The organism is Paenibacillus doosanensis (genome assembly GCF_025060755.1).
GTDB lineage: Bacteria > Bacillota > Bacilli > Paenibacillales > NBRC-103111 > Paenibacillus_S > Paenibacillus_S doosanensis.
Map to the genome: position 1 here is coordinate 1 of NZ_JANYUY010000047.1, position 56,585 is coordinate 56,585.

A 56,585-nucleotide genomic window follows, 5' to 3' on the forward strand; every position below is an offset into this window, starting at 1 on the left:
CCTTGAAGACGACGAGGTAGATAGGTTCGGGGTGGAAGCACGGCAACGTGTGGAGCTGACGAATACTAATCGGTCGAGGGCTTAACCAAATTCCCAAGAAAGTGAAGTGAAGAGAAGCTTCGAAGCTGATTCCGAATACTTTCTCGGGGCCCGGAAACAAACCGGGAAGAACAAATAACCATTGCTCAACAACGCGCACGAGTTTCGTATCTAGTTTTCAAGGCGCAAGCCTTGAAAAAGCTATACCGTTTGGTGATGATGGCGGAGGGGAACCACGCGTTCCCATCTCGAACACGACCGTTAAGCCCTCCAGCGTCGATGGTACTTGAACCGAAGGGTTCTGGGAGAGTAGAACGTCGCCAAGCAGCTAAAGCACTCACTTTTGTGAGTGCTTTTTGTTCTACTCGGGGAGGAGAAAATTCATGACTTTACAGCAATTAAAATATGTCATTGAAGTCGCAAACCGTGGCTCTATTAATGAAGCGGCCAAGAGGCTGTTTATTTCCCAACCCAGCCTTTCCAATGCGATCAGGGATCTGGAAGAAGAGATCCAAATTTCCATCTTCGATAGGTCCAATAAAGGGATATCGCTTTCCAAGGAAGGCGTTGAATTCCTAAGCTATGCGCGGCAGGTCGTTGAGCAGGCAGAGTTATTGGAGAGTCGATATCTCAATGCGAAGCCTTCTCCGCAGCATTTTTCCGTTTCGACTCAGCATTATGCTTTTGCGGTGAATGCGTTTGTCAGCCTAGTTTCCGAGTATGGTCAGGATGAATATGAATTAGCATTGCGTGAGACCAAAACTTATGAAATTATTGAAGACGTCAAAAACCTGCGCAGCGAGATCGGAATCTTATACTTGAACGAGTTTAACGGCAAGGTGATCAATAAGCTGCTTAAAAGCGCGAATCTGCAGTTCAACAGCTTATTTGTTGCCAAACCGCATATTTTTATAAGCATTAAAAACCCGTTAGCCAAGCAATCGGTCGTAACCATTGACCAGCTCCAAAACTACCCTTATTTGTCCTTTGACCAAGGGGAGTATAATTCCTTTCATTTTGCCGAAGAAATTCTTAGCACCATGTCGCATAAGAAAAGCATACGTGTTAACGACCGGGCGACACTCTTCAATTTATTGATCGGTTTGAACGGATATACGATATCCACCGGTGTTTTGAGCTCAGATTTGAATGGCAATGAAATCATCCCCGTTCCTCTGGATTGTGAGGAATCCATCAATGTCGGATGGATTTCCCATAGAAATGTTTCGCTATCCAAGCTCGGGGCGGCTTACGTAGCGGCGCTTGAGCAGCAGCTATCCCAATAACGCTTCGATATATATTTTAACTATACCTAGATATAGTTAAATCGAGTTACATTATACCCTCTTATCTATGATATCTTTCTCTTAACAAATTGTGGAGTGAGGGGTTTCTGATGGTAAGAAGCAGCGTATTGGGGTATCCGCGTATTGGAGCCGACAGGGAATGGAAGAAGGCGCTCGAAGCGTTCTGGGCAGGCAAGCTTGAAGAATCGGAGTTTCGGCTTCAGCTTCAAGAGATCCGTTTAAACCATTTGCGCAAGCAGCAGGAGAAGGGGATCGATCTAATACCTGTCAATGATTTCAGCTATTATGATCATATTCTGGATACCGCCGCCATGTTCGGCATTATTCCGAAACGGTTTGCTTTTGAAGGAGGCGTCGTACCTTTATCTGTCTATTATGGCGTCGCTCGGGGAACGAAGGAAGCCGCAGCAAGCGAAATGACCAAGTGGTTTAATACCAACTACCATTATATCGTTCCTGAACTGTCCGGTGCCTCTCCTGTCATTACGGAGAACAAGCCGCTGGCAGCCTACCGGGAGGCGAAGGAGAAGCTCGGGATTGAAGGTAAGCCGGTGATCGTTGGGCCTTTGACCTTCCTGAAACTGTCGAAGGGGTACAGCGCATCGGAAACGGACGCTTGGCTGCATCGGCTGCTCCCGCTGTATGTACAGATTCTTCAGGAGCTTGCGGAAGAAGGAGTTCAGTGGGTACAGATAGATGAACCGATTCTCGTGACGAAGCTAAGCGAAGAGGACGTTCAAAGGCTAAAAACCGTCTATGAAACATTCGCTGCATCCGTTCCTAATCTGAACATTATGCTGCAAACTTATTTCGAAGCGGTGGATCGTTATGCTGATATTGTTTCGCTTCCAGTCAAGGGAATAGGCTTGGATTTCGTTCATGGACTTTCCGGTAATATACAGTCCATTAAAACCTGCGGATTTCCTGCAGACAAAGTTTTGGGTGCAGGGGTCATTGATGGTCGCGGCATCTGGAAGGCGTCACTCCGCGGGAAACTGGAGCTGCTGGAACAGTTGGCCCAGTTCGTGCCTGCAGAACGTCTGCTCGTGCAAACCTCAAGCAGTTTGCTCCATGTTCCGGTAACTACAGAACGGGAGACGAAGCTTACACCCGAACTGAAAAATGCGCTCGCTTATGCGGACGAAAAGTTGGATGAGCTTGTTGTTATAACGAAAGCAGCGACATCGGGCAGTTCCGGGATCGCGGAAGAATTGGAACAATGCGATCGAGCACTTCAAGCGCTTCAGCAGTCGGAAGAACGCAACCGCAGCAGCATACAGCAGGCTGTCGCTGCGATTAACGTTCAGCAAGCGGAGCGTTCCCGCCCTTTTGCCGAACGCCATGCGGCGCAGCAAGCGAAATGGCAATTGCCGCTTTTCCCTACGACGACGATCGGCAGCTTCCCGCAATCTGCGGAAGTCCGGAAGGCGCGTCAATTATGGCGCAAGGGCGAGTGGAGCAATGAGCAATATGCTGCGTTCATTCGGGAGCAAATCGATACCTGGATCAAGATCCAGGAGGAAATCGGACTGGATGTTCTCGTCCACGGGGAATTTGAGCGGACCGATATGGTCGAGTTTTTCGGCGAGAAGCTCGCAGGCTTTGCATTTACGCAAAACGGCTGGGTGCAGTCGTACGGTTCGCGTTGCGTGAAACCGCCGGTTATATTCGGGGATGTAGCGTTCACGGGCGAAATGACGGTAGAAGAAACCAGATATGCTCAGTCTCGTACCAGCCGTCCGGTTAAAGGTATGCTGACTGGACCGATTACCATCATGAACTGGTCATTTGTCCGCGATGACATCCCTCGGGAGCAGATCGCATACCAGTTGGCCTATGCGCTCAGACAAGAAGTGGAGGCGCTGGAGAAAGCGGGCATCGGTATGATTCAGGTTGATGAGCCTGCGGTTCGCGAAGGACTTCCGCTGAAGGAAGAAGAGCAGGAAGCTTATCTGGCATGGGCGGTCAAAGCTTTCCGCATCGCCACCTGCACGGTACAGGAGACGACGCAAATTCATACGCATATGTGCTATTGCGAATTTCACGACATGATCGACTCCATTGAGGCGATGGATGCCGATGTCATATCCATCGAAACCTCCCGCAGCCACGGCGAATTAATTCATAGCTTCGAGTTGAACACCTACAAGCTGGGCATCGGTCTAGGCGTATATGATATTCACAGTCCGCGGGTTCCTAGTGTAGAGGAAATGACGGGCATGATCGAACGAGCTTTGCGTGTGTTGGACCCTAAGCTTTTCTGGATTAATCCGGACTGCGGCCTGAAAACCCGCGGACTCGAAGAGACGGTTGCGTCTCTGCGCAACATGGTGGATGCAACGAAAATTGCCCGCGAAAAGTATGCTGCCTTAGTCTAGGCCGTATACGGAGCAATAGAGCTATAGATTATCAAGCCCGGTCAAAGGAGTAAGTTATAGCGGAGCCATAGCGCTCCAGCCTGAATTCAAAACGTATGCTCAGCATGTCGTCAATAATGCCAAAACGTGATCGGAGGAGCTTCTGGCAGAAGGTATCGATCTTGTATCTGGAGGAACGGATCATCAGCTTGCGTTACTAAATCCGCTGTCTGTAAACGCAGCGAACGGTCGTTTATTCGGGCAAAGTATTTGATCTTCGGGTCAAATACTTTTTCTCATTTCAGGCGGGTTATTTTTGCCGAAAAAGTTGGTGGTCATGGTGAATTACGAATTCTCAGGCGCTTTGCCGAACCAAAAAATAATTTTATCGAAGGAATGTCTCATTGAAGAAGCTAACTGTGTCTTAATTTTCGCCTTTTATCAGGGCAAGCTGGTTCTTGTCCGGCATCGCAGCCGCGGCTGGGAATTACCCGGAGGGAGCAGGGAGGAAGGCGAGTCTGTGATCCAAACGGTTAGAAGAGAGTTGTACGAAGAGGCGGGAGGAGAGCCGGATTCGATTGAGCGGATTGGACAGTATTTAATTTTTGAACAAGATAGCCTTGTGTATGTGAAAAATATATATGTCGCAACGGTCAAAATGATTGGAGAACTGCCGGACGGATTTGAAACGCATGGCGTCATGCTGGCAGATCCCGTTCCGAAACAGGCAGACATTATGTATAATCCGTCGTTTAGCCCCTTAATGAAAGATAATGTGTATTCGATTGCTTCCGAATGGATCAAGGATCATCGGTTTACCGTTTCTTTAGAGAAAAGGACGGGGATTTCGCCTATGGATTCGTAAAGGTATACAAGGCAGATATCGGTTCTTTTATGGTCTTGTACAGTTTGGGAAGCAGCGGAGTCTTTCGGTGTTCATATCCTTCGAGGAAAACAATATTTGGAAAGTGCTCTTACGGTAAATAGGCGCATTTTATGTTAATACTTAAATTAAGAAGACGGTTCGGCACGATGTCCGTTATTAATAAAAAATTAGGCTTCTGCCGCTCGATATCAGTGTTTATCCATAGTTGCAAATTTTCTGAAAACTGCTATAATGTTATTAAAGTCAAAGAAAGTCAAAGTCAATTTACTTCTGGGAAGGAGGTTGAATTGATGCGTAATGTCTCCGAGGTCATCGAACAATACTTGAAGCATATCATTCAGCAGAGCACTGACGGCATTGTAGAAATTCAGCGCAATGAGCTGGCGGATCAATTCGAATGCGTCCCCTCCCAAATCAATTATGTCATCAGCACCCGGTTTACTTTGGAGAAAGGCTACATCGTCGAAAGTAAGCGCGGAGGCGGAGGCTATATCCGAATCCAAAAGATTGAGCTGAATACGCACGGATCTGTTCACGATCATATATTCAAAACGATCAGCTCGCAGATCGACCAGAGTGCTTCTGAAGGTCTCCTGTATCAGCTGGAGGAGAACGGTTATATTACTCCGAGAGAAGCCGCGATTATGAGGGCGGCTATATCAAGGGAAGTGCTCTTGCTGAAGCTTCCGCTGCGCGATGAAATCCGAGCCAAAATTATGAAGGCTATGCTGATATCCTTGTTGAGCAAATAAGGAGGGATTCTGAAATGCTTTGTCAGGAATGCGGGAAAAAACAGGCAACGCTTCATTTTACGAAAATTTTAAACGGCGAAAAGACCGAGTTTCATATTTGCGAATCATGCGCCCGGGAAAAAGGAGAGCTGATTCCGGGGACTCCGAACGGCTTTTCCATTCACAACCTTTTGTCGGGGCTGCTTGATTTCGAGCCAACCACTCATAACTCGGCGACTTCGAAGGCTCCGCCAAGCCGCTGCGAGCAATGCGGATTAACGTACTCGCAGTTCAGTAAGGTGGGCCGGTTCGGCTGCAGTTCCTGCTACAAATATTTCGGCGACAAGCTGGACCCTCTATTTAAACGGGTCCATGGAAGTACGCTTCATACCGGAAAGGTTCCTAAACGATCCGGGGGGATCATCAAGCATAAGAGGGAAATTGAGAACTTGAAGAAAGAACTGCTGCTGCGGATCGAGAAGGAAGAATTTGAAGAAGCCGCTCAACTTCGAGACGTTATACGCGACTTGGAGAAGAAGGTGGCCGAAAGCTAAACTTCTTTTGGCGAGTTAGGAGGAATTGCAGATGACAGTGAATCGATTTACCGAGCAGGCTCTAAGCGATTGGATGAAAGGCGACGGTCCCGACTCCGATATCGTGATCAGCAGCAGAATCCGTATCGCGCGAAACCTGCAATCCTACCCGTTTCCGATGCTTGCAACGAATCAGCAGTCTTTGGAAGTGCTGGAGAAAGTATCGGATGTTTTGCAAAATGAAGAACTGCATACGATCAGCCGGTTTTCACTGATTTCCCTTGCCGATCTGAACGACCTCGAAAAGCGGGTGCTGGTCGAAAAGCATCTGATCAGCCCGGCGCTGGCCAGCGAATCGCGCAACGGAGCCGTTATTCTCAGCGATAACGAGTCGGTCAGCATTATGGTGAATGAAGAAGACCATTTGCGAATACAATGCTTGTGCCCCGGTTTTCAAATTAAGGAAGCTTGGGATTTGGCCAGCCAAATCGATGATATATTCGAAGTGCAGTTGGACTATGCTTTCGATGAAAAACGCGGTTATTTGACAAGCTGTCCGACCAATGTAGGTACGGGAATTCGCGCTTCGGTGATGATTCATTTGCCGGCGTTGGTACTGACCCAGCAAATTAACCGTATTTTATCGGCCATCACGCAAGTAGGGCTGGCGGTTCGCGGGCTGTATGGGGAAGGAAGCGAGGCGCTAGGCAACCTGTTTCAAATATCCAACCAGATTACGCTGGGTCAGTCCGAACAGGAAATTATCGACAATCTGTACGGCGTCGTTCGGCAAATTATCGAGCACGAGCGCGCCGCGCGGGAGAAGCTTCAATACGAAACAAAAGCCAAGCTGCTGGACCGGATCAGCCGATCCTACGGGATCTTGTCGTACGCGGCGATTATGGATTCGAAGGAAGCAGCACAAAGGCTCTCGGACGTTCGCCTGGGGGTTGATCTGGGGATCATCAAAAATGTTCCTACACAAGTCATGAATGAACTATTGGTCATGACGCAGCCGGGTTTTTTACAGCAATATGCAGGAGAAAAGCTAACGGCTGAAGAAAGAGACATAAGAAGGGCGCAATTGATCCGCGAAAAGTTTTCGCAAACGTAGGCATGAATGCCGACGGAAATTCCCCTTTATATGGTTTGCAGAAATAATTATTCCTTTATGGAGGTGTTACACATGATGTTTGGCAGATTTACAGAACGTGCGCAAAAGGTGTTGTCTTTGGCACAAGAAGAAGCCGTTCGTTTAGGTCATAATAATATTGGCACCGAGCATATTTTGCTGGGATTGATTCGCGAAGGAGACGGTATTGCAGCGAAGGCGCTTATCGCTCTGGGGCTTGGTCTGGAGAAAATTCAAGACGAGGTAGAGGCGCTGATCGGCAGAGGTCAGGAGCAGCCGACGAATATCGCTTACACGCCGCGTGCGAAGAAAGTGATTGAGCTGTCGATGGACGAAGCCCGCAAGCTGGGCCATACGTATGTCGGAACAGAGCATATTCTGCTCGGTCTGATCCGTGAAGGCGAAGGCGTTGCGGCAAGAGTGCTCAATAATCTTGGCGTCAGCTTGAACAAAGCGCGTCAGCAGGTGCTTCAACTGCTCGGCAGCAGCGAGGTGGTATCTACCAACCATGGTAACACCACGAATGCGAATACGCCTACGCTGGACGGCTTGGCACGCGACTTGACGGCATACGCCAAAGACGGCAATCTCGATCCGGTTATCGGCCGCAGCAAGGAAATCGAGCGCGTCATTCAAGTATTGAGCCGGAGAACGAAGAACAATCCGGTGCTGATCGGGGAGCCGGGGGTAGGTAAAACGGCTATCGCCGAAGGCTTGGCGCAAAAAATCATCAATAATGAAATTCCCGAAACGTTAAGAGATAAACGCGTTATGACGCTGGATATGGGCTCGGTCGTAGCCGGTACGAAGTACCGCGGCGAATTTGAGGACCGTTTGAAAAAAATTATGGACGAAATCCGGCAAGCCGGCAACATTATCTTATTCATCGATGAGCTGCATACGCTGATCGGGGCGGGCGGAGCGGAAGGTGCGATCGACGCGTCCAACATTCTGAAGCCGGCTCTGGCCAGAGGCGAACTGCAGTGCATCGGGGCTACGACGCTGGATGAGTACCGCAAATATATCGAGAAAGACGCCGCGCTGGAAAGACGTTTTCAACCGATTACAGTGGATCAGCCTTCTCCGGAAGAAGCGGTCCAAATTCTGCACGGGCTGCGCGATCGTTATGAAGCGCATCACCGCGTAAAAATTACGGACGAAGCCATTGAGCAAGCGGTCAAGTTGTCCGACCGTTATATTACGGACCGGTTCCTGCCGGATAAAGCGATCGACCTGATTGACGAGGCCAGCTCCAAAGTAAGGCTTCGTTCGTATACGGTACCGCCCGATCTGAAAAAACTGGAAAGTAAACTGGATGATATCCGCAAGGAAAAAGACGCGGCAGTTCAAAGCCAGGAGTTCGAAAAGGCGGCCGCTCTTCGGGATACGGAGCAGAAGCTGCGCGAAGAGCTCGATTCCACGAAGAACGAATGGAAAGAGAAACAAGGCCGCACCGACTCCGAGGTAACTCCGGAAGATATCGCCCAGGTTGTCGCCAGCTGGACCGGCATTCCGGTGGTGAAGCTGGCGGAAGAAGAAACCGAGCGCCTGCTGAAGATGGAATCGATCCTGCACGATCGCGTGATCGGTCAGGAAGAAGCCGTCAAAGCCGTCAGCCGTGCTATCCGCCGCGCCAGAGCGGGACTCAAAGATCCTAAGCGTCCGATGGGCTCCTTCATTTTCCTTGGACCTACCGGCGTCGGTAAAACCGAGCTGGCCCGTGCATTAGCGGAGTCGCTGTTCGGCGACGAGAACGCGGTCATCCGGATCGATATGTCCGAATATATGGAGAAACATTCGACTTCTCGTCTGGTCGGCGCGCCTCCGGGATATGTCGGATACGAAGAGGGCGGCCAGTTGACGGAGAAGGTTCGCCGCAAACCGTATTCGGTCGTTCTGCTGGATGAAATTGAAAAAGCGCATCCGGAAGTGTTCAACATCCTGCTGCAGGTGCTTGAAGACGGCCGCTTGACGGACTCCAAAGGCCGCACGGTCGATTTCCGCAATACGCTGATCATTATGACATCCAACGTCGGTGCGGATACGATTAAGAAAAACTCTTCTCTCGGCTTCACTGCCGTGCATGATGCGGGCAAAGATTATAACAATATGAAAGACAAAGTGATGAGCGAGCTGAAAAAGAGCTTCCGTCCGGAGTTCCTGAACCGGATCGATGAAATCATCGTGTTCCACTCTTTGGAGGAGCAGCACATCGCTCAAATCGTCACTTTGATGGCGGAAGAGCTGCGCAAACGTCTGAAAGAGCAAGAGGTCGACTTTATTCTTACCGACAAAGCCAAGGCGTTCCTGGCCAAGGAAGGATTCGATCCGACCTACGGGGCAAGACCGCTCCGCAGAGCAATTCAAAAGCATATCGAGGACCGGTTGTCCGAGGAGCTGCTTCGCGGTCATATCTCCAAAGGCGATACGCTCACCATTGATGAGAAAGACGGAGAATTAACGGTAGAACGCAATCAAAAGGTTGCAACATCTTAAGCCGTCGCAGCGTCTACATCCTGTACCCTTCTTAGGGGTGCAGGATTTTTTTTGTTGTTTAGGAAATGATGCGCAGCCATATCCTGTGGATATCCGGGGGCTCCCCCGAAAGTAATCGGAATAAGCTTCAGAGCATCACGTCACTTTTTGGGAATTTGTTCTTCATTTGCCGCAGAATGATTTTTATTAGTAGGGAAGAAGGGTTTTCATAACCTCCACAAAATGGTAAACTTTGATAAGACAACGGGATGCGGACGATAAACAACTAGGAGAAAAACGATGGCCAAACAAAAAACGAAATTTTGCTGCCAAGAGTGCGGCTATGAATCGCCTAAATGGCTGGGCAAATGTCCGGGCTGCCAAGCATGGAATACCTTCGTCGAAGAAGTGGAGACGGTAACGAAGACGCAAGGCATCACTTCTTCTTTATTACGCACGAAAGAAAAACCGGTATCCATCATAAATATAAAAAGCAGTGAAGAACAGCGAATCGTTACGCGCAATAAGGAATTAAACCGCGTACTCGGCGGCGGGCTGGTACCCGGATCGCTGCTCCTTGTAGGCGGAGACCCTGGGATCGGCAAATCGACGCTGCTGCTGCAAACCTCCCATGATCTGACGCTAAGCAACCAGAAGGTGCTGTATGTATCGGGAGAGGAATCTGTGCGGCAGACGAAGCTGCGCGCCGATAGGCTGAATGCTGCATCCGAACAATTGTTCGTTCTGTGCGAAACGAACCTGGAATTGATCGAAGCGGCGATCGAAGACGTTCAGCCCGATTTTATCGTGATCGATTCGATTCAAACCGTATATCATCCCGGCGTCGCTTCGGCGCCAGGGAGCGTGTCCCAAGTTCGGGAATGCACGGGGCATTTCATGAGAATTGCCAAAATAAAAGGTATCGCCACGGTTCTCGTGGGTCATGTTACTAAAGAGGGAGCGATTGCCGGTCCGAGGCTGCTGGAGCATATGGTCGACTGCGTCCTTTATTTTGAGGGCGAACGCCATCATTCGTACCGGCTGCTCCGCGCGGTGAAAAACCGTTTCGGCTCGACGAACGAAATCGGCATTTTCGAGATGCGGGAAGACGGCTTGGCCGAAGTGAACAACCCTTCGGAGCTGTTTCTATCCGAGCGGCCGCTCGGCGTATCCGGATCGACGGTCGTTGCGAGCATGGAAGGGACGCGTCCTGTACTGGTGGAGCTGCAGGCTCTCGTATCGTCTACGAACTTCCCTTCGCCGCGGCGGATGGCAACCGGTATCGATCATAACCGGCTCGCGCTAATTATTGCGGTGCTTGAGAAACGCATGGGCATGTTTTTGCAAAATCAGGATGCTTATGTGAACGTTGCCGGCGGAGTGAAGCTCGATGAGCCTGCCGTCGACTTGGCTATAGCGGTGAGCATCGCTTCGAGTCTGCGCGAGCAGCCGACGCAGCCGTTCGATGTGGTATTCGGCGAAGTGGGCTTGACCGGCGAAGTCCGGGGCGTCTCCCGGGTCGATCAACGGGTGAAGGAAGCGGAGAAGCTCGGGTTCCGCAGAGTTATCGTGCCGGAGCGAAGTCTGAAGGGATGGACGCCGCCGTCCGGAATTGAAATTATCGGAGTGAATACGGTCGCCGAAGCGCTGAAAGCTGCGCTGGGCTAGCGGTTAGTGTATATGCTTACGAAGTAGGTTTTCCTTCGGAAAACCCAAAGCCAACGCTTACGAAGTAGGTTTTCCTTCGGAAAACCCTTAGGAGGGACAACATGAGCAAGGAAGAAACCAAAAGAGATGTGATGAGCCAGCTTCTGCAGCTGGTCGCACCGGGGACGGCGTTTCGGGAAGGGCTGGAAAATGTGCTGCGCGCAAAAACCGGCGCCCTGATCGTCGTAGGCTACAGCCCTGAAGTGATGGAAATCGTGGACGGAGGCTTTTCCATTAATTGCGACTTCTCGCCGAACTATTTGTACGAGCTCGCCAAAATGGACGGAGCAATCATATTGAGCGAAGATCTGAAACGAATATTGTATGCGAACACCCAGCTGATTCCTAACTCTTCGATTACATCGACGGAAACGGGAATCCGCCACCGGACAGCCGAGCGGGTAGCCAAACAAACTTCCAAGCTCGTGGTGTCCATCTCCCAGAGGCGCAACGTCATTACATTGTATCAGGGCAACCTTCGCTATTCGCTTAAGGATATGGGGGTTATTTTGACCAAAGCGAATCAGGCGATCCAGACATTGGAGAAATATAAATCCGTGCTCGACCAGGCGGTGACCAACTTGGGCGCTTCCGAATTCGAGGAATCCGTAACGCTTCACGATGTGACGAACGTCGTTCAGCGCATTGAAATGGTGCTGCGGATTAAGGCTGAAATCAAGCGCTATATCAACGAGCTCGGCACGGAAGGACGCCTTATCAGCATGCAATTGGAGGAATTGGTAGGAGCGACGGAGCATGAAGCGCAACTTTTAATCAAAGACTACGTAAGAGAACTTGTAGACGACAAAGTGAAGGACATCATGAAAAATTTAAGGCGAGTGGCTACCGATGAAATATTGGATCATTCGCATATCGCGCGGATTCTCGGTTATCCTCATGCGAGCAACGCCGAAGAAACCGTATCGCCGCGCGGATATCGGGTGCTGAATAAAATCCCCCGTCTGCCTTCGGTTATTATCCATAATTTGGTGGAACGTTTCCAGCAGTTACCTCATCTTATGATGGCTACGATCGATGAATTGGATGAAGTGGATGGAATTGGAGAAGTGAGGGCGCGCGCAATTAAAGAAGGATTAAAACGAATTCAAGATCAAGTACTCATTGACAGACATATTTAACTTGCATACAATCAGAGGGTAACCTATATAATAGGGTACAGTAAACTAGAGGTGGACAAATAAATGTTGACTAAATCTATTCCCAATCTTTTTACAGTAGGGAACTTGTTTTTGGGATTTATATCGATCATATTGGCCTTTAACCAAAAGGCGGAGCTGGCTGCAATCATGGTCATTATCGCTATGCTGTGCGACGGCTTGGACGGCCGGGTAGCCCGCGCGCTAAATGCCCAAAGCGAATTCGGCAAAGAGCTGGACTCCTTATCGGACGTCATCTCGTTCGGCGTAGCTCCGGCTTTCATCATGTACGTGGCCGCTTTTACGGAAATGAACGCTGCCGCGGCTTGGATCATCACCGCGATCTTCCCGATTTGCGGAGCGCTCCGCCTGGCCCGCTTTAATGTCGTAGCCGGTGTGCCGGGTTACTTCATCGGCTTGCCGATTCCAGCGGCCGGAGGCGTATTATGTACGCTGGCGCTGTTCCATACGGAGCTTCATACCGCCGTATTGGTGCTCAGCACGCTGTTGCTCTCCTATTTGATGGTCAGTACGGTGAAATACCCGAACTTCAAGAAAGTCGGCATTCCGAAGAAGGCGATTTGGATTACGCCTATCGTCATCGTCATTGCCGTCGTTATCGCTTACCAATATCCGGGCATGTTGTCCAAAATGATTTTTGTACCGCTGCTTCTCTATGCGCTGTACGGCCTAAAAAAAAACGTTGAACGCCTCTTGCCAAGACGAAGAAGAAAGAACCAATCCGTCGACGAAGTGAACTCCGAGACAAGGCCGATGTAGCCGTTAATAACACGCTTTGCGTTAATAAATGAGGCGAAAATGAAAAGCATTTATTTTCCTTGAGGGGAAAGTAAATGCTTTTTTGCTTTTTCTTTGGCTTGGGACGGTTAGCCAGGAAACTTTTGGTTCATAATTGTAACGAGGTTATTTCAAAGTAAAAGTTATGGAGGTGATTCTATGATGAAAAGATGGTTCCAATGTTTATTTGCAGTTATTGGGGGCGTGTTGGGATATGAGTGGAGTGATACCGTCGGACAGCCATTTTTCAAAATCATAGAAACGGTGTTCGGTGTGGAAACGTTGCGCGGCGAGGCTTATTGGATGATGATTGCCGGAGTCGTTCTCTTTTATTTCATCAGTTCATGGGCCGTTAATTATGTATTGCGCATGATGCAGCAAGGAGAGGAAAAGATTGCCGACGTACCGGTCTCCGATCTGATTGCGGGCACTTGCGGCATGATCGTCGGGCTGGTGCTTGCCGTCGTTTTTCTAACGCCGTTCGAGCAGGCCGTATTGTTTACTCCGCTGCTGCATGTCATTATTACGGCGATGCTAGGATTGGTCGGATTCCGCTTTGGTTATGCCAAGAAAGAAGAGGTTCTCGCCCTCTTGTCCAAGAGCCGTTCGGGCAGGGATCGCAATGCTCATGGCGAAGGCAAAGGATTCGAAGAGCATAAAATTCTCGATACAAGCGTCATTATCGACGGACGGATTGCCGATATATGCAAAACCGGATTTATCGAAGGCACGCTGGTTATTCCCGAATTCGTGCTGGAAGAGCTGCAGCATATTGCGGATTCCTCCGACCTGCTCAAACGAAACCGCGGCCGCCGCGGGCTCGACATTCTCAACAAAATCCAAAAAGAGCTGGAAGTCAAAGTATTGATCTATGAAGGCGACTTTGAGGAAATTTCCGAGGTGGACAGCAAGCTGGTGAAGCTGGCCAAGGTGCTGCAGGGCAAAGTGATTACGAATGATTTTAATTTGAATAAAGTATGCGAGCTGCAGGGCGTTTCGGTGCTGAACATTAATGATTTGGCCAATGCCGTCAAGCCGGTGGTGCTGCCGGGAGAAGAAATTCTCGTTCAAGTGATCAAGGACGGCAAAGAGCACGGGCAAGGCGTAGCCTATCTCGACGACGGCACGATGATCGTTGTGGAGGGCGGACGCGATTTTATCGGGATGACGCTGGACGTGCTGGTGACAAGCGTACTGCAGACTTCGGCGGGCCGGATGATTTTCGCCAAACCGAAACTATTGGAAAAAGCGCTCTAAAACGTATATGATAGGGGGAGCGCGATAAATAGTAGGTGAAAAGAGTGAACCAGCTGGGGGTAGTGGTTGTAGCTGCGGGCAAAGGCTCGCGGATGAAAACCGCGGAGAGCAAGCAATATCTGCAATTGAACGGCAAACCGATTATTGTACATACATTAGCTTTATTCGATCGGATGCCGGAGGTCGATACCATTGTGCTCGTAACGGGAGAGCAGGATGTCCGACGGTGCGAAGGGTATGTGAAGCAGTATGGACTCGGCAAAGTCAAACAAGTCGTCGTCGGCGGCCAGGAACGCCAGAACTCCGTGCACAGAGGCTTGAAGGCGCTGAGCGGAGCCGTGGAATGGGTTATGGTGCATGATGGAGTGCGCCCCTTCCCCGCGAAGGAGCATATTGTGGCCTGCTGGCGCAAGGCGATGGAGACGGAGGCGGCCGTGCTCGCGGTGCCGGTCAAAGATACGATCAAGGTTGTCGATCTTCAGGGGACGATCCAGTCCACCCCGGACCGGCGCAGCTTGTGGGCGATTCAAACCCCACAAGCTTTTCGTCTTTCTTTGCTGCTGCAGGCGTACGAGCAGGCGGAGAAGGACGGGTTCGTCGGCACCGACGATGCGATGCTGGTGGAACGAAGCGGCATGTCCGTGCAGGTCGTAGAAGCGGACTATTATAATATTAAAATTACGACGCCGGAAGATTTGCCGTGGGCGGAATGGATAATACGGAATGTCAGGGGAGAGGACAAGCAATGATTCGAGTAGGACAAGGATTTGACGTGCACCAACTGGCGGAAGGGCGTAAATGTATTATCGGGGGCGTAGACATCCCCTATGAGAAAGGACTGCTCGGCCATTCGGACGCGGACGTGCTGCTGCATGCGATCAGCGATGCGATACTCGGTGCGCTGGGATTAGGCGATATCGGCAAGCATTTCCCCGATACGTCGGCGGAGTTTAAGGATGCGGACAGCTACAAGCTGCTGCTGGACGTGTGGAAGCTGGCGAAGGAAGCGGGCTATAAGCTCGGCAACATCGATTCGACGATTATCGCTCAGAAGCCGAAGATGGCGCCATATATTCCCGCGATGGTACAGCGGATTGCCGAGGCTTTGGAGGCGGAGCCGTCCCAAGTAAATGTGAAAGCGACGACGACGGAGCAGCTCGGATTTACCGGACGCGGCGAAGGAATTGCGGCGCAATCGGTTGTTAGTTTGATCAAAGTTGTGCTATCATAGTGCATATTTTTGATTTCGGTTTTGCATAGGAGAGAGGAGCGGCAGCAATGTCAGGTCAATTTCGCGTAAGATATGCGCCAAGCCCTACCGGTCATTTGCATATCGGGGGTGCCCGCACGGCATTATTCAATTATTTGATCGCTCGCAAACAAAACGGGCAATTCATTATCCGGTTCGAAGACACCGATCAGACCCGCCACATGGAGTCGGGCATCGGCAGCCAATTGGAAGGGCTGAAATGGCTCGGACTGGATTGGGACGAGAGCGTCGATATCGGCGGTCCTTACGGCCCGTACCGGCAGACCGAGCGTCTGGACTTGTACCGCCCTTATGTCGAGCAAATGCTGCAGTCAGGCCACGCTTACCGCTGCTACTGTTCGGAGGCGGATCTGGAGCAGGAGCGGGCGGAGCAAGAGGCCAAGGGAGAGATGCCGCGCTATTCCGGCAAATGCCGTCACTTGACGGCTCAGCAGATCGAGCAGTACGAGGCGGAGGGACGCAAGCCTTCCATTCGCTTCCGCGTGCCGGAGGATCGGATCATCGCTTTCGAGGACCGCATTCGCGAGCATGTGGAATTCGAATCGAACGGGATCGGCGACTTCATCATCGTTCGTCCGGACGGGATTCCGACGTATAACTTCGCCGTTATACTCGACGATCATCTGATGAACATTACGCTCGTCATCCGCGGCGAGGAGCACTTGTCCAATACGCCAAGACAGATTATGATGTACGAAGCGCTGGGACTTCCCGTGCCCGAATTCGCGCATCTGGCGCTGATCCTGAATCAGGATCGCAAGAAGATGAGCAAGCGCGACGAATCGATCATCCAATTTATCGAGCAATACCGCGAGCTCGGCTACTTGCCTGAGGCCGTACTGAACTTCATCACCCTGCTCGGCTGGTCTCCGAAAGGGGAGGAGGAGATGTTCACCAAGGAAGAGCTGATCGCCCAGTTCGATCTCGACCGGCTGTCGAAGAGTCCGGCAGTGTTCGATATGGACAAGCTCAATTGGATGAACAATCAATATTTGAAGAAGGCGGAACTGTCTCGGGTTGTCGATCTGGCGCTGCCGCATTTGCAAAAAGCGGGACGCGTTCCCGAGCAGCTGTCTGCCGAACAGCAAGAATGGGTGAATCGCCTTGTGGCGCTGAATCAGGATCGAATGCAGTATGCGAGCGAAATCGTGCCGCTGTCCGATCTGTTTTTCCAAGACGACGTAGCCTGTGAGAATGACGAAGCCGAGGCGGTGCTTGCCGAAGATTACGTACCGGTCGTTCTGGGAAGCTTCCTGAGCCAAGTGGAGCAGTCGGAGAGCTTCGCCCCGGAACACATCCAGCCGATGCTTAAAGCCGTGCAGAAGGAAACCGGTTATAAAGGCAAGCAGCTGTTTATGACGATTCGCGTAGCTTTGACCGGGCAAGTTCATGGGCCTGACTTGAACATCACTATGTACTTGCTGGGCAAAGAGAAGGTTATCGACCGGCTGAAGAAGTTATTGTAAAGCTTACGCTTTTTCGTTATACTAAGTAACATTAATATTTCGTGGCGTTGATCAGGAGAGTACGATGAATCAGGGATTTACAGAGAGGGCGGCCGGGCTGAAGCTGCATAAGCGGGCCTGCGCTGGAAGCTGCTCATTCCCGTTGATCGGAAATGCACCTGGGAGCCGTATCGGCGAGCTGCTTTCCGGTTAGGGAAGCCAGGGTAGCCGTGCCGTATACGTTCACGTTACGAACGCCGAGATGGACGAGATTGCAAGTCCGAAGCAGAGTGGAACCGCGCGCTTTTCACGCCTCTGCAGCCGCAATGGCTGCAGAGGCTTTTTGGCGTAGAGAAGAGGGCAGGGAAGGCCGTTTCGGATATCGGGGAGACTATATATCTAGCTTGATGGGGAGAAAGCAGGTGATCGTCTTGTTCAAGTACATGAAGGAAGACATCGAAACGATATTTGAAAATGATCCCGCGGCCCGCAGCTGGTTCGAAGTAGCCTTTACCTACTCCGGACTGCACGCGCTTTGGGCGCATCGGGTCGCCCATTGGTTCTACAAGCGGCGATGGTTTACTACAGCTAGAATCATCTCCCAGTTCAGCCGCTTTATGACCGGCATCGAGATTCATCCGGGCGCCGTCATCGGACGCCGGTTTTTCATCGACCACGGCATGGGCGTCGTCATCGGGGAAACCTGCGAAATCGGCAACGATGTCGTGCTGTACCAAGGAGTCACTTTGGGAGGAACCGGCAAGGAGAAGGGAAAGCGGCATCCTACTATCGGCAATAATGTCGTGATCGGATCGGGAGCCAAGGTCCTCGGTTCCTTCACCGTCGGAGACAACTCCAGCGTCGGCTCCAACGCCGTCGTATTGCGGGAAGTGCCGCCGAACTGTACGGTGGTCGGAAATCCCGGCAGAATCGTGAAGCGGGACGGCGTGCGGGTCGGTCGGCTCGATCATAACAACCTGCCTGACCCGGTTATCGATATGTTCCGGCAAATGCAGCAGCAGATCGACGAAATGAAGGTAGCGGTCACTGCACCACAATCCAAGAATGGGGGCAGCCAAGATCATGGCGCTTAAAATTTATAATACGATGACCCGGGCCAAAGAGGAATTCAAGCCTCTGGAGCCGGGCAAGGTGAAAATGTATGTATGCGGTCCGACGGTGTACGATTACATCCATATCGGCAACGCGCGGCCGATCATTTTCTTCGACGTGGTAAGACGTTATTTGGAATCTGCCGGTTACGACGTCAATTATGTCGTTAACTTTACCGATGTCGACGACAAGCTGATCAAACGGGCGGCGCAAATGGGAACGACTGTTCCGGAAGTGGCCGAGACGTTCATCGGCAAGTTTTACGAGGATACGGAGGGATTAGGCGTTCGCAAGGCGACGCTCAATCCGCGCGTAACCGAAAATATCGACGAGATCGTCGCCTTTATCGAAGGCTTGGTAAGCAAAGGCTATGCGTACGAGAACGGCGGGGATGTCTATTTCCGCACGACCAAGTTCGCCGAATACGGCAAGCTCTCGCATCAAAATCTCGAGGAGCTGCAGTTCGGCATTCGCGTAGAGGTGGACGACCGGAAGGAAAATCCGCAGGATTTCGTGCTGTGGAAAGGCGCCAAGCCGGGGGAGATCTCCTGGGCTAGCCCATGGGGAGAAGGCAGACCGGGCTGGCATATCGAATGCTCGGCGATGGCCCGCAAATATTTGGGCGAGACGATCGACATTCACGGCGGCGGCCAAGATTTGCAGTTCCCGCATCACGAATGCGAAATCGCGCAATCCGAATGCTTGACCGGACATCCGATGGCCAATTACTGGATGCACAACGGGTATATCAACATCAATAACGAGAAAATGTCCAAATCGCTCGGCAACGGCGTTAACGTAAACCAGCTGCTGAAAACGATCAGCCCGCAGGTGATCCGTTATTTCATGCTGTCCGCGCATTACCGCAACCCGCTCAACTTCAGCGAGGAAGCGGTGGAGCAGGCCAAGAACGGGCTGGCCCGGATCGAGAACTGTATCGCCAATCTCAAGCACCGGCTGGCGAACGCGACTGAAGGCGAAGCGTCGGAGGAGATCGTTCATGCCGCGGCCGAGGTGCAGAAGCAGTTCGAACAGAAGATGAACGACGACTTCAATACGCCGGATGCGATCACGGCCGTGTTCGAGCTGGTTAATGCCGCGAATCCGTATGCGCAGCAGGAGAAGGTAACCAAGCGCTCGCTGGAGCTGTTGCTGGAACAATTTGAAGCGATGGACCGGGTTTTGGGCATACTAGCACAACAAGAAGAGGAACTGCTGGACGAAGAAATCGAGCGGTTGATTGTAGAGCGGACGGAAGCGCGCAAAGCCAAGCAATGGGCCCGCGCCGACGAAATCCGCGACTTGCTCACGGAGCAGGGCATTTTATTAGAGGATACGGCACAAGGTATCCGCTGGCGGCGGAAATGATGAAAGAGCCGTTCTCTTTCGATTCCGATCTGTTCTGTTTCCCGCCGGCGAAGGACCCGCAGCAGCTGAATCCGCTCGTGCTCGCTTATGTCGGGGATGCGGTATACGAGGTGTTCATACGCCAATATGTCGTGTCCCTAGCCAATCACCGGCCTAACCAACTGCATCGATTGTCGACCCATTTCGTTTCGGCCAAAGCCCAGGCGAAGGCGCTGCAGGCTTGGCTTCCGCTGCTGACGGAGCAAGAGACGGATATCGTCAAGCGGGGGCGGAACGCCAAGAGCGGGACCTCCGCCAAAAACGCGGATATTTTGGAATACCGTCACAGCACGGCATTCGAATGTTTGATCGGTTATTTATATTACACGAAGCAATTCGATCGGCTCCACTATTTGCTTATGAAATCGCTGGAGCGGGAGTAGCGGAAAGCGGAGCCGGAAGCGGGCCGAGCTGAAGCCGATTGGATTGTCTGAAATAAGGAGAGACAGATGATGGAGGAATTTATTGCCGGTAAGCACTCGGTGCTGGAAGCGTTGCGCTCGGGACGGACGATTAATAAAATCTGGATTGCCGAAAACGCGCAAAAACAGCTGACGCAGCCGATTATCGCCGAAGCGAAACAGCACGGAGTCATCGTGCAGACGGCGGATAAGCGCAAGCTGGACCAAATGGTCGAAAATGTGCAGCATCAGGGTGTCGTCGCTCAAGTAGCGGCATACGAATATGTGGAAGTGGACGATATTTTGGCGCGCGCCGAGAGTCGGGGCGAGGAGCCGTTTATTCTCATTTTGGATGAGATCGAAGATCCCCATAATCTCGGTTCGATACTGAGGACGGCCGATTGTACGGGGGTGCACGGAGTCATTATTCCGAAGCGCAGATCGGTGGGCCTGACCGCCACCGTCTCTAAAACGTCCGCAGGAGCCGTCGAGTATGTGCCTGTGGCGAGAGTGACGAATTTGGCGCAAACGATCGATCAGTTGAAGGATCGGGGCGTATGGGTAGCGGGCACCGATGTCGCGGCGCAGCAGCCTCTTTATAAGACAAATCTGAATATGCCGCTTGCTCTCGTTATCGGTAATGAGAATAAAGGCATGGGTCGGCTGATTAAGGAAAAATGCGATTTTCTGCTGAAGCTTCCGATGTTCGGCCATATCAACTCGCTCAACGCGTCGGTGGCGGCGTCCGTATTTATGTATGAGGTAGTGCGCCAACGGTTGTCGGCGAAATAGCGGGCTTAAGGCCATGATTCAGGAAATCCTCATCGTGGATGGATACAATATTATCGGCGCGTGGCCGGAGCTGCAGAAGCTCAAGGACATCAGCCTGGAGGAGGCCCGCGACCGGCTTATCGAGCAGCTCGCCGAATATCAGTCGTATTCGGGGATGAAGGTGCTGCTCGTCTTCGATGCTTATTACGTTCCCGGACTCGGCGGGAAATATGAGCAGAGCAAGCTCCGCATCTTCTATACGAAGGAGAAGGAAACGGCCGACGAACTGATCGAACGGCTGGTGACCCAGCATATCGGACGGCGCAAACAAATTTATGTGGCTACCTCGGATATGACCGAGCAGCATGTTATTTTTGGCAAGGGGGCGTTTCGCGTGCCGGCCGGAGAACTGCTGATCAAGGTGCGGCAGTCGAAGCGGGAGATCCAGAACAAAATCCGCCAGGAGCCTACAGGCAAGCGCAACACCTTTGACAACCAACTGCCTCCGCATATGAAGGACCTGTTCGAAAAATGGCGCCGAGGCCGGTAAGAAGCGGTAATTCCAGCGTTTAGCAGCGGTTAATTCGGTTGACGATAATAGATTACATAATGTATACTTATGCTATCTTTCAAGGGTACAAGGAATCGTAGTCTTGCCAGGCCGGAGGGATTGTCGGTGAGTGTCGACCTCAAAGAACTGAGAATGTACGAATATGACCTCAAGGCAGATGAAGACATTGTCGATGCGGTTCGCGAGGGTGACAGCGACGCATTGGAGTACTTGATTAACAAGTACAAGAACTTCGTTCGCGCCAAAGCGCGCTCTTATTTTTTAATAGGAGCAGACAGAGAAGATATCGTACAAGAAGGTATGATAGGTTTATATAAATCGATCCGGGACTTTCGCGGCGACAAACTCGCCTCCTTTAAGGCTTTTGCCGAGTTATGCATCACTCGTCAGATCATTACGGCTATTAAAACCGCCACCCGCCAGAAGCATATTCCTCTTAATTCGTATGTCTCTTTGGACAAGCCCATTTATGATGAAGATTCCGATCGCACGCTGCTTGACGTCATCTGCGGTTCCCGTGTTACGGACCCGGAAGAGCTGATTATCAATCAGGAAGAGTTCAGCGGTTTGGAAGACAAAATGGGAGAAATCTTAAGCGACTTGGAACGAAGGGTGCTTATGCTGTACTTGGACGGGCGTTCCTATCAGGAAATTGCGGTCGATTTGGATCGTCATGTGAAGTCGATTGACAACGCTTTGCAGCGCGTTAAACGAAAGCTGGAACGATATTTGGAAGTCCGAGACGCATAGTAGAGGCACCCGAACTTATATAAGTGGGGTGCTTTATTTTTTTGTGAGGAAAACGGGCGATCAAGCGGCTGCCATGCTGCATCTCTCGCGGAGGTATGCATCCGCAATTTGGCGCTTTTGGCAAATAAGGGACGAATATTCTCGTCGTACGTTTACCTGTGTCCTTGCCCGTCCATACTAGCAGGTATACGCCTAAAGCGCGTGAGCGGTATGCTAGTAGTAGGTTTCCCTTGACACCCAAATCGGGCTGTGCTAAAGTACATAGGTAGCCTTAAAACTGTAAGGCGTTTTTTTGCTGAACCTTTAAGGTTTAAAATTTGAGGCTGGTCCGTAGGAGGTGTACATCATGCGGGTTATAATCACGTTAGCGTGCACGAACTGCAAGCAAAGAAACTATACGTCCAATAAAAATAAGCGCAACCATCCAGACCGCATGGAGTTGAAGAAGTTTTGCAAGTTTTGCAATGAACATACCGCTCATCGCGAAACTAGGTAGTTTCTTGGAGGTGTAGTTGTGTCCTTTTTGGCTAGAATGAAGCAAGGATTCGGCAACACGTTTTCTTTTTTTGCGGACAGCTGGTCCGAACTCAAAAAAGTGAAGTGGCCAAGTCGTAAGGAATTGATCAGCTACACGCTAGTCGTTCTCTTTACGGTTGCCTTTACGACGATTTACTTCTACGTACTTGACTTGGGTATTTCTGAGCTGCTTCGACTTGTTTTTAAATAAGCGAGAGCATAGGTGGCTAATATGGAAATGGAAAAAAGATGGTACGTCGTACATACCTATTCCGGGTATGAGAATAAAGTCAAGGCAAACTTGGAAAAACGCGTTGAATCCATGGATATGAAGGACAAGATCTTTCGTGTTCTGGTACCGATGGAAGAAGAGCTTGTGAACAAGGACGGCAAGAAGAAGACGGTGATGCGTAAAGTATATCCGGGTTACGTGCTGGTCGAAATGATCCAGACCGACGACTCGTGGTATGTGGTGCGCAATACGCCGGGTGTGACGGGGTTTGTCGGTTCGACAGGGTCCGGTTCGAAGCCGACCGCGCTGCTTCCCGAGGAAGTGGAGTCGATTCTCAAGCATATGGGCATCGAAGAACCGAAACCGAAGATCGACTTCGATCTGAAGGAAACCGTTCGTGTAAAAGTGGGCCCGTTCGCCAACTTTGTCGGATCCGTGGAAGAAATTCTGCTCGACAAGGCGAAGCTGAAGGTTCACGTCAACATGTTCGGCCGCGAAACGCCGCTTGAATTGGATTATCATCAGGTGGAGAAGCTCTAGAAGTGAAGAACCGCCACACTACGTACAAGGGGGTGTCACACAATGGCAAAAAAGGTTATCAAGATTGTTAAGCTTCAAGTTCCTGCTGGTAAAGCGAATCCGGCTCCGCCAATCGGTCCGGCCCTCGGTCAAGCAGGCGTTAACATCATGGCTTTTTGTAAAGAGTTCAACGCTCGTACTGCCGATCAAGCAGGTTTGATCATTCCTGTTGAAATCACTGTATTCGAGGACCGTTCCTTTACGTTTATTTGCAAAACTCCACCGGCTGCTGTATTGCTCCGTGTAGCTGCAAAAATCGAAAAAGGCTCCGGCGAACCTAACAAAAAGAAAGTTGCTACGGTTAAACGCGCAACTGTCCGTGAAATCGCCGAACAAAAAATGCCTGACCTGAACGCTGCATCCGTTGAGGCTGCAATGCGTATGATCGAAGGTACTGCTCGCAGCATGGGCGTAGTCATCGAAGACTAATTCCGGTTGCTTAATCAGTGACAACCGACATTGCTTCGCGTAATGTAACGGTTGCGCTACCAGTGACAACTGACTTTCTATTCCTGAAAGTAACAGTTGCACTACCAGTGACAACCAACATGGCTTTGCAAATGTAATGGTTGCACTACCAGTGGGAGGATATTCCGCTAATACCACAGAGGAGGATATACAAAGTGCCTAAACACGGTAAGAAGTATTTGGAAGCTGCTAAGCTTGTAGATGCCGAAGCGGTATATGAGCCGTTAGAAGCTATCGAGCTTGTGAAAAAAACGGCGCCTGCAAAATTCGACGAAACCGTTGAAGTTGCAGTTCGTCTGGGCGTTGACCCTAGAAAACAAGACCAGGCTGTTCGCGGCGTTGTCGTATTGCCGCACGGTACAGGTAAAACCAAACGTGTGCTTGTATTTGCCAAAGGCGATAAAGCTAAAGAAGCGGAAGCGGCTGGCGCTGATTTCGTAGGCGATCAAGACATGATTAACAAGATCCAGCAAGGCTGGTTCGACTTTGACGTTTGCGTAGCTACACCGGACATGATGAGTGAAGTGGGTAAACTGGGTCGTATCTTGGGCGGTAAAGGTTTGATGCCTAACCCTAAAGCCGGTACGGTTACGTTCGACGTAGCTAAAGCGGTTCAGGAGATCAAGGCTGGTAAAATCGAATATCGCTTGGATAAAGCCGGTCAAATCCATGCTCCAATCGGTAAAGTATCCTTTGATGCCGAGAAACTGGCTGACAACTTCCGCGCATTGATCGACGCTTTGAACAGAGCGAAGCCTGCGGCTGCTAAAGGTGTATACCTGAAAAACATCGCTGTTTCCTCGACGATGGGTCCTAGCGCTCGCGTAAACGCGCAAACTTTTAGATAAGGATAAGCTTGGCAGTTGACTTTTACAGTCTCCCATGCTAACCTAATCTAGCTAACAATCGAATATGACTTACCGTAGACAGCAGGTGCCGACGAGGCTTAATTTCCTGCCGAGGTGTTATGATATAGAAACGGATTTCTTTGCCTTTAGTTCAAAGATAACGTGAATCATCATGCCTTCGCAGTGTCTGCGAAGGCATTTTTGCTTAAAGTAAAGATGCCTTTGCGGACATGACCGATAGAACGTGTTGCAGCGGAATACTACGGAATGTTTACGAGATAAGTTGATACGGTAACTGATGAAATGCGTTTTCTCACGAAAACTAAGTTTATGATGACGGAGACCGTTTTCTCACGAAAACTTTAGGAGGTGCAAAAATGGCAAACGCGAAAATTCTTGAGCAAAAATCCCAGCAGGTTGCGGAAGTAGCTGAAAAGCTGAAAGAGAGCTCTTGCACGATCGTTGCCGACTACCGCGGGTTGAACGTGGCTCAAGTAACCGAGCTTCGCAAGCAGCTGCGTGAAGCGGGCATTGAATTCCAAGTATTGAAAAACACTTTGGCTAGACGTGCTACGACGAATGCTGAACTGAGCGAGCTGAATGATTATCTTACAGGTCCTACGGCGATCGCGTTCAGTAAAGACGATATCGTTGCTCCTGCAAAAATTTTGACGGCTTTTGCAAAGAAAAACGAACATCTTAGCGTTAAAGCGGGTGTAGTTGAAGGTAAAGTGGTTGATGTTAACCAAATCAAAGCACTGGCCGAGCTTCCTTCCAGAGAAGGCTTGCTGTCCATGTTGCTCAGCGTGCTCCAAGCTCCTGTGCGCAACTTCGCCCTTGCGGTTAAAGCTGTGGCAGAAAAAGACGGCGGCGCGCAAGAAGCTTAATCCGCTTTGCAGTTGAACTAACCAAAAACAATAAATTATTGGAGGTATATATACCATGAGTAAAGAGCAAATCTTGGAAGCCATTAAAGGCATGACAGTTTTGGAATTGAACGATCTTGTTAAAGCAATCGAAGAAGAATTCGGCGTAACTGCCGCAGCTCCTGTAGCTGTTGTAGCTGGCGGCGCTGGCGCAGCTGAAGTTGCTGAGCAAACAGAATTCGACGTAATTTTGACTAGCGCTGGCGCTTCCAAAATCAACGTTATCAAAGTGGTTCGTGAGATCACTGGTCTTGGCCTGAAAGAAGCAAAAGACTTGGTTGACGGCGCTCCTAAACCAATCAAAGAAAAAGTGGGTAAAGAAGACGCTGATGCAATCAAAGCTAAGCTGGAAGAAGCTGGCGCAGCTGTAGAAGTAAAATAATTTCCTATGCAGTCGGCAGACCCCTTGGAGATGTAAACTTCAGGGGGTTTTCTCTATCTTCTTGCCGTATTGGCGCGGAAGGTACCATGTAGCCTTGTGGGGGTGAGAAAGATCAGCGAGCATTACTATTCGCAAAAACCAACGACGGCACACGACATGCACACCGTAGACGAAATGCTGCGGGGCCGTAAATTTACCTTTGTGACGGATGCCGGCGTGTTTTCCAAAAAGGGGGTGGATTACGGAACCAAAGCATTGATCGCGGCGATGGAGCTGCCGGAGCGCGGGGAAGTGCTGGATGTCGGCTGCGGCTATGGGCCTATCGGCTTGGCTGCGGCAAGCTTGATTCCCGAAGGAAAGGTGACGCTTGTCGATATCAATGAGCGGGCGGTGCAGCTGGCTCGGCAAAATGCGCAGCGCAATGCGATGGCGAATGTCGAAGTATTGCAGAGCGATATGCTGGCGGAAGTGCTGAACCGGAAGTTTGACGCCGTTCTGACGAATCCTCCGATCCGGGCGGGCAAAGAGACGGTGCACCGGATTTTTGAACAGGCGTATGAAGTGCTGAATCCCGGCGGGGCGTTGTGGATCGTCATTCAGAAGAAGCAAGGCGCTCCGTCGGCGATTGCCAAACTGGAGAGCTTGTTTGCCAAAGTGATCGAGATCGGCAAGGATAAAGGCTACAGAATCATCAAGGCCGTGAAATAAGTGGCGTGAAATACAATTATGTTGACTTGACATTTCTGATGTGGTATTATTATAAAATGTCAGCATTAGGGTAGGGTTACATGTCTTTAGTGTACTAAAATGTCAAGAAATATTTTTTGGCGGCATGATGAATAAAATTTAGGCATTCGACGTATAATGTTTAAATTTTAGGTAAAACCTACATGGTATGAGGAAAATTATGGTAACATGAAAGTTGATGCATTTAGAAGCTTCCACAAGAAGTATCACTTCAACAGTATTTACTCGAGAAGGCTTCAGGAGAGGCTTTTATTTTGTTCTATTGAGTAGACATGAGGGGTGAATCAAAGTTGGCGGGTCATCTTGTTCAATTAGGTCGACGCAAACGCAGGTCATACGCTCGGATTCATGAGGTTTTGGAAGTTCCGAACCTGATTGAAATCCAACAAAAATCATATGAGTGGTTTTTGGAAGAAGGATTGCGTGAAATGTTTCAGGATATTTCCCCGATTCAGGATTTCACGGGGAATTTGGTGTTGGAATTTATCGATTACAGCTTAGGCGAACCTAAGTATTCCGTCGATGAGTCCAAAGAACGCGATGTTACGTACGCAGCTCCGCTTCGTGTGAAAGTGCGCTTGATCAATAAAGAAACTGGCGAAGTCAAAGAGCAGGAAGTATTTATGGGAGATTTCCCTTTGATGACGGAGACAGGGACTTTTATTATCAATGGTGCCGAACGGGTTATCGTCAGTCAGCTGGTTCGATCTCCTAGCGTCTATTTTAGCACGAAAGTGGACAAAAACGGCAAGAAAACATATACGGCAACGGTAATTCCTAACCGCGGCGCGTGGCTGGAGCTGGAGACGGATGCGAAGGACATTATTTATGTCCGTATCGATCGTACTCGTAAAATTCCGGTCACCGTGCTGCTGAGAGCTTTGGGCTTCGGCACCGACGCGGAAATCCTGGACCTGCTGGGTGACGATGAGTACATCCGCAATACGCTGGATAAGGATAATACCGATTCTACCGACAAAGCGTTGATTGAAATCTATGAACGGCTTCGCCCAGGCGAGCCTCCTACGCTCGATAATGCAAGAAGCTTGCTGGTAGCTCGTTTCTTCGATCCGAAGCGCTATGATCTAGCGAATGTAGGACGTTACAAAATCAACAAGAAGCTGCATATTAAAAACCGTCTGTTTAATCAGAGGCTGGCCGAAACGCTGGTCGACACCAGCACCGGTGAAATTATCGCCGAAGCAGGACAACTGCTCGATCGCCGCTTGCTCGACGAGATTCTCCCTTATTTGGAGAACGGCGTAGGCTTCAATGAGTATACGGCCGTCAACGGCGTGACGGATATGGAGCATATTCCTTTCCAATGCATCAATGTGTATTCTCCTATCGAAGACGGCAAGATCGTAAAAGTGATTGCTAACGGTAAGATTGATAAGTCGGTTAAAAACATCACGCCTGCAGACATCATCTCATCTATCAACTACTTCATCAATCTACTGCACGGCATTGGCAGCACCGACGATATCGACCACCTGGGCAACCGGCGTTTGCGTTCGGTCGGCGAATTGCTGCAAAACCAATTCCGTATCGGTCTGTCCCGTATGGAGCGCGTAGTGCGCGAGCGGATGTCCATTCAGGACGCCAACGTCATTACGCCGCAGGCTCTGATCAATATCCGGCCTGTGATCGCATCGATCAAAGAGTTTTTCGGAAGCTCCCAGCTGTCCCAGTTTATGGACCAAACGAACCCGCTTGCCGAACTGACGCACAAACGTCGTCTGTCCGCGCTCGGGCCCGGCGGTTTGACGAGAGAGCGCGCAGGCTTTGAAGTCCGCGACGTCCATCACTCTCACTATGGCAGGATGTGTCCTATCGAGACGCCGGAGGGTCCGAACATCGGTTTGATCAACTCTTTGTCCACGTTTGCGAGAATCAACGAGTATGGCTTCATTGAAGCTCCTTATCGTTGGGTCGATCCGAAGACGGAAACAGTGACCGATCAAATCGCGTATTTGACGGCGGACGAGGAAGATAACTACGTCGTAGCGCAGGCGAATGCCGAGCTTACGGAAAGCGGGCATTTTGTCAATGACTCCGTTATCGTTCGTTATAAAGACGATATTTTGACGCTTCCTAAAGAACGCGTTGACTATATGGACGTTTCGCCTAAACAGGTTGTGTCCGTAGCGACGGCATTGATTCCGTTCCTGGAAAATGACGACTCCAACCGTGCCCTCATGGGTTCGAACATGCAGCGTCAAGCCGTGCCTTTGCTCATTCCTAAGGCGCCTCTGGTAGGTACCGGTATGGAGCATAAGGCAGCCAAAGACTCGGGCGTATGTATCGTGTCCAAAGTCGACGGCGTCGTAGAACGCGTGTCGGCTAACGAGATTTGGGTTCGCCGCCAGGCGATGGTAGACGGCAAGCTGGTGAACGGCGATTTGATCAAGCATAAGCTGCATAAGTTTATGCGTTCCAACCAAGGTACGTGTATCAATCAGCGTCCGATTTGCCACAAAGGCGAGAAAGTCCGCGTCGGCGATATTTTGGCGGACGGACCTTCGACCGAAATGGGCGAATTGGCGCTTGGTCGCAACGTAGTCGTAGCATTTATGACTTGGGAAGGTTATAACTACGAGGATGCGATTCTGCTGAGCGAAAAGTTGGTTAAAGAGGATGTATACACATCCATTCATATCGAGGAATACGAATCCGAAGCCCGCGATACGAAGCTGGGACCGGAGGAAATCACGCGCGATATCCCGAACGTGGGTGAAGACGCGCTGAAGAATCTGGACGAGCGAGGCATTATTCGTGTCGGTGCCGAGATCGGCGCGGGCGACATCCTCGTCGGTAAAGTAACGCCTAAGGGCGTAACCGAGCTGACGGCGGAAGAGCGCTTGCTGCATGCGATCTTCGGTGAGAAGGCGCGTGAAGTTCGCGACACCTCTCTGCGCGTTCCGCACGGTACCGACGGTATCGTCGTAGACGTGAAGGTGTTTACCCGCGAGAACGGCGATGAATTGCCTCCTGGCGTTAATCAATTGGTTCGTGTCTATATCGCGCAAAAACGGAAAATTTCCGAAGGCGATAAAATGGCCGGACGTCACGGTAACAAAGGGGTTATCGCCCGTATTTTGCCGGAAGAGGACATGCCGTTCATGCCGGACGGAACTCCTGTTCAAGTCGTCTTGAACCCGCTGGGCGTTCCTTCGCGGATGAACATCGGTCAGGCGTTCGAGGTTCACTTGGGCATGGCCGCCAACTTCCTCGGCATTCATACGGCGACTCCGGTATTCGACGGCGCGCGCGAGCACGACGTATTCGATACGATGGAAGAAGCCGGCATGCAGCGCAACGGTAAGACATTGCTGTATGACGGACGTACGGGCGAACCGTTCGAACGTGAAGTTACGGTCGGCGTCATGTACATGATTAAGCTGGCGCACATGGTTGACGATAAAATCCATGCCCGTTCCACAGGTCCTTACTCTCTCGTAACGCAGCAGCCGTTGGGCGGTAAAGCTCAGTTCGGCGGACAGCGCTTCGGGGAGATGGAGGTTTGGGCTCTGGAAGCCTACGGCGCGGCTTATACGCTGCAAGAAATTTTGACCGTCAAGTCCGATGACGTGGTCGGTCGGGTGAAAACTTACGAGTCAATCGTCAAAGGTGAGAACGTTCCTGAACCTGGCGTTCCGGAATCCTTTAAAGTATTGATTAAAGAGCTTCAAAGCTTGGGTATGGACGTGAAAATCCTGTCTGGAGACGAGCAAGAGATCGAAATGAAGGAAATGGACGACGACGATGAGGTTACAAGCGATAAGCTCAATCTCAATCTTGAAGGCACGGAGTTAGGTGTAGAATAACGCAAGTGTTCGCGATACCGCATGGTTTGCTGATCATATAGCACATTCTTAAGGAGGGTTGCTCCTTGATGGACGTTAACAACTTCGAATTTATGAAAATCGGCTTGGCTTCTCCGGAAAAGATCCGTTCGTGGTCCCGCGGGGAAGTTAAAAAACCGGAAACGATCAACTACAGAACACTGAAGCCTGAAAAGGAAGGTTTGTTCTGCGAAAAAATATTCGGACCGACCAAAGACTGGGAATGTCATTGCGGCAAATACAAACGCGTTCGTTATAAAGGCGTCGTTTGCGATCGCTGTGGCGTTGAAGTGACCAGACAAAAGGTTCGGCGCGAGCGTATGGGCCACATCGAGCTGGCGGCTCCGGTATCCCACATTTGGTACTTCAAAGGGATTCCGAGCCGTATGGGCTTGGCTCTCGATATGTCTCCTCGTTCCCTCGAAGAGATCATCTACTTCGCATCTTATGTTGTAACGGACCCAGGCGATACACCGCTGGAGAAAAAGCAGCTGCTGTCCGAGAAAGAATACCGCAGCTACCGTGAAAAGTACGGCTATGCTTTCCAAGCGGGAATGGGCGCCGAAGCGGTGAAAAAGCTTCTTCAGGACATCGACATCGATAAAGAGGTCGAAACGCTGAAAGAAGAGCTCAAAACGGCTCAAGGCCAGCGTCGTAACCGTGCGATTAAACGGCTCGAAGTTATGGAAGCATTCCGCAATTCGAAAAACATGCCGGAATGGATGGTACTCGACGTGCTTCCGGTTATTCCTCCGGAGCTGCGCCCGATGGTTCAGCTCGACGGCGGACGCTTTGCGACTTCCGACTTGAACGATTTGTACCGCCGCGTTATTAACCGGAACAACCGTTTGAAACGGCTGCTCGATCTTGGAGCTCCGGATATTATCGTTCAGAACGAGAAGCGGATGCTGCAGGAAGCGGTAGACGCCTTGATCGACAACGGCCGCCGCGGCCGTCCTGTAACCGGTCCTGGTAACCGTCCGCTCAAATCCTTGAGCCATATGCTCAAAGGGAAGCAAGGACGCTTCCGGCAAAACTTGCTTGGTAAACGGGTTGACTATTCCGGTCGTTCGGTTATCGTCGTAGGTCCGAGCCTCAAAATGTACCAATGCGGTCTTCCTAAAGAAATGGCTTTGGAACTGTTCAAACCATTCGTTATGAAGGAGCTTGTCAATAAAGGCCTCGCCCATAACATCAAGAGCGCGAAGCGCAAAGTAGAACGCGTAAGCCCTGAAGTATGGGATGTGCTTGAAGAAGTCATCAAGGAACATCCGGTTCTGCTCAACCGTGCCCCCACGCTGCACAGATTGGGGATTCAGGCGTTCGAACCGATCCTTGTAGAAGGACGCGCCATCAAGCTGCATCCGCTCGTATGTACGGCGTATAACGCCGACTTTGACGGTGACCAAATGGCCGTTCACGTTCCGTTGTCTTCCGAGGCTCAAGCGGAAGCGCGCGTGCTTATGCTCGCATCCGGTAACATCTTGAACCCGAAAGACGGCAAGCCGGTCGTTACGCCTTCTCAGGATATGGTCTTGGGAAGCTTCTACTTGACGACCGACAACAAATTCGCCAAAGGCGCGCTGACGATCGTACGTTCGGTGCATGAGGCTGTTTCCTTGTACCAGCGCGGCGCCGCTTCGCTGCATGCTCGTATCGCCATCCCGGCGAAAGTGCTTAGCAAAACGAGCTTCACGCCGCAGCAGCAAGAAGCTATGCTGATCACTACGATCGGTAAAGTCATCTTTAACGAAATTTATCCTGCCGATTTCCCTTATATCAACGAGCCGACAAAGTCGAACTTGCTCGTCGGCCCTTCGGATGCATATTTCGTATTCGACAAGGGGGCGAACCTCCGCAAAATTATGGAGGAGCTGCCGGAATGCAAAGCGGTAGGTAAAGAATATCTCGGATCGATCATCGCGGAATGCTTCCGCAGATACCATACGACGTTGACTTCGGTCATTCTCGACCGGATCAAGGAGCTTGGCTTTACTTATTCCACGAAGGCCGGTATTACGATCGCCGTAGCGGACGTTACCGTTCCTCCGGAAAAGGATGAGCTGCTGAAAGAATCCGAAGATAAAGTTAACGTAGTTACAAATCAATACCGCCGCGGCTTGATTACCGACGACGAACGTTATGACCGCGTTATTGCCATCTGGAGTAAAACGAAGGATGAAATTACGGACATTCTGATGAAGTCGCTCGATAAATACAATTCCATCAACATGATGGTTGAGTCTAAAGCACGGGGTAATAAATCGCAGATTACGCAGCTCGGCGGTATGCGCGGTCTGATGGCTACGCCAACCGGACGTATTTATGAGCTGCCGATCAAATCGAACTTCCGCGAAGGCCTCACCGTATTGGAGTACTTTATCTCCACGCACGGCGCCCGTAAAGGGTTGGCCGATACGGCGCTGCGGACAGCGGACTCGGGTTACTTGACCCGGCGTCTGGTCGACGTGGCACAGGACGTTATCGTTCGCGACGAAGATTGCGGTACGGACAAAGGCTTTACCGTCAGCCGTATTCAGGACGGCAAAGAGGTTATCGAGGATCTGTACGACCGTATCGAAGGCCGCTACGCTTTCGAAACGATCCGCGACCCGCAAACCGGCGAAGTGATTGTCGGACGCAACGAGCTGATCGAAGCCGGCATCGCCGACAAGATTATCGCTGCGGGCATCGAGAAGCTGCAAATCCGCTCCGTGCTTAGCTGCCGCTCCAGACACGGCGTCTGCAAAAAATGCTACGGCCGTAACCTGGCGACAGGTCAGCACGTAGAGATCGGGGAAGCTGTAGGGATTATCGCCGCTCAGTCCATCGGGGAACCGGGAACTCAGCTCACCATGCGTACGTTCCATACCGGGGGCGTTGCAGGGGACGATATTACCCAAGGTTTGCCGCGGATTCAGGAGCTCTTCGAGGCCCGGAATCCGAAAGGGCAAGCGATCATTACGGAAATCGACGGTATCGTCAAAGATATCCGCGAAGCGAAAGACCGCCGCGAGATCGAAGTGCTCGGCGAAGCGGAATCCAAAGTTTATGCGGTGCCTTACGGCTCCCGTATTCGCGTGTCGGTGAACCAGCACGTCGAAGCCGGCGACGAATTGACGGAAGGCTCCATCGACCCTAAAGAAATGCTGCGCATCAAAGGGATTCGCGGCGTGCAAAACTATATTCTCCAAGAGGTTCAGCGCGTATACCGTAACCAGGGCGTTGAAATCAACGATAAGCATATCGAAGTTATGGTTCGCCAGATGCTTCGCAAAATCCGTATCGTTGACGCCGGCGACACGACGTTGCTGCCAGGCTCCTTCGTCGATATTCATGAGTACGAGGAAGCCAACAAAGTGGCATTGTTCGCCGATCTGGAGCCGGCTGTCGCAAGACCTGTGCTGCTCGGTATTACCAAAGCGTCGCTCGAGACCGATTCCTTCCTGTCGGCCGCGTCCTTCCAGGAAACGACTCGCGTATTGACGGACGCTGCGATCAAGGGCAAGGTCGACCAGCTGCTCGGCTTGAAAGAGAATGTTATTATCGGTAAGCTGATCCCTGCAGGTACGGGGATGTCGAGATACCGTAACATTCGTATTACCAATCCTAACGAAGAGGTTACGGACGAAGATCAGTCTCTCGAAATGGAGACGGTCACGGTAGAATAAACGCCAAATCAAGAATAGAAACGATGCTTGTCTTCATGAAATAATTTCTTTTTGTGAAGACAAGCAATTTTCTTGACAGGGTATGATCCGGATGCTAATATATCAAAGTGTGCCATTTTCCTTTGGAGGATGTTTTCATGTCTTATGATAAAGTGAAACAGGCAGCGAACATTAGCATAGGCACGAAGCAAGCGACAAGAATGGTAGAGCTAGGTAAGGCTACGGAAGTTTTTGTTGCCAAAGATGCAGATCCGCGAATAACGATAAAAATGATTAACCTCTGCAAGAAAATGGGGGTTAAAGTAACATACGTTGATTCCATGAAGTTGTTAGGTAAAGCGTGTGGTATTGAAGTTGGAGCTGCGATGGCAGCTGTAGTGAATGAATGATGTCAGCATGTTTTTGTCAGACAAAACAGCGATGTGAGGATGACAAAAACTTTTACTTTGTTCATTTACGATTCGCCTGGATCTGTGGGCTTAAAATCAAGGTCATTCATTTTGGAAGGAGGTGGCGACATGCCAACAATTAACCAACTCGTTCGTAAAGGACGCCAAGCGAAAGTGGAAAAATCCAAGTCCCCGGCTCTTCAAAAAGGTTTTAACGCTCTGAAAAGAGAAGCTACAGACCTGAGCGCTCCTCAAAAGCGCGGTGTATGTACTCGTGTAGGTACAATGACACCGAAGAAACCGAACTCCGCTCTTCGTAAATATGCCCGTGTACGTTTGACTAACCGCGTAGAGGTTACTGCTTACATTCCGGGTATCGGACATAACCTTCAGGAGCACAGCGTTGTATTGATTCGCGGCGGACGGGTAAAAGACCTTCCAGGGGTACGTTACCATATCGTTCGCGGCGCATTGGATACATCCGGTGTGAACAACCGTAAACAGGCTCGTTCCAAATACGGTACGAAACGTCCGAAAGAGAAAAAGTAATCAGTGATTTCATAAGAATGAACTTTTCGAGAAAGGGGGATAACTATGCCTCGTAAAGGTCCAGTTACTCGCAGAGACGTATTGCCAGATCCTATTTATAATAGCAAGCTGGTAACTCGTTTGATCAACCGCATTATGATCGATGGCAAAAGAGGTGTCGCTCAAACGATCCTTTATAACGCCTTCAATCTGATTCAAGAACGTACAGGTAAAGAGCCGATGGAAGTGTTTGAAGCAGCCATCAAAAACATCATGCCTGTTCTTGAAGTTAAAGCTCGCCGTGTCGGTGGTGCGAACTATCAAGTACCTATCGAAGTTAGACCGGAACGTCGTACCACTTTGGGACTTCGTTGGTTGGTTAACTATTCTCGCCTTCGTGGTGAGAAAACGATGGAAGAAAGATTGGCGCAAGAAATTATCGACGCTAGCAACAACACAGGCGCTTCCGTTAAAAAACGCGAAGATACGCACAAAATGGCTGAAGCCAACAAAGCGTTTGCGCACTATCGTTGGTAAAATTACATTCCTGATAATAGGAAGGAGACAACCTGATGGCAAGAGAGTTCTCCTTAAAAGATACGCGTAATATCGGGATTATGGCGCATATTGATGCGGGCAAAACGACGACTACCGAGCGGATCTTGTTCTATACAGGCCGTACTCACAAGATTGGTGAGGTGCACGAAGGTGCAGCGACAATGGACTGGATGGAGCAAGAGCAGGAGCGCGGAATTACGATTACTTCCGCCGCTACGACTGCCGCTTGGAAAGGTCACCGCATCAATATTATCGATACCCCGGGACACGTTGACTTCACCGTTGAAGTTGAACGTTCCCTGCGCGTGTTGGATGGAGCAGTAGGTGTGTTCAGTGCGAAGGAAGGCGTTGAGCCTCAATCCGAGACAGTTTGGAGACAAGCTGACCGTTACGGAGTTCCTCGTATTGGATACGTTAATAAAATGGACATCATCGGTGCAGACTTCTTAGGCGTAATTAAGCAAATGCGTGAAAGACTAGGCGCAAATGCGGTTCCTATTCAACTGCCAATCGGTGCTGAAAGTGACTTCATTGGTATTATCGATTTGATCGAACAAGTTGCCTTCATCTTTAAAGATGACATGGGTAAAGAAGTAGATCGAGTTGAAATTCCTGAAGAATATAAAGCAAAAGCGGAAGAGCTTCGTCTTGACCTCGTGGAAAAAGTTGCTGAGCTTGATGAAGAGCTTACAATGAAATACCTCGAGGGTGAAGAACTGACTGTTGAAGAGATCAAAAAAGCTCTTCGCACCGGTACTTGCCAAGTAAAAATCTTCCCTGTTGTTTGCGGTTCTTCTTACCGTAACAAAGGCGTTCCTTTGATGATCGACGCTGTTGTAGATTACCTGCCGGCTCCGATCGACGTTCCTGACATTAAAGGTACTTTGGAAGACGGCACGGAAGTAACTCGTAAATCTGCGGACGATCAACCGTTCTCGGCTCTTGCATTCAAGATCATGACGGATCCGTTCGTAGGTAAATTGACGTTCTTCCGCGTATACTCCGGTATCTTGAGCTCCGGTTCGTACGTAATCAACTCCACAAAAGGCAAACGTGAAAGAATCGGCCGTATCCTTCAGATGCATGCTAACAGCCGTCAAGAAATCAGCGAAGTTTACTCCGGTGATATCGCGGCAGCGGTTGGTTTGAAAGATACGACAACCGGGGACACGCTTTGCGATGAGAAAAATCCGGTAATCTTGGAGTCCATGAACTTCCCAGAGCCGGTTATCCAGCTTGCTGTTGAGCCGAAAACGAAGGCTGACCAAGATAAGATGGGTATCGCTTTGCAAAAGCTTTCCGAAGAAGACCCGACTTTCCGTGCTCATACGGACGAAGAGACTGGTCAAACCATCATCGCCGGTATGGGTGAGCTTCACCTGGAGATCCTGGTTGACCGTATGCTTCGCGAATTCAAGGTAGAAACCAATGTGGGTAAACCGCAGGTTGCATACCGTGAAACGTTCCGTCAAGCGGCTAGAGTCGAAGGCAAGTTCGTTCGCCAATCCGGCGGCCGTGGTCAATACGGACATTGTTGGGTTGAGTTCGAACCGCTTGAAGCCGGTACTGGCTTCCAGTTCGAAAGCAAAATCGTGGGCGGCTCTATTCCTAGAGAATATATCGCTCCGATCCAAGCAGGTATTGAAGAGTCCATGAAGAACGGCGTATACGCCGGTTTCCCTCTTGTTGATATTAAAGCAACCGTTGTTGACGGTTCTTATCATGATGTCGACTCCAGTGAAATGGCGTTTAAAATTGCCGGTTCCATGGCTTTGAATGCCGCAGCGGAAAAATGCCGTCCGGCATTGCTTGAGCCAATCATGAAAGTAGAAGTAACCGTACCGGAAGAGTACATGGGCGACGTAATGGGCGACCTGAACTCCCGCCGCGGACGGATCGAAGGTATGGACACTCGTCACGGTGCGCAAATCATCCGTGCAAAAGTACCTTTGTCCGAAATGTTCGGATACTCCACCACTTTGCGTTCCCGTACACAAGGTCGCGGCGTGTATTCGATGGAAATTTCCCACTATGAAGAAGTGCCTAAGTCCATTGCAGAAGAAATCGTTGCAAAGAACAAAGGCGCCTAATAATAAATGTTTATCTAAGGAGGCAATCTAACCATGGCAAAAGCGAAATTTGAGCGCAATAAACCGCACGTTAACATCGGCACGATCGGTCACGTTGACCACGGTAAAACAACTTTGACTGCTGCTATCACTACTGTATTGTCCAAAAGATACGGTGGCGCAGCGGTAGCTTTCGACCAAATCGACAAAGCTCCAGAAGAGCGTGAGCGCGGTATCACTATCTCCACTGCACACGTTGAATACGAAACTCCTAACCGTCACTACGCACACGTTGACTGCCCAGGTCACGCCGACTATGTTAAAAACATGATCACAGGCGCAGCGCAAATGGACGGAGCGATCCTGGTTGTATCCGCAGCTGACGGCCCAATGCCGCAAACTCGCGAACACATCCTGCTCTCCCGCCAAGTAGGCGTTCCTTACATCGTCGTATTCTTGAACAAATGCGACATGGTTGAAGACGAAGAGCTTCTGGAATTGGTTGAAATGGAAGTTCGCGACTTGTTGAACGAATATGAGTTCCCTGGCGACGACACTCCAATCGTACGCGGTGCAGCTCGTGAAGCTTTGCAAAACCCAGACGGTCCTTGGGCTGATAAAATCATTGAGCTGTTCGAGCACATTGATTCTTACATCCCGACTCCTGAGCGCGACACTGACAAGCCTTTCTTGATGCCTGTCGAGGACGTATTCTCGATCACTGGCCGCGGTACTGTTGCTACAGGTCGTGTAGAGCGCGGTACGGTTAAAGTACAAGACGAGATCGAAATCGTTGGTCTTGTTGAAGAAACTCGCAAATCCGTCGTTACTGGCGTTGAGATGTTCCGCAAATTGCTGGACTCCGCTCAAGCTGGCGACAACATCGGCGCATTGCTTCGCGGTGTAGACCGTAAAGATATCGAGCGTGGACAAGTATTGGCTAAACCGGGTTCGGTTAAACCACACACGAACTTCTCTGCTCAAATCTACGTTCTGACTAAAGAAGAGGGTGGCCGTCATAAGCCTTTCTTCACTGGCTACCGTCCTCAATTCTATTTCCGTACAACTGACGTTACAGGTATCATCAACCTGCCTGAAGGTACTGAAATGGTTATGCCAGGCGACAACATCACGGTTACGGTTGAGCTGATCGCTCCAATCGCTATCGAAGAAGGTACTCGCTTCGCTATCCGCGAAGGCGGCCGTACTGTAGGCGCTGGCGCAGTTGCAACTATCAGCAAGTAATTGCTGAAGCGATAACGAATCCCTTCATCTTGCATAAAGATGAGGGGATTTATTTTTTTAGGCAAAAGTGCAAAGAAGAGCTTGCTTTTTCATTCAGGATTTTATATAATAGTGAGCGTTGGTCTGTGACGTTGCGATGACGTGAGAGGTTGCTGACACACCCGGCCCCTTTGCCATAGGGACGGCGTCAGGAGATTTTCACTGAGTATGTCCGATACTAAATTGGGCGATAGAAGGAGGGAATACTATGGCAAAGCAAAAAATTCGTATTCGTTTGAAGGCTTATGATCACAGAATTTTGGATCAATCCGCCGAGAAAATTGTTGAAACTGCGAAACGCTCCGGTGCAGGCGTATCGGGTCCGATTCCGCTGCCTACGGAGAAGCAAATCATCACGATTCTTCGTGCGGTTCACAAATACAAAGACTCTCGCGAACAATTCGAAATGCGCACACATAAGCGCTTGATCGATATTGTTAACCCAACGCCTCAAACTGTAGATGCTTTGATGCGTTTGGATCTGCCGTCCGGTGTGGACATCGAAATCAAACTGTAATTCACATGTGAATAAATAAATGAACGTATGAGAGGAAAAGAGGTGTCAACGATGAAAGGTATCTTAGGGAAAAAACTTGGAATGACTCAAGTGTTTACTCCGGAAGGTTTGGTTATTCCAGTAACGGTAATCCAAGCAGGTCCTTGTACTGTACTTCAGAAAAAGGACGTGGAGAACGACGGTTACGAAGCGATCCAAATCGGTTTTGATGATAAGAAAGAAAAGAATGCCAATAAACCTGAGTTGGGCCATGCGAAGAAAGCAGGCGCAACACCTAAGCGCTACGTAAAAGAAATTCGCGGTATGTCTGAATTGGAAGTTGGCCAAGAGATTAAAGCTGACTTGTTTGCAGAAGGCGAATTCGTTGACGTAACGGGTACATCCAAAGGTAAAGGGTTCCAAGGCGTTATCAAAAGACATAATCAATCCACAGGTCCAATGGCTCACGGCTCTCGTTATCACCGCGGACCAGGTTCCATGGGTTCGATTCAAGCAAACCGTGTTCCAAAGGGTAAAAACCTGCCAGGACATATGGGTAGCGAAACGGTTACTTTGCAAAACCTTGAAGTGATCAAAGTAGATGTTGAACGTAACGTAATCTTGGTTAAAGGCTCCATCCCAGGCGCTAGAAACAGCTACGTTAGCGTGAAATCTACGGTGAAGAAATAAGTAAAGCAGGAAAGGAGGATTACAGATGCCAAAAGTAGCATTATACAACGTTAGTGGTTCCCAAGTGGGAGAAGTTGAATTGTCGGATTCCGTATTTGGAATTGAACCTCACGTTCACGTTTTGAACGAAGCGGTTCTGATGCAGCGCGCTTCTCTGCGTCTTGGTACTCATAAAGTAAAAGGACGTTCCGAAGTTCGCGGCGGTGGCCGTAAACCATGGAAACAAAAAGGTACAGGCCGTGCTCGTCAAGGTAGTATCCGCGCTCCTCAATGGAAAGGTGGCGGTACCGTATTCGGACCGACTCCACGGAGCTATTCCTACAAGCTGCCTAAAAAAGTTCGTCGTCTTGCGATCAAATCTGCATTATCTTCCAAGGTAATCGGAAATGAAATCATCGTGCTTGATCAATTGCAATTGGCTCAGCCGAAGACGAAAGAATTCGCAGCGATTCTTAACAACTTGAAAGTGGACCGCAAAGCTTTGGTAGTTACAGCTGGTTACGAAGAAAACGTAGCATTGTCCGCACGCAACATTCCTGGAGTGAAATTTGTAGTAGCTGAAGGAATCAACGTGCTTGATGTTATGGTTTACGACAAGCTGATCATTACTAAGGATGCGGTACAGAAGGTAGAGGAGGTGTTTGCGTAATGAAGAACCCTCGCGACATTATTAAACGCCCTGTAATTACTGAGCGTACAAGCGATATGATGGCCGAGAAGAAATACGTTTTCGAAGTTGATCTTCGTGCGAACAAAACGGAAATCAAACAAGCCATCGAGTCGATTTTCAAAGTGAAAGTAACGAATGTTAACACAATGAGAATGCCGGCTAAGCCTAAGCGTTACGGTCGTTACTCCGGATATACTTCCGAGTGGAAAAAAGCGATTGTTTCCTTGAGCGCAGACAGCAAAGAACTCGAATTCTTCGAAACGGTGTAATTCATTTTTAGAAGTAAGGAGGGAATCTAAGTGCCAATCAAAAAATATAAACCAACCTCGCCTGCAAGACGCGCTATGTCGGTTTCTACATTTGAAGAAATCACAACGTCTACACCGGAGAAATCCTTGCTTGCACCTTTGAGCAAAAAAGCAGGCCGTAACAACCAAGGTAAAATTACGGTTCGTCACCAAGGCGGCGGACATAAGCGTAAATACCGGATCATCGACTTCAAACGGAACAAAGATGGAATACCTGGACGCGTTGCTACAATCGAATACGATCCAAACCGTTCGGCTAACATCGCTTTGATTCACTATGTTGACGGTGAAAAACGTTATATCATTGCTCCAAAAGGCTTGAAAGTAAACGATCAAATCGTTTCCGGTGCTGGAGCGGACATCAAGATCGGCAATGCATTGCCGCTTGAAAACATTCCTGTAGGTACTGTGATTCACAACATCGAGTTGAAACCGGGCAAAGGCGGACAATTGGTTCGTGCAGCCGGTACGGAAGCTCAGCTGCTCGGTAAAGAAGAGGATTATGTAACGATCCGCCTTTCTTCCGGCGAAGTAAGAAAAGTTCTTAAAGTTTGCCGCGCTACGATCGGTGCTGTAGGTAACGAAGACTACGAGCTCGTGAAAATCGGTAAAGCCGGACGTTCCCGCTGGTTGGGTCAAAGACCTGAAGTGCGCGGGGTTGTAATGAACCCTAACGATCACCCTCACGGTGGTGGTGAAGGCCGCGCTCCAATCGGACGTAAATCCCCGATGTCTCCTTGGGGTAAACCGACCCTGGGTTATAAAACGCGTAAAAAAGGCAAAGCATCTGATAAATATATCGTTCGTCGTCGTACGAAGTAATATCTATAAAGGTACGATTAATGAAGGGAGGAACGAAACATGGGTCGCAGTTTGAAAAAAGGACCTTTCGTGGACGGCTATCTTTTGAAGAAAGTCGAAGCGCAAGGAGATACAACTAAGAAGCAAGTAATTAAAACTTGGTCTCGCCGTTCTACCATTTTCCCGCAATTTATCGGTCACACATTTGCGGTGTACGATGGAAGAAAGCACGTGCCGGTTTATGTTACAGAAGATATGGTTGGACACAAACTGGGTGAGTTTGCTCCAACTCGTACTTACAAAGGTCATGATGATGACAAGAAAACAGGCAAACGCTAATTAGAGCGTTTTGCTATCGATGAGTTGTAAATGAGAGGAGGTACTTCCATGCAAGAAGCAAAATCCATTGCAAGATTCGTTCGCATTGCTCCTCGTAAGGCGCAATTGGTGGTCGATTTGATCCGCGGCAAACAAGTTGGTGAGGCAATCGCCATTCTGCGTCACACGCCGAAGGCGGCATCCCCGATCGTGGAGAAGGTTCTGAATTCGGCAATCGCCAATGCGGAGCATAACTACTCCATGGACCCTAACAACTTGGTTGTTTCCCAGGCTTACGTGAACCAAGGTCCAACGATGAAAAGATTCCGTCCTCGCGCTATGGGCCGTGCGAGCCGTATTAATAAACGTACCAGCCACATTACGTTAGTGGTATCTGAAAAATAAGGAGGGATAACGTGTGGGTCAGAAAGTAAACCCGGTAGGACTTAGAATTGGTATTATCCGCGATTGGGAATCCAAATGGTACGCTGGTAAAGATTTCGGCGATCTGCTTTTGGAAGACGTGAAAATCCGCGAATACCTGAAAGAAAAGCTGAAGGATTCGGCTGTTTCTCACATTGATATTGAACGTGCGGCAAACCGTGTTAATGTTACTATTCATACGGCTAAGCCTGGTATGGTTATCGGTAAAGGTGGCTCGGAAGTTGAGATTATTCGCAACTACATCGCCAAGCTGACGAACGGTAAGAAAATCCATATCAACATTTCCGAAATCAAAAATCCTGAGCTGGACGCTATCTTGGTAGCAGAAAGCATCGCTCAACAATTGGAGCGTCGCGTTTCGTTCCGTCGTGCGATGAAGCAAGCACTTCAAAGATCGATGAGAGCTGGAGCAAAAGGGATCAAGACATCGGTAAGCGGTCGTTTGGGTGGAGCGGAAATCGCCAGAACGGAAGGATACAGCGAAGGTACGGTTCCTCTTCATACGCTGCGTGCGGACATCGATTATGGTACAGCGGAAGCTCATACCACTTATGGCCGTATCGGCGTAAAAGTATGGATCTATCGTGGCGAAGTTCTTCCAACGGCTAAGAAAAAGGCTGTAACGGAAGGAGGCAACTAATCATGTTAGTTCCTAAACGTGTAAAACACCGTAAAGAACATCGCGGCAATATGCGCGGTCGTGCTAAAGGCGGTACGGAAGTACATTTCGGCGAATATGGTTTGCAAGCAATGGAACCGGCTTGGGTGACGAACCGTCAAATCGAAGCTGCTCGTATTGCGATGACTCGTTACATCAAACGGGGCGGTAAAGTTTGGATCAAAATTTTCCCTGCGAAGCCAATTACTCAAAAACCTCTTGAGGTTCGGATGGGTAGCGGTAAAGGTAACGTGGAAAAATGGGTTGCTGTTGTTAAGCCAGGTAAAATTATGTTCGAACTTGCCGGCGTAAGTGAAGAGATTGCTCGCGAAGCAATGCGTCTTGCTTCTCACAAGCTGCCGATCAAAACGAAGTTTGTTAAAAGAGAAGATGTAGGTGGTGAAGCAAATGAAAGCTAGTGAATTTCGCAACTTAACCACTGCTGAGATTGAACAAAAGGTTGCCGGATTTAAGGAACAACTCTTTAACCTCCGTTTTCAACTGGCTACCGGTCAACTGGATAACCCAGTTCAGATTCGAGAAGTCCGCAAAGAGATTGCTCGTGCAAAGACTGTTTTGCGTGAAAGAGAACTGGGTATCATTAGTTAATGAATGAGAGAGGAGGATCTCACATGAGTGAACGTAACGAACGTAAAACTCAGGTTGGTAAAGTCGTAAGCAACAAAATGGACAAAACCATCGTTGTTGCCGTTGAGACTTACAAAAAACACGATCTTTACCACAAGAGAATTAAATATACGAAGAAATTCAAAGCGCATGACGAAAACAACGAAGCGCAAATCGGTGACGTTGTTAGAGTTATGGAAACTCGTCCGCTCTCCAAAGACAAGCGTTGGAGACTGATCGAAGTTGTAGAAAAAGCGGTTATCGTTTAAGATATGCTAATTGCATCAATTCCGGAAGGAGGGTTTAGACAATGATTCAACCTCTATCTCGTTTAAATGTGGCTGACAACTCTGGTGCAAAACAGCTTATGTGCATTCGCGTATTGGGTGGTACAGGTCGTCGTGTAGGTCATATCGGTGATTTGATCATCTGCTCCGTGAAAGAAGCAACACCAGGTGGCGTTGTCAAAAAAGGTGATGTTGTTAAGGCCGTTATCGTTCGTACGAAGAGCGGTGCCCGCCGTAAAGACGGTTCCTACATCAGCTTCGACGAAAATGCAGCGGTTATCGTAAAAGATGACAAGAGTCCTCGCGGAACTCGTATCTTTGGACCAGTTGCTCGTGAGCTTCGTGACAGAGATTTCATGAAAATCGTATCTCTTGCACCGGAAGTTATCTAATATAGAAGCGGCGCCCGGTTAAGGGGCTGCTTACGAAGTTAGCGTTCTCCGAACGCTCAGTACATGCTTACGAAGTGAGTTTTCTACCGAAAACTCTTAGGAGGTGGAAATTCGATGCCAAACAAAGGTAAGAAGTTAGAGTCTTACAACAATAAATTGAACGTGAAAAAAGACGATACCGTGTTCGTGATTACTGGTAAAGACAAAGGTAAAAAAGGTCGCGTAATCGCAGCATACCCTCGTGAGAACCGCGTATTGGTTGAAGGTGTGAACTTGGTTAAAAAGCACACTAAGCCATCGCAAGCTAATCCACAAGGCGGTATCATCACTCAAGAAGCACCGATTCACGTATCCAACGTGATGCTGGTTGATCCAAAGAGCGGCCAACCTACCCGTGTAGGTTACAAAGTTCTGGATAACGGTAAAAAAGTGCGCGTAGCTAAAAAATCCGGTGAAGTTATCGATTAATCGTATAAGTTAGGAAAGGAGGTACATCAAACATGACAGCAAGATTGAAAGATCGTTTTCTGAACGAAGTTACTCCTTCGTTAATTCAGAAGTTCAACTACTCTACGGTTATGCAAGTGCCTAAAATTGAGAAAGTCGTCATCAACATGGGTGTTGGCGAGGCTGTTTCCAATTCCAAAGTGCTTGACGTAGCGGTTCAAGACCTTCAACTGATCGCTGGTCAAAAACCGGTAGTAACCAGAGCGAAAAAATCGATCGCAGGTTTCAAACTGCGTGAAAATATGCCAATCGGCGTAAAAGTAACATTGCGCGGCGAGCGTATGTATCACTTCTTGGACAAATTGTTCAACGTAGCTCTTCCTCGCGTTCGTGACTTCCGCGGTGTATCTGCCAAAGCATTCGACGGCCGCGGTAACTACACGCTGGGTCTGAAAGAACAATTGATTTTCCCGGAAATCGAGTACGATAAAGTGGATAAAGTTCGCGGTATGGACATCGTTATCGTAACGACGGCTAAAACTGACGAAGAATCCCGTGAATTATTAACCCAATTAGGAATGCCGTTTACAAAATAAACGGTACAAGCGGAGGTGTAAAAGTAAGTGGCAAAAACTTCGATGAAAGTGAAGCAGCAGCGCCCTCCTAAATTTAAGGTACAGGCGTATACACGCTGCGAACGCTGTGGTCGTCCGCATTCCGTTCTACGGAAATTCAAAATTTGCAGAATTTGTTTCCGTGAATTAGCATATAAAGGCCAGATTCCTGGCGTGAAAAAAGCAAGCTGGTAATTACCCTAGTTTCGGGAAGGAGGTTCACAATATGGTGATGTCAGATCCAATTGCAGATATGCTTACTCGCATTCGCAATGCAAACGTAGTGCGTCATGAAACGGTTGAAATCCCTGCTTCGAAGATCAAAAGAGAAATCGCTGAGATTCTGAAGAAGGAAGGCTTTATCCGTGACGCTGAATATATCGAGGATAACAAGCAAGGGATTATTCGTCTTTTCTTGAAATACGGCCCTAACAATGAGCGTGTTATCTCCGGTCTGAAAAGAATCAGCAAACCGGGCTTGCGTGTTTACACTCAAAGCCAGGAGGTTCCACGCGTGCTTGGAGGATTGGGAATTGCAATCATTTCCACTTCCAAAGGCGTTATGACCGATAAAGAAGCTCGTCAATCCAAAGCAGGCGGAGAAGTTATCTGCTACGTGTGGTAATACAGAATTTAAATGAACGGAGGTGCAAACCATGTCCCGTATTGGTCGCAAACCAATTACAATCCCAAGCGGAGTCAACGTTACTCTGGACAACACGCTGATCACAGTGAAAGGTCCTAAAGGCACATTGAGCCGCGAACTTCATAAAGAAATGAAAGTGGTCGTTTCGGAAAACGAAATTTCTGTAGAACGCCCTTCTGACAATAAATTGCATCGTTCCCTTCACGGTACGACTAGAAGTGTTGTTGCCAACATGGTTAGTGGTGTAACGGAAGGATTCGCAAAATCGCTTGATCTGGTTGGTGTAGGTTACCGTGCCAACAAAACCGGCAACAAACTGGTTTTGAACGTAGGTTACTCTCATCCGGTTGAAATCGAGCCTGAGAGCGGCATCGAATTCGAAGTTCCATCCAACACTAAGATTATCGTTAAAGGTATCGATAAAGAATTGGTCGGAGCAACGGCTGCAAAAGTTCGTTCCGTACGTGAACCGGAACCTTACAAAGGTAAAGGTATCAAGTATGAAGGCGAGCGTATCCTTCGTAAAGAAGGTAAAGCAGGTAAGAAGAAATAAGGTCGCTTAAATAGCGATACTTTCTTATCCAAGTTGAAAGGAGTGACCTCGAATGATTACAAAAGGCGATAAAAACAAAGCCCGTTTGAAAAGACACCTGCGTGTTCGTAAGAAAATTCAAGGTACGACTGAACGTCCGCGCTTGAACATCTTCCGTTCTTCCAAACACATGTACGCTCAATTGATCGACGATGTGAAAGGTGTAACGATCGCTTCCGCTTCGACTCAAGATAAAGAGTTGAAAGAAAGCATCGGCAACGGCGGTAACGTGGAAGCTGCTCGCAAGGTCGGAGCTTTGATTGCAGAGCGCGCTAAAAAGAGCGGCGTAGTACAAGTCGTATTTGACCGTGGCGGATACTTGTATCATGGCCGTGTGCAAGCACTGGCTGATGCAGCTCGTGAAGCAGGACTTGAATTTTAATACAAACATACAAGGAGGTAAAGTCACTTGCGTATTGATCCCAATACTTTAGAGTTAACTGAAAAAGTTGTTAACATTAATCGCGTTGCTAAAGTAGTAAAAGGCGGACGTCGTTTCAGCTTCAGCGCATTGGTCGTTGTTGGCGACGGCAAAGGCTGGGTAGGCGCAGGAATCGGTAAAGCCGCTGAGGTACCGGACGCTATCCGCAAAGGTATCGAAGATGCTAAGAAAAACCTGATTCATGTTCCTATCGTTGGCACTACCATTCCTCACTTGGTTATCGGTAAATTCGGAGCAGGCAGCGTTCTTTTGAAACCTGCATCGAAAGGTACCGGAGTTATCGCCGGCGGCCCTGTTCGTGCGGTATTGGAACTTGCCGGTGTAGGCGACATTTTGACAAAATCCCTAGGTTCTTCGAACTCCATCAACATGGTTAACGCCACATTGGAAGGTTTGCAACGTCTGAAACGTGCAGAAGAAGTTGCAAAACTGCGTGGCAAAACCGTTGAAGAACTTTTAGGTTAGGAGGGAAACCATGGCTAAGCAATTGCAAATTACCCTCAAGCGCAGTCTGATCGGTCGTCCGGAAGTACAGCGTCGTACAGTCGCTTCTCTTGGACTCCGCAAACTGCATCAAACGGTTACGCATAATGACAATGCAGCTATCCGCGGCATGGTCAATCATGTAAGCCACTTGATCGAAGTTAAAGAAATCGAAGCATAAATGGTTTAACAAAAAGCATTAGAGGAGGTGCAAACGATGAAATTGCATGAACTTACATCTGCTGAAGGATCCCGCAAAGCCCGTAAACGTGTAGGCCGCGGTATCGGTAGTGGTATGGGTAAAACAGCTACTCGCGGTCACAAAGGGCAAAACGCTCGTTCCGGCGGTGGCGTTCGGCCTGGTTTTGAGGGCGGTCAAAACCCTCTATATCGTCGCTTGCCTAAGCGTGGTTTCACAAACCGTTTCCGCAAGGAATTCGCAATTGTGAACTTGACTGAGCTTAACAAGTTCGCTGCCGGTACAGAAGTTACTCCAGAAGTTCTTCTTGAGTCCGGTATTGTGAAAAATGCAAGAGACGGCATTAAAATCTTGGGTGATGGCGAACTTACGGTTCAACTGAACGTGAAAGCTAACAAATTCTCTCAATCTGCGGTAGAGAAAATCCAAGCTGCCGGCGGTAAAACCGAGGTGATTTAATGTTTCGCACCATATCCAATATTTTTAAAGTGGATGATCTACGGAGAAGAATCATTTTCACCTTGTTGGTTCTGATCGTCTACAGAATTGGTGCTTTCATTCCGGTACCTAACATCAACACAGATATTTTGAAGCTTCAAGATCAGGCCAATTCCAGTGACGTATTTGGCTTGCTGAATACTTTCTCCGGAGGCGCATTGTTCCAATTCTCCATCTTCGCGATGGGAATTATGCCGTATATCACATCCTCGATCATCGTGCAGCTCTTGTCGATGGATGTCATACCAAGGTTTGCACAATGGGCAAAAGAAGGGGAAGTCGGCAGACGGAAGTTAGCGCAAATTACCCGTTATGGTACAATCGTATTAGGCTTGATTCAAGCGTTTGGTTTGGCGATCGGATTTAACCGAATCTACGCGGGACTGGTTGTGAATCCGACATTCACGACATATGCTTTAATTGCGATTGTTCTTACTGCGGGAACTGCATTTCTGATGTGGTTAGGGGAACAAATCACTGAGAACGGAATTGGAAATGGTATTTCCATGATCATCTTTGCGGGGATCGTGGCCGCGATTCCTACGGGGATCTCGCAAATCGTGAAGACCGAGTTTGCAGAAGCAGGCGACGCTTTGTTCTTGAACATCGTGAAGATGGTCATTATCCTTATCGTCGTTATTGCGCTGATCGCAGGGGTTATTTTCGTACAGCAAGGTGTGCGTAAAATTCCGGTTCAGTATGCTAAGCGCGTGGTCGGCCGCAAAATGTATGGTGGACAATCGACACATATACCTTTGAAGGTCAACGCGGCAGGTGTTATTCCGGTTATCTTCGCCCTTTCGCTGCTTGTATTCCCTCCTACAATCGCAAGTTTCTGGAGAGGGAACCCTGTAGCCGACTGGATCATTACGAACCTGAATTATACGCACCCGCTCGGCATGGTCTTGTATGTGCTGCTTATCATCGGTTTTACCTTCTTCTACACGTTTGTTCAGATCAACCCTGAGCAAATGGCAGACCAAATGAAGAAAAACGGCGGTTATATTCCTGGGATTCGTCCCGGCAAGACAACTTCCGTCTACCTGACAAGGGTTATGACCCGCATTACGCTGTCGGGCGCTTTGTTCTTGTCTGTCATCTCTATCCTGCCTATGGTGCTTGGAAGCCTGGCCGGCTTGCCGAACTCGGTAAGAATCGGCGGTACATCCTTGCTGATCGTGATCGGCGTCGGACTAGAGACGATGAAGCAGATCGAAAGCCAATTGATCAAGCGTCACTACAAAGGTTTCATTAATAAATAGCAAATAGGTTCTGGTAGTTATTTATTAGCTATCGGCACCTATTGTGCTGTTAGCATCATTTGATGCGATGGGGAGGAAATCATTATGAACGTGATCTTTATGGGACCTCCTGGTGCAGGTAAAGGTACACAGGCGGAAGGAATCGTCAATGAGTTTCAAATTCCGCATATTTCGACCGGTGATGCTTTCCGTTTGGCTATGAAACAGGAAACGGCACTTGGCTTGGAAGCAAAAAAATATGTGGACCAAGGATTGCTTGTTCCCGACGAAATCACTATCGGTATCGTAAAGGAACGCTTGCAGCAGCCGGATTGCGAAAAGGGCTTTTTGCTTGACGGGTTTCCTAGAACGATCTCGCAAGCGGAAGCGTTGGACGGCATCATGGCATCTTTGGACAGAAGCATAGACCACGTCATCAACTTAAAGGTAGATCGCAGTCTGCTTTTGGCTAGATTGACTGGACGAAGAATCTGTAAGTCATGTGGAGCTACGTATCATATCTTGTTTAACCCTCCTGCACGTGAAAATGTGTGTGATAAATGTTCAGGCGAATTGTATCAAAGATCGGACGACACCGAAGAAAAAGTCGGAACTCGTCTTGACGAATACACGAACAAAACAGCACCGCTTTTGTCGTATTACCGTAACAAAGGAAACTTGCGTGAGGTTAACGGCGAGCAAGAAATAAGTGCGGTTACTACACAAATCAGTTCACTATTGCGAGGGCAAGCGTAATGATCATTTGTAAGTCAGCTGCTGAATTGGAATTAATGAGAGAAGCCGGCCGCATCGTGGCCGACACGCATCGCTTATTACAGAAAGCCATTCAGCCCGATATTACAACGAAAGAGCTGGATCAAATCGCAGAAGAATATATTCGCAGTCAGGGCGCAACCCCATCTTTTAAAGGCTATAACGGTTTTTCTGGCAGCATCTGTGCTTCAGTCAATGATGAATTGGTACACGGCATACCCAGTGGGCGTAAGCTAAAAGATGGCGACATCATCAGTATCGATATCGGTGCAAACTACAAGGGATATCATGGTGACTCTGCATGGACGTACGGTGTAGGGACGATTTCGGAAACGGCCAAGAAGTTATTGGAAGTAACCGAGCGCTCCTTGTACGCGGGTCTTGCGGAAGCCAAACCGGATGCGCGATTGTACACTATCTCTCACGCGATTCAAAAATGCGTCGAGGATGAAGGTTTTTCGATTGTTCGAGAGTATGTAGGACATGGTGTAGGAACGGAGCTTCATGAAGATCCGCAAATTCCGAATTACGGCATGCCGGGCCATGGGCCTAGGCTGAAGCCGGGAATGGTATTAGCGATCGAGCCGATGGTTAATGTAGGGGAACGTTATGTCAAAACCCTCGAAGATAATTGGACGGTCGTTACAGTGGATGGCACACTGTGCGCGCATTTCGAGCATACCATCGCAATCACTCCGGACGGTTATGAAATATTAACGCAGTCCCGGGCATAGGTGAGAGCGTGAATTCGGCAAACCTTCCGCAACTCGGACAAATCGTTAGGATCGTTCGCGGTAAGGACTCCGGCATGTACGCCGTTATTATCAACGTCGAAGACCAACGATTCGTGTGGATTGCCGACGGCGGCAAACGGAAGTTCGACCAGCCTAAGAAGAAAAACTTGATTCACCTCGAGTTATTGCAAACGATCTGCAGCGAAGTAGTGGACAGCTTGAAGGAAAGCGGTCGTGTGACGAACGGTAAGTTACGTTTCGCACTGAAAAAGTATGTGGACCAGATGAAATCAGAAGCACAAGAGAAAGGAGAATGACTGTGGCCAAAGAAGATGTAATTGAAGTTGAAGGTACAGTGATTGAACCTCTTCCGAATGCAATGTTTAAGGTGGAACTCGAAAACGGTCATAAGATACTTGCTCATGTATCCGGAAAAATCAGAATGCATTTTATCCGGATCTTGCCCGGAGATAAAGTGACAGTGGAACTTTCCCCTTATGATTTGACTAGAGGCCGTATAACCTATCGTTTTAAATAGATGCGTATGCAGCGCTGCCGGCCTTATGCGCGGCGACACTGTTACGAACTTCGTTTTCAGACGAAAACGCTAAGCCTACTCTTACGAAGTTAGCTTGCAGCCGCAAGCACTCAGGAGGTAATTAAAATGAAAGTAAGACCATCGGTTAAACCGATTTGCGAAAAATGCAAAGTCATTCGCCGCAAAGGTAATGTAATGGTAATTTGCGAAAACCCTAAGCATAAACAAAAACAAGGTTAAGGAGGTGCTCCTATAAATGGCACGTATTGCTGGTGTAGACTTGCCGCGTGACAAACGCGTAGTTATCGCTTTGACTTACATCTTCGGTATCGGCAGAACAACTTCCGAGAAGATCCTGGCTTCTACCGGTGTTGACGCATCGACTCGCGTTCGTGATTTGACGGAAGATGAAGTAAGCAAACTTCGTGAAGCGATCGATAAGAACGTAAAAGTAGAAGGCGACCTTCGTCGTGAAATCGCGCTGAACATCAAACGCTTGATTGAGATCGGATGCTATCGTGGTGTTCGTCACCGCCGCGGCTTACCTGTTCGTGGTCAACGTACTAAAACTAACGCTCGTACGCGTAAAGGTCCTCGTCGTACTGTAGCTAACAAGAAAAAATAGTAAAGGAGGGTACACAAGGTAATGGCTAAACCTAAAAAAGTAGTTCGTACGAAACGTCGTGATCGGAAAAATATTGACTCTGGAGTGGCTCATATCCGCTCTACGTTTAACAATACGATTGTAACGATTACAGATCCGCACGGTAATGCAATTTCCTGGGCAAGTGCTGGTAACCTGGGCTTCAAAGGTTCCCGTAAGAGCACTCCGTTCGCAGCGCAAATGGCTGCAGAATCTGCTGCTAAAGCAGCTATGGAACATGGCATGAAAGCTGTTGAAGTTATGGTTAAAGGTCCTGGCGCAGGTCGTGAAGCAGCGATCCGTTCGTTGCAAGCAGCAGGTTTGGAAGTAAACCTGATTAAAGACGTGACTCCAATTCCACATAACGGTTGCCGTCCTCCAAAACGTCGTCGTGTCTAATTCAGGATTGCAAAAGAGTGGTATAAATATCCAAAAGTTGTGAATACTGTTTGGATAGGCATACTGCACGTTCTATGCGTCTTAAGTTATCCAGAGGGAAACGACGTTTTGAAGGAGGGTTATAAATGATCGAAATCGAAAAGCCGAAAATAGAAACCGTATCATTGAGTGAAGATGGCACGTACGGCAAATTTGTTGTAGAGCCTCTTGAAAGAGGCTACGGGACGACGCTGGGGAACTCGCTTCGCAGAATCCTGTTGTCCTCCTTGCCGGGGGCAGCAGTAACATCGGTGCAAATCGACGGTGTGTTGCATGAGTTTTCCACGGTTCCTGGTGTCATGGAAGATGTTACGGAAATTATCCTTAACCTCAAAGGGCTATCGCTTAAGATTCATTCCGACGAAGAGAAAGTGTTGGAAATCGATGCCGAAGGTGAAGGACCAGTTGTTGCCGGCGATATTCGTGGTGATAGCGATGTGGAAATCCTTAATCCGGATTTGCATATTGCTACACTGTCCTCCGATGCGCGTCTTCATATGCGAATTCATGCTAACCGGGGACGCGGATATGTTCAAGCGGATAAAAACAAGAAGGAAGATCAGCCTATCGGGGTTATTCCGATCGACTCGATCTATACTCCGATTACCCGCGTCAATTACAGCGTTGAGAACACTCGCGTCGGCCAAGTTACCAACTATGATAAACTAACCCTCGAAGTCTGGACCGATGGAAGTATTCGACCTGAAGAAGCCGTTAGCTTGGGCGCTAAAATTTTGACGGAGCATCTGATGCTGTTCGTCGGTTTGACCGATGAGGCGAAAGATGCCGAGATCATGGTGGAGAAAGAAGAGGACAAGAAAGAGAAAGTGCTCGAGATGACGATCGAGGAGCTCGATCTTTCTGTTCGTTCTTATAACTGCCTGAAGCGCGCAGGAATCAATACGGTACAAGAATTGATTACGAAAACGGAAGAAGACATGATGAAGGTTCGTAATCTTGGACGTAAGTCTCTCGAAGAGGTACAAGAAAAGCTGGAAGAGCTTGGACTTGGCCTGCGGATGGAAGACTAATCGTCGAGTTATAATTAAGCAGAAGGAGGTTGCACACAAATGGCATACCAAAAGTTAGGTCGTGACTCCAGCGCGCGTAAAGCATTGTTCCGCGACTTGGTTACCGACTTGTTCATACATGAGCGCATCCAAACAACTGAAGCTAAGGCTAAAGAATTGCGCTCCATTGCAGAAAAATTGATCACACTGGCAAAACGCGGAGATCTTCATGCTCGCCGTCAAGTTGCTTCCTTTGTTCGTCGTGAAGCAGCTAACGAAAATCAAGACGCGATCCAGAAGCTATTCTCTGAGTTGGCTCCACGTTACGCTGAACGTCAAGGCGGTTACACCAGAATCTTGAAGCTGGGTCCTCGCCGCGGCGATGCAGCGCCGATGGTTTATTTAGAGCTAGTAGATCGTGCATAAAAAGGATGGGAAAGGGTGGACGGGATCTTTGATTCTGATGAAACCCTTTTTTTTGTAGCCTAAGCTGAACTGAACTGTTCATTGGAGGACGGCCGTGAGGAATATATGCATGACCGTTAGTTACGACGGGACAGCTTATAACGGTTTTCAAACGCAGCCAAGCCTAAACACCGTGCAGGATATGCTGGAACAAGCCGTGTTCTCCTTGACGGGGGAGAGAGTCAAGCTGACCTCCTCCGGCAGGACGGATGCGGGCGTCCATGCGCGCGGCCAAGTGATCAATTTCTATACGAGCTCCAAGATTCCGTTGGAACGATGGTGTATGGCGCTCAACACGCGGCTGCCGCAGGATATCGTGGTCAGCGGAGCAAGAGAGGTAGACCTTTCGTTTCATGCGACCAGGTCCGCCGTACGCAAAACGTACCGTTATACGATCCGCTGCGGCCGGCATCCCGATTTATTTAAGCGGCATATGGAATTTTACCATCCGACCGCTCTGGATACGGAAGCGATGCGCGAAGGGCTGAGCTGGCTCGTCGGCACGCATGACTACACTTCTTTTTGCTCCGTAAGATCCACGAAATTGTCCCACGTCAGAACGATCTATGATGCAAGATTGGAGTGCGAACCGTTAGATCCTCTGCTCCAATCGTTTGCCATTCATATTTATTTGACCGGTAACGGGTTTTTATACAACATGGTTAGAATTGTCGCCGGAACGTTGATTCAGGTCGGAGAAGGCAAACGTACGAGCGAGTCGATGCGCGACATACTGGCTGCACGCAGCAGGGCGAAGGCGGGACCTACGGCAATGCCTCACGGACTTATGCTATGGGAAGTATTATATGATGAAAATGGAATCACAACTTGATTTGTTGCTCATTATATAGTACAATATAACTTGGCGTTTCTTGATCGGCTAACCCACGGCCCCGGGTCTTGAGATTGCTAACTGCAGTAAACTAACTATGAATATTAAATTGTGATACAGATAGATTTGATGATGGAGTGACCTTACGTCTGTACGATCATCATATGACTGTGTCATTTCATCGAACGAAGCATGAAGCGAACAATGTTTAGGAGGAACTATTACATGCGTACCACATATATGGCTAAGCCAAATGAAGTAGAGCGCAAATGGTACATTATCGACGCGACAGACAAAACGCTGGGACGTCTTGCGAGCGAAGCTGCAAGCATCATCCGCGGCAAGCATAAACCGCAATTTACACCGCATGTTGATACTGGCGATTTCGTTATCGTTATCAACGCTGAGAAAATCAGATTGACCGGTAAAAAACTGCAAAACAAAATGTACTATCGTCACTCTTTGTATTCCGGCGGTTTGAAAGTGACATCCGCACAGGATTTGTTGAACACCAAACCGGAACGCGTTCTGGAATTTGCAATTCACGGCATGCTTCCAAAAAATCGCCTTGGCGACAGCATGAAAACGAAATTGAAAGTGTATGCCGGTTCTGAGCATCCGCATCAAGCACAACAACCTGAAGTTTGGGAACTTCGCGGTTAAGATAAAGGGAGGATTGTCTTGTGGCACAAGTTCAATATTATGGAACAGGTCGTCGTAAGCATTCGGTAGCACGCGTTCGTTTGGTACCGGGCGAAGGACGTATCATTATCAATAAACGCAACTTGGATGAGTATTTTGGTCTTGAAACTTTGAAATTGATCGTTAAGCAACCGCTGAACTTGACGGAAACATTGGGCAAATACGATGTTTTGGTTATCGCTAACGGCGGTGGCATTTCCGGACAAGCCGGAGCGATTCGTCACGGTATCTCCCGTGCATTGCTGAAAGCAGATCCAGAATTCCGCGGTTCTTTGAAAAAAGCCGGATTCTTGACTCGCGATCCTCGTATGAAAGAACGTAAGAAGTACGGCTTGAAAGCTGCTCGTCGTGCTCCTCAGTTCTCCAAACGTTAATATCCATTTATATCGAATACCAAAAACCTTTTCACTATCTCGGTGGAAAGGTTTTTTGTTTTTCATATCACCA

General features: G+C 49.1%; 69 protein-coding genes, 2 rRNA genes, 1 pseudogene and 1 other annotated feature. All 72 genes and pseudogenes read left to right on the forward strand.

Annotated features, from left to right (window positions below):
- Positions 1–89: ribosomal RNA gene (locus N0M98_RS25715) — 23S ribosomal RNA — on the forward strand; the annotation flags it as partial.
- 159 nt (positions 90–248) lie between these two features.
- Positions 249–365, forward strand: a 5S ribosomal RNA gene (gene rrf / locus N0M98_RS25720).
- A 57-nt stretch (positions 366–422) separates the two neighbouring features.
- Positions 423–1,325 (forward strand): LysR family transcriptional regulator, encoded by a 903-nt coding sequence (locus N0M98_RS25725; RefSeq protein ID WP_249860654.1) that lies wholly within the window; start codon positions 423–425, stop codon positions 1,323–1,325.
- A gap of 110 nt (positions 1,326–1,435) precedes the next feature.
- On the forward strand, positions 1,436–3,724 hold the full coding sequence (gene metE / locus N0M98_RS25730) for a 5-methyltetrahydropteroyltriglutamate--homocysteine S-methyltransferase (protein ID WP_259619585.1): 2,289 nt from the start codon (positions 1,436–1,438) through the stop codon (positions 3,722–3,724).
- Between the two features lie 70 nt (positions 3,725–3,794).
- Positions 3,795–3,941, forward strand: a pseudogene (locus tag N0M98_RS25735) (serine hydroxymethyltransferase); the annotation flags it as partial.
- Positions 3,942–4,019: 78 nt separating this feature from the next.
- Positions 4,020–4,568, forward strand: a complete 549-nt coding sequence (locus N0M98_RS25740; protein WP_249860656.1) for an NUDIX domain-containing protein — start codon at positions 4,020–4,022, stop codon at positions 4,566–4,568.
- A gap of 311 nt (positions 4,569–4,879) precedes the next feature.
- Positions 4,880–5,341 carry a CtsR family transcriptional regulator gene (locus N0M98_RS25745; RefSeq protein ID WP_249860657.1) on the forward strand — a complete coding sequence of 154 codons (462 nt, stop codon included), beginning with the start codon at positions 4,880–4,882 and terminating at the stop codon, positions 5,339–5,341.
- A gap of 14 nt (positions 5,342–5,355) precedes the next feature.
- Positions 5,356–5,874: a protein-arginine kinase activator protein McsA gene (mcsA, locus tag N0M98_RS25750; RefSeq protein WP_249860658.1), complete on the forward strand. Its 519-nt coding sequence runs from the start codon at positions 5,356–5,358 to the stop codon at positions 5,872–5,874.
- Between the two features lie 31 nt (positions 5,875–5,905).
- Positions 5,906–6,967 carry a protein-arginine kinase McsB gene (gene mcsB, locus N0M98_RS25755; protein ID WP_249860659.1) on the forward strand — a complete coding sequence of 354 codons (1,062 nt, stop codon included), beginning with the start codon at positions 5,906–5,908 and terminating at the stop codon, positions 6,965–6,967.
- Between the two features lie 72 nt (positions 6,968–7,039).
- Positions 7,040–9,481: an ATP-dependent protease ATP-binding subunit ClpC gene (gene clpC, locus N0M98_RS25760; protein WP_259619586.1), complete on the forward strand. Its 2,442-nt coding sequence runs from the start codon at positions 7,040–7,042 to the stop codon at positions 9,479–9,481.
- A gap of 279 nt (positions 9,482–9,760) precedes the next feature.
- Positions 9,761–11,128, forward strand: a complete 1,368-nt coding sequence (gene radA, locus N0M98_RS25765) for a DNA repair protein RadA (RefSeq protein WP_249860661.1) — start codon at positions 9,761–9,763, stop codon at positions 11,126–11,128.
- Between the two features lie 101 nt (positions 11,129–11,229).
- The gene (gene disA, locus N0M98_RS25770; RefSeq protein ID WP_259619587.1) at positions 11,230–12,306 is read left to right on the forward strand and encodes a DNA integrity scanning diadenylate cyclase DisA; all 1,077 of its coding nucleotides are present in this window, start codon (positions 11,230–11,232) and stop codon (positions 12,304–12,306) included.
- A gap of 63 nt (positions 12,307–12,369) precedes the next feature.
- Positions 12,370–13,104: a CDP-diacylglycerol--serine O-phosphatidyltransferase gene (gene pssA / locus N0M98_RS25775; protein ID WP_249860663.1), complete on the forward strand. Its 735-nt coding sequence runs from the start codon at positions 12,370–12,372 to the stop codon at positions 13,102–13,104.
- A gap of 177 nt (positions 13,105–13,281) precedes the next feature.
- Positions 13,282–14,379: a PIN/TRAM domain-containing protein gene (locus N0M98_RS25780; protein ID WP_259619588.1), complete on the forward strand. Its 1,098-nt coding sequence runs from the start codon at positions 13,282–13,284 to the stop codon at positions 14,377–14,379.
- Between the two features lie 44 nt (positions 14,380–14,423).
- Positions 14,424–15,128 carry a 2-C-methyl-D-erythritol 4-phosphate cytidylyltransferase gene (gene ispD / locus N0M98_RS25785; protein ID WP_259619598.1) on the forward strand — a complete coding sequence of 235 codons (705 nt, stop codon included), beginning with the start codon at positions 14,424–14,426 and terminating at the stop codon, positions 15,126–15,128.
- Positions 15,125–15,610 carry a 2-C-methyl-D-erythritol 2,4-cyclodiphosphate synthase gene (gene ispF / locus N0M98_RS25790; RefSeq protein WP_259619589.1) on the forward strand — a complete coding sequence of 162 codons (486 nt, stop codon included), beginning with the start codon at positions 15,125–15,127 and terminating at the stop codon, positions 15,608–15,610. The genes ispD and ispF overlap by 4 nt, the downstream gene beginning before the upstream one ends.
- Before the next feature lie 47 nt (positions 15,611–15,657).
- Positions 15,658–17,115, forward strand: a complete 1,458-nt coding sequence (gltX, locus tag N0M98_RS25795; RefSeq protein WP_259619590.1) for a glutamate--tRNA ligase — start codon at positions 15,658–15,660, stop codon at positions 17,113–17,115.
- A 386-nt stretch (positions 17,116–17,501) separates the two neighbouring features.
- Positions 17,502–18,188 (forward strand): serine O-acetyltransferase, encoded by a 687-nt coding sequence (gene cysE, locus N0M98_RS25800; protein ID WP_375295553.1) that lies wholly within the window; start codon positions 17,502–17,504, stop codon positions 18,186–18,188.
- Positions 18,178–19,575, forward strand: coding sequence for a cysteine--tRNA ligase (cysS, locus tag N0M98_RS25805; RefSeq protein WP_249860667.1), 1,398 nt, complete (start codon positions 18,178–18,180; stop codon positions 19,573–19,575). The genes cysE and cysS overlap by 11 nt, the downstream gene beginning before the upstream one ends.
- Positions 19,575–19,997 (forward strand): Mini-ribonuclease 3, encoded by a 423-nt coding sequence (locus N0M98_RS25810; protein WP_375295554.1) that lies wholly within the window; start codon positions 19,575–19,577, stop codon positions 19,995–19,997. Before cysS ends, N0M98_RS25810 begins: the two co-directional genes overlap by 1 nt.
- Positions 19,998–20,066: 69 nt before the next feature.
- Positions 20,067–20,807, forward strand: coding sequence for a 23S rRNA (guanosine(2251)-2'-O)-methyltransferase RlmB (rlmB, locus tag N0M98_RS25815; protein ID WP_249866393.1), 741 nt, complete (start codon positions 20,067–20,069; stop codon positions 20,805–20,807).
- A 13-nt stretch (positions 20,808–20,820) separates the two neighbouring features.
- Positions 20,821–21,336 carry an NYN domain-containing protein gene (locus N0M98_RS25820; RefSeq protein ID WP_249860669.1) on the forward strand — a complete coding sequence of 172 codons (516 nt, stop codon included), beginning with the start codon at positions 20,821–20,823 and terminating at the stop codon, positions 21,334–21,336.
- Positions 21,337–21,462: 126 nt separating this feature from the next.
- A complete protein-coding gene (sigH, locus tag N0M98_RS25825) occupies positions 21,463–22,107 on the forward strand; it encodes an RNA polymerase sporulation sigma factor SigH (protein ID WP_239630941.1) in 645 nt (214 codons plus the stop codon).
- A gap of 346 nt (positions 22,108–22,453) precedes the next feature.
- Positions 22,454–22,603 (forward strand): 50S ribosomal protein L33, encoded by a 150-nt coding sequence (gene rpmG, locus N0M98_RS25830; protein WP_079914997.1) that lies wholly within the window; start codon positions 22,454–22,456, stop codon positions 22,601–22,603.
- An 18-nt stretch (positions 22,604–22,621) separates the two neighbouring features.
- Entirely contained in the window at positions 22,622–22,834 is a 213-nt protein-coding gene (gene secE, locus N0M98_RS25835) for a preprotein translocase subunit SecE (RefSeq protein ID WP_249860670.1), read from the forward strand.
- Positions 22,835–22,861: 27 nt separating this feature from the next.
- Positions 22,862–23,395, forward strand: a complete 534-nt coding sequence (gene nusG, locus N0M98_RS25840; protein ID WP_249860671.1) for a transcription termination/antitermination protein NusG — start codon at positions 22,862–22,864, stop codon at positions 23,393–23,395.
- Positions 23,396–23,437: 42 nt separating this feature from the next.
- Complete coding sequence (gene rplK / locus N0M98_RS25845; protein ID WP_028552028.1) at positions 23,438–23,863, forward strand: 50S ribosomal protein L11; 426 nt, start codon at positions 23,438–23,440, stop codon at positions 23,861–23,863.
- Between the two features lie 194 nt (positions 23,864–24,057).
- Positions 24,058–24,750 carry a 50S ribosomal protein L1 gene (gene rplA, locus N0M98_RS25850; protein WP_249860672.1) on the forward strand — a complete coding sequence of 231 codons (693 nt, stop codon included), beginning with the start codon at positions 24,058–24,060 and terminating at the stop codon, positions 24,748–24,750.
- Between the two features lie 54 nt (positions 24,751–24,804).
- Positions 24,805–24,962, forward strand: a sequence feature (ribosomal protein L10 leader region).
- A gap of 165 nt (positions 24,963–25,127) precedes the next feature.
- Positions 25,128–25,637, forward strand: coding sequence for a 50S ribosomal protein L10 (gene rplJ / locus N0M98_RS25855; RefSeq protein ID WP_249860673.1), 510 nt, complete (start codon positions 25,128–25,130; stop codon positions 25,635–25,637).
- Positions 25,638–25,692: 55 nt separating this feature from the next.
- The gene (rplL, locus tag N0M98_RS25860; protein ID WP_249860674.1) at positions 25,693–26,058 is read left to right on the forward strand and encodes a 50S ribosomal protein L7/L12; all 366 of its coding nucleotides are present in this window, start codon (positions 25,693–25,695) and stop codon (positions 26,056–26,058) included.
- Positions 26,059–26,169: 111 nt separating this feature from the next.
- Complete coding sequence (locus N0M98_RS25865) at positions 26,170–26,766, forward strand: class I SAM-dependent methyltransferase (protein WP_249866394.1); 597 nt, start codon at positions 26,170–26,172, stop codon at positions 26,764–26,766.
- Positions 26,767–27,095: 329 nt separating this feature from the next.
- Entirely contained in the window at positions 27,096–30,632 is a 3,537-nt protein-coding gene (gene rpoB, locus N0M98_RS25870) for a DNA-directed RNA polymerase subunit beta (RefSeq protein WP_249866395.1), read from the forward strand.
- Between the two features lie 65 nt (positions 30,633–30,697).
- Positions 30,698–34,321, forward strand: a complete 3,624-nt coding sequence (gene rpoC / locus N0M98_RS25875) for a DNA-directed RNA polymerase subunit beta' (RefSeq protein WP_283942775.1) — start codon at positions 30,698–30,700, stop codon at positions 34,319–34,321.
- A 137-nt stretch (positions 34,322–34,458) separates the two neighbouring features.
- Positions 34,459–34,710 carry a ribosomal L7Ae/L30e/S12e/Gadd45 family protein gene (locus tag N0M98_RS25880; RefSeq protein WP_249860675.1) on the forward strand — a complete coding sequence of 84 codons (252 nt, stop codon included), beginning with the start codon at positions 34,459–34,461 and terminating at the stop codon, positions 34,708–34,710.
- 129 nt (positions 34,711–34,839) lie between these two features.
- Entirely contained in the window at positions 34,840–35,259 is a 420-nt protein-coding gene (gene rpsL / locus N0M98_RS25885) for a 30S ribosomal protein S12 (RefSeq protein ID WP_249860676.1), read from the forward strand.
- A gap of 45 nt (positions 35,260–35,304) precedes the next feature.
- Complete coding sequence (rpsG, locus tag N0M98_RS25890) at positions 35,305–35,775, forward strand: 30S ribosomal protein S7 (protein WP_239630950.1); 471 nt, start codon at positions 35,305–35,307, stop codon at positions 35,773–35,775.
- Positions 35,776–35,810: 35 nt separating this feature from the next.
- On the forward strand, positions 35,811–37,886 hold the full coding sequence (fusA, locus tag N0M98_RS25895) for an elongation factor G (protein ID WP_259619591.1): 2,076 nt from the start codon (positions 35,811–35,813) through the stop codon (positions 37,884–37,886).
- Positions 37,887–37,919: 33 nt separating this feature from the next.
- The gene (gene tuf / locus N0M98_RS25900) at positions 37,920–39,110 is read left to right on the forward strand and encodes an elongation factor Tu (RefSeq protein WP_249860678.1); all 1,191 of its coding nucleotides are present in this window, start codon (positions 37,920–37,922) and stop codon (positions 39,108–39,110) included.
- Positions 39,111–39,357: 247 nt separating this feature from the next.
- Complete coding sequence (gene rpsJ, locus N0M98_RS25905; protein ID WP_005544556.1) at positions 39,358–39,666, forward strand: 30S ribosomal protein S10; 309 nt, start codon at positions 39,358–39,360, stop codon at positions 39,664–39,666.
- Between the two features lie 51 nt (positions 39,667–39,717).
- The gene (rplC, locus tag N0M98_RS25910; RefSeq protein WP_249860679.1) at positions 39,718–40,335 is read left to right on the forward strand and encodes a 50S ribosomal protein L3; all 618 of its coding nucleotides are present in this window, start codon (positions 39,718–39,720) and stop codon (positions 40,333–40,335) included.
- Between the two features lie 25 nt (positions 40,336–40,360).
- On the forward strand, positions 40,361–40,984 hold the full coding sequence (gene rplD, locus N0M98_RS25915) for a 50S ribosomal protein L4 (protein ID WP_249860680.1): 624 nt from the start codon (positions 40,361–40,363) through the stop codon (positions 40,982–40,984).
- The gene (gene rplW, locus N0M98_RS25920) at positions 40,984–41,274 is read left to right on the forward strand and encodes a 50S ribosomal protein L23 (RefSeq protein ID WP_249860681.1); all 291 of its coding nucleotides are present in this window, start codon (positions 40,984–40,986) and stop codon (positions 41,272–41,274) included. Before rplD ends, rplW begins: the two co-directional genes overlap by 1 nt.
- A 30-nt stretch (positions 41,275–41,304) precedes the next feature.
- Positions 41,305–42,135, forward strand: a complete 831-nt coding sequence (rplB, locus tag N0M98_RS25925; protein WP_249860682.1) for a 50S ribosomal protein L2 — start codon at positions 41,305–41,307, stop codon at positions 42,133–42,135.
- 39 nt (positions 42,136–42,174) lie between these two features.
- Positions 42,175–42,453, forward strand: coding sequence for a 30S ribosomal protein S19 (gene rpsS / locus N0M98_RS25930; RefSeq protein WP_249860683.1), 279 nt, complete (start codon positions 42,175–42,177; stop codon positions 42,451–42,453).
- Positions 42,454–42,501: 48 nt separating this feature from the next.
- Positions 42,502–42,837 (forward strand): 50S ribosomal protein L22, encoded by a 336-nt coding sequence (rplV, locus tag N0M98_RS25935; RefSeq protein ID WP_259619592.1) that lies wholly within the window; start codon positions 42,502–42,504, stop codon positions 42,835–42,837.
- Between the two features lie 13 nt (positions 42,838–42,850).
- On the forward strand, positions 42,851–43,516 hold the full coding sequence (rpsC, locus tag N0M98_RS25940) for a 30S ribosomal protein S3 (RefSeq protein WP_249860685.1): 666 nt from the start codon (positions 42,851–42,853) through the stop codon (positions 43,514–43,516).
- Positions 43,517–43,518: 2 nt separating this feature from the next.
- Positions 43,519–43,953: a 50S ribosomal protein L16 gene (gene rplP / locus N0M98_RS25945; protein WP_028552009.1), complete on the forward strand. Its 435-nt coding sequence runs from the start codon at positions 43,519–43,521 to the stop codon at positions 43,951–43,953.
- Complete coding sequence (gene rpmC, locus N0M98_RS25950; RefSeq protein WP_239630959.1) at positions 43,943–44,143, forward strand: 50S ribosomal protein L29; 201 nt, start codon at positions 43,943–43,945, stop codon at positions 44,141–44,143. Before rplP ends, rpmC begins: the two co-directional genes overlap by 11 nt.
- A 23-nt stretch (positions 44,144–44,166) precedes the next feature.
- Entirely contained in the window at positions 44,167–44,430 is a 264-nt protein-coding gene (gene rpsQ, locus N0M98_RS25955; protein WP_249860686.1) for a 30S ribosomal protein S17, read from the forward strand.
- A 41-nt stretch (positions 44,431–44,471) separates the two neighbouring features.
- Positions 44,472–44,840 (forward strand): 50S ribosomal protein L14, encoded by a 369-nt coding sequence (gene rplN / locus N0M98_RS25960; protein WP_239630961.1) that lies wholly within the window; start codon positions 44,472–44,474, stop codon positions 44,838–44,840.
- A gap of 114 nt (positions 44,841–44,954) precedes the next feature.
- The gene (gene rplX, locus N0M98_RS25965; protein WP_249860687.1) at positions 44,955–45,308 is read left to right on the forward strand and encodes a 50S ribosomal protein L24; all 354 of its coding nucleotides are present in this window, start codon (positions 44,955–44,957) and stop codon (positions 45,306–45,308) included.
- Between the two features lie 32 nt (positions 45,309–45,340).
- A complete protein-coding gene (rplE, locus tag N0M98_RS25970) occupies positions 45,341–45,883 on the forward strand; it encodes a 50S ribosomal protein L5 (RefSeq protein ID WP_249860688.1) in 543 nt (180 codons plus the stop codon).
- Between the two features lie 27 nt (positions 45,884–45,910).
- Positions 45,911–46,096: a type Z 30S ribosomal protein S14 gene (locus N0M98_RS25975; RefSeq protein ID WP_026326663.1), complete on the forward strand. Its 186-nt coding sequence runs from the start codon at positions 45,911–45,913 to the stop codon at positions 46,094–46,096.
- Between the two features lie 31 nt (positions 46,097–46,127).
- Positions 46,128–46,526 carry a 30S ribosomal protein S8 gene (rpsH, locus tag N0M98_RS25980; protein WP_028552003.1) on the forward strand — a complete coding sequence of 133 codons (399 nt, stop codon included), beginning with the start codon at positions 46,128–46,130 and terminating at the stop codon, positions 46,524–46,526.
- A 31-nt stretch (positions 46,527–46,557) separates the two neighbouring features.
- Entirely contained in the window at positions 46,558–47,100 is a 543-nt protein-coding gene (gene rplF / locus N0M98_RS25985) for a 50S ribosomal protein L6 (RefSeq protein ID WP_249860689.1), read from the forward strand.
- A gap of 52 nt (positions 47,101–47,152) precedes the next feature.
- Positions 47,153–47,521 (forward strand): 50S ribosomal protein L18, encoded by a 369-nt coding sequence (rplR, locus tag N0M98_RS25990; protein ID WP_249860690.1) that lies wholly within the window; start codon positions 47,153–47,155, stop codon positions 47,519–47,521.
- Between the two features lie 27 nt (positions 47,522–47,548).
- On the forward strand, positions 47,549–48,046 hold the full coding sequence (gene rpsE, locus N0M98_RS25995) for a 30S ribosomal protein S5 (RefSeq protein ID WP_249860691.1): 498 nt from the start codon (positions 47,549–47,551) through the stop codon (positions 48,044–48,046).
- A gap of 10 nt (positions 48,047–48,056) precedes the next feature.
- Positions 48,057–48,245, forward strand: a complete 189-nt coding sequence (rpmD, locus tag N0M98_RS26000) for a 50S ribosomal protein L30 (protein ID WP_094018035.1) — start codon at positions 48,057–48,059, stop codon at positions 48,243–48,245.
- A gap of 36 nt (positions 48,246–48,281) precedes the next feature.
- The gene (gene rplO, locus N0M98_RS26005) at positions 48,282–48,722 is read left to right on the forward strand and encodes a 50S ribosomal protein L15 (protein WP_249860692.1); all 441 of its coding nucleotides are present in this window, start codon (positions 48,282–48,284) and stop codon (positions 48,720–48,722) included.
- Entirely contained in the window at positions 48,722–50,023 is a 1,302-nt protein-coding gene (gene secY / locus N0M98_RS26010) for a preprotein translocase subunit SecY (protein WP_249860693.1), read from the forward strand. Before rplO ends, secY begins: the two co-directional genes overlap by 1 nt.
- Before the next feature lie 84 nt (positions 50,024–50,107).
- Entirely contained in the window at positions 50,108–50,758 is a 651-nt protein-coding gene (locus N0M98_RS26015) for an adenylate kinase (protein WP_249860694.1), read from the forward strand.
- Positions 50,758–51,510, forward strand: coding sequence for a type I methionyl aminopeptidase (gene map / locus N0M98_RS26020; RefSeq protein WP_249860695.1), 753 nt, complete (start codon positions 50,758–50,760; stop codon positions 51,508–51,510). The genes N0M98_RS26015 and map overlap by 1 nt, the downstream gene beginning before the upstream one ends.
- An 8-nt stretch (positions 51,511–51,518) precedes the next feature.
- Positions 51,519–51,827 carry a KOW domain-containing RNA-binding protein gene (locus tag N0M98_RS26025; RefSeq protein ID WP_249860696.1) on the forward strand — a complete coding sequence of 103 codons (309 nt, stop codon included), beginning with the start codon at positions 51,519–51,521 and terminating at the stop codon, positions 51,825–51,827.
- Positions 51,828–51,829: 2 nt separating this feature from the next.
- Positions 51,830–52,048, forward strand: coding sequence for a translation initiation factor IF-1 (gene infA, locus N0M98_RS26030; RefSeq protein ID WP_009676800.1), 219 nt, complete (start codon positions 51,830–51,832; stop codon positions 52,046–52,048).
- Positions 52,049–52,174: 126 nt separating this feature from the next.
- Positions 52,175–52,288 (forward strand): 50S ribosomal protein L36, encoded by a 114-nt coding sequence (gene rpmJ / locus N0M98_RS26035; protein ID WP_003333770.1) that lies wholly within the window; start codon positions 52,175–52,177, stop codon positions 52,286–52,288.
- A gap of 16 nt (positions 52,289–52,304) precedes the next feature.
- Positions 52,305–52,673 (forward strand): 30S ribosomal protein S13, encoded by a 369-nt coding sequence (gene rpsM, locus N0M98_RS26040; protein ID WP_249860697.1) that lies wholly within the window; start codon positions 52,305–52,307, stop codon positions 52,671–52,673.
- 21 nt (positions 52,674–52,694) lie between these two features.
- Entirely contained in the window at positions 52,695–53,090 is a 396-nt protein-coding gene (rpsK, locus tag N0M98_RS26045) for a 30S ribosomal protein S11 (protein ID WP_013921137.1), read from the forward strand.
- Positions 53,091–53,215: 125 nt separating this feature from the next.
- Complete coding sequence (locus tag N0M98_RS26050) at positions 53,216–54,160, forward strand: DNA-directed RNA polymerase subunit alpha (protein WP_239630974.1); 945 nt, start codon at positions 53,216–53,218, stop codon at positions 54,158–54,160.
- A gap of 39 nt (positions 54,161–54,199) precedes the next feature.
- Entirely contained in the window at positions 54,200–54,565 is a 366-nt protein-coding gene (gene rplQ, locus N0M98_RS26055) for a 50S ribosomal protein L17 (RefSeq protein ID WP_028552489.1), read from the forward strand.
- 94 nt (positions 54,566–54,659) lie between these two features.
- Positions 54,660–55,436, forward strand: a complete 777-nt coding sequence (truA, locus tag N0M98_RS26060; protein WP_259619593.1) for a tRNA pseudouridine(38-40) synthase TruA — start codon at positions 54,660–54,662, stop codon at positions 55,434–55,436.
- A 225-nt stretch (positions 55,437–55,661) separates the two neighbouring features.
- Positions 55,662–56,099 (forward strand): 50S ribosomal protein L13, encoded by a 438-nt coding sequence (rplM, locus tag N0M98_RS26065; protein ID WP_094018024.1) that lies wholly within the window; start codon positions 55,662–55,664, stop codon positions 56,097–56,099.
- Positions 56,100–56,119: 20 nt separating this feature from the next.
- Positions 56,120–56,512 carry a 30S ribosomal protein S9 gene (gene rpsI / locus N0M98_RS26070; RefSeq protein ID WP_094018023.1) on the forward strand — a complete coding sequence of 131 codons (393 nt, stop codon included), beginning with the start codon at positions 56,120–56,122 and terminating at the stop codon, positions 56,510–56,512.
- Positions 56,513–56,585 lie beyond the last annotated feature (73 nt).

Coding starts and splice junctions, on each gene's coding strand:
- secY (WP_249860693.1), top strand. CDS start 48,722: ATGTTTCGCACCATATCCAATATTTTTAAAGTGGATGATCTACGGAGA.
- rpmG (WP_079914997.1), top strand. CDS start 22,454: ATGCGGGTTATAATCACGTTAGCGTGCACGAACTGCAAGCAAAGAAAC.
- rplV (WP_259619592.1), top strand. CDS start 42,502: ATGCAAGAAGCAAAATCCATTGCAAGATTCGTTCGCATTGCTCCTCGT.
- N0M98_RS25725 (WP_249860654.1), top strand. CDS start 423: ATGACTTTACAGCAATTAAAATATGTCATTGAAGTCGCAAACCGTGGC.
- rplD (WP_249860680.1), top strand. CDS start 40,361: ATGCCAAAAGTAGCATTATACAACGTTAGTGGTTCCCAAGTGGGAGAA.
- rplE (WP_249860688.1), top strand. CDS start 45,341: ATGACAGCAAGATTGAAAGATCGTTTTCTGAACGAAGTTACTCCTTCG.
- rplM (WP_094018024.1), top strand. CDS start 55,662: ATGCGTACCACATATATGGCTAAGCCAAATGAAGTAGAGCGCAAATGG.
- N0M98_RS26015 (WP_249860694.1), top strand. CDS start 50,108: ATGAACGTGATCTTTATGGGACCTCCTGGTGCAGGTAAAGGTACACAG.
- rplF (WP_249860689.1), top strand. CDS start 46,558: ATGTCCCGTATTGGTCGCAAACCAATTACAATCCCAAGCGGAGTCAAC.
- cysS (WP_249860667.1), top strand. CDS start 18,178: ATGGCGCTTAAAATTTATAATACGATGACCCGGGCCAAAGAGGAATTC.
- radA (WP_249860661.1), top strand. CDS start 9,761: ATGGCCAAACAAAAAACGAAATTTTGCTGCCAAGAGTGCGGCTATGAA.
- tuf (WP_249860678.1), top strand. CDS start 37,920: ATGGCAAAAGCGAAATTTGAGCGCAATAAACCGCACGTTAACATCGGC.
- fusA (WP_259619591.1), top strand. CDS start 35,811: ATGGCAAGAGAGTTCTCCTTAAAAGATACGCGTAATATCGGGATTATG.
- rplN (WP_239630961.1), top strand. CDS start 44,472: ATGATTCAACCTCTATCTCGTTTAAATGTGGCTGACAACTCTGGTGCA.
- N0M98_RS25880 (WP_249860675.1), top strand. CDS start 34,459: ATGTCTTATGATAAAGTGAAACAGGCAGCGAACATTAGCATAGGCACG.
- rplW (WP_249860681.1), top strand. CDS start 40,984: ATGAAGAACCCTCGCGACATTATTAAACGCCCTGTAATTACTGAGCGT.
- mcsA (WP_249860658.1), top strand. CDS start 5,356: ATGCTTTGTCAGGAATGCGGGAAAAAACAGGCAACGCTTCATTTTACG.
- rpsL (WP_249860676.1), top strand. CDS start 34,840: ATGCCAACAATTAACCAACTCGTTCGTAAAGGACGCCAAGCGAAAGTG.
- rplJ (WP_249860673.1), top strand. CDS start 25,128: ATGGCAAACGCGAAAATTCTTGAGCAAAAATCCCAGCAGGTTGCGGAA.
- gltX (WP_259619590.1), top strand. CDS start 15,658: ATGTCAGGTCAATTTCGCGTAAGATATGCGCCAAGCCCTACCGGTCAT.
- N0M98_RS26050 (WP_239630974.1), top strand. CDS start 53,216: ATGATCGAAATCGAAAAGCCGAAAATAGAAACCGTATCATTGAGTGAA.
- rplK (WP_028552028.1), top strand. CDS start 23,438: ATGGCAAAAAAGGTTATCAAGATTGTTAAGCTTCAAGTTCCTGCTGGT.
- rpsG (WP_239630950.1), top strand. CDS start 35,305: ATGCCTCGTAAAGGTCCAGTTACTCGCAGAGACGTATTGCCAGATCCT.
- cysE (WP_375295553.1), top strand. CDS start 17,502: ATGGGGAGAAAGCAGGTGATCGTCTTGTTCAAGTACATGAAGGAAGAC.
- rpsJ (WP_005544556.1), top strand. CDS start 39,358: ATGGCAAAGCAAAAAATTCGTATTCGTTTGAAGGCTTATGATCACAGA.
- metE (WP_259619585.1), top strand. CDS start 1,436: ATGGTAAGAAGCAGCGTATTGGGGTATCCGCGTATTGGAGCCGACAGG.
- rplO (WP_249860692.1), top strand. CDS start 48,282: ATGAAATTGCATGAACTTACATCTGCTGAAGGATCCCGCAAAGCCCGT.
- rplP (WP_028552009.1), top strand. CDS start 43,519: ATGTTAGTTCCTAAACGTGTAAAACACCGTAAAGAACATCGCGGCAAT.
- rpsQ (WP_249860686.1), top strand. CDS start 44,167: ATGAGTGAACGTAACGAACGTAAAACTCAGGTTGGTAAAGTCGTAAGC.
- map (WP_249860695.1), top strand. CDS start 50,758: ATGATCATTTGTAAGTCAGCTGCTGAATTGGAATTAATGAGAGAAGCC.
- N0M98_RS25810 (WP_375295554.1), top strand. CDS start 19,575: ATGAAAGAGCCGTTCTCTTTCGATTCCGATCTGTTCTGTTTCCCGCCG.
- rpmC (WP_239630959.1), top strand. CDS start 43,943: ATGAAAGCTAGTGAATTTCGCAACTTAACCACTGCTGAGATTGAACAA.
- rpsM (WP_249860697.1), top strand. CDS start 52,305: ATGGCACGTATTGCTGGTGTAGACTTGCCGCGTGACAAACGCGTAGTT.
- rpmD (WP_094018035.1), top strand. CDS start 48,057: ATGGCTAAGCAATTGCAAATTACCCTCAAGCGCAGTCTGATCGGTCGT.
- rpsH (WP_028552003.1), top strand. CDS start 46,128: ATGGTGATGTCAGATCCAATTGCAGATATGCTTACTCGCATTCGCAAT.
- rplQ (WP_028552489.1), top strand. CDS start 54,200: ATGGCATACCAAAAGTTAGGTCGTGACTCCAGCGCGCGTAAAGCATTG.
- rpsS (WP_249860683.1), top strand. CDS start 42,175: ATGGGTCGCAGTTTGAAAAAAGGACCTTTCGTGGACGGCTATCTTTTG.
- rpmJ (WP_003333770.1), top strand. CDS start 52,175: ATGAAAGTAAGACCATCGGTTAAACCGATTTGCGAAAAATGCAAAGTC.
- rplC (WP_249860679.1), top strand. CDS start 39,718: ATGAAAGGTATCTTAGGGAAAAAACTTGGAATGACTCAAGTGTTTACT.
- nusG (WP_249860671.1), top strand. CDS start 22,862: ATGGAAAAAAGATGGTACGTCGTACATACCTATTCCGGGTATGAGAAT.
- disA (WP_259619587.1), top strand. CDS start 11,230: ATGAGCAAGGAAGAAACCAAAAGAGATGTGATGAGCCAGCTTCTGCAG.
- N0M98_RS25820 (WP_249860669.1), top strand. CDS start 20,821: ATGATTCAGGAAATCCTCATCGTGGATGGATACAATATTATCGGCGCG.
- rlmB (WP_249866393.1), top strand. CDS start 20,067: ATGGAGGAATTTATTGCCGGTAAGCACTCGGTGCTGGAAGCGTTGCGC.
- ispF (WP_259619589.1), top strand. CDS start 15,125: ATGATTCGAGTAGGACAAGGATTTGACGTGCACCAACTGGCGGAAGGG.
- mcsB (WP_249860659.1), top strand. CDS start 5,906: ATGACAGTGAATCGATTTACCGAGCAGGCTCTAAGCGATTGGATGAAA.
- rplL (WP_249860674.1), top strand. CDS start 25,693: ATGAGTAAAGAGCAAATCTTGGAAGCCATTAAAGGCATGACAGTTTTG.
- clpC (WP_259619586.1), top strand. CDS start 7,040: ATGATGTTTGGCAGATTTACAGAACGTGCGCAAAAGGTGTTGTCTTTG.
- pssA (WP_249860663.1), top strand. CDS start 12,370: ATGTTGACTAAATCTATTCCCAATCTTTTTACAGTAGGGAACTTGTTT.
- rplX (WP_249860687.1), top strand. CDS start 44,955: ATGCCAAACAAAGGTAAGAAGTTAGAGTCTTACAACAATAAATTGAAC.
- rpsK (WP_013921137.1), top strand. CDS start 52,695: ATGGCTAAACCTAAAAAAGTAGTTCGTACGAAACGTCGTGATCGGAAA.
- N0M98_RS25780 (WP_259619588.1), top strand. CDS start 13,282: ATGATGAAAAGATGGTTCCAATGTTTATTTGCAGTTATTGGGGGCGTG.
- rplR (WP_249860690.1), top strand. CDS start 47,153: ATGATTACAAAAGGCGATAAAAACAAAGCCCGTTTGAAAAGACACCTG.
- N0M98_RS25745 (WP_249860657.1), top strand. CDS start 4,880: ATGCGTAATGTCTCCGAGGTCATCGAACAATACTTGAAGCATATCATT.